The sequence below is a fragment of the Neorhizobium galegae bv. orientalis str. HAMBI 540 genome (genome assembly GCF_000731315.1).
In the GTDB taxonomy this organism is placed as follows: Bacteria; Pseudomonadota; Alphaproteobacteria; order Rhizobiales; family Rhizobiaceae; genus Neorhizobium; species Neorhizobium galegae.
In genome coordinates this window covers 285767-341113 of record NZ_HG938353.1, presented here as the reverse complement: position 1 = coordinate 341113, position 55347 = coordinate 285767, and the positions used below count along the sequence as shown (strand labels likewise).

The window sequence follows — 55347 nt, the reverse complement described above, 5'->3', positions numbered from 1 at the left end:
AAACCGACGCGTATGTTCTGGATCTGATCGAACAGCATCTGGAAGACCTCCACGACATCGCACTCGCCGAAGCCGCCATGGAGCGCATTCGCGATGGTGAGCCGACCTATACTCTGGAAGAAGTGAAGCTCCGCCTTGGCTTGGACGATTGAGCTTCGGGCGAGCGCGGAAAAGCAATTGGGCCGCCTCGCAAAACGGGATGCTGCGCGCATCATTTCCTTTCTTGAAGAACGCCTTGCGACCCACGAAAACCCCAGAGAGTTGGGCGACGCGCTGAAAGGACACGCCCTCGGCGGATATTGGCGTTACCGCGTCGGCGACTACCGGATCATCTGCGACATCCAGGACCAGCGACTTGTCGTGCTGGTGATCGAGATCGGCCATCGCCGCGAGGTCTATCGCTAACTCATGCTCACCGAAGCCATCCAATACGCCGCGACCTCGCTAGTCACGCCGAAGAAATTCCGTCCCTTCATCCGCTCATCGGTCAGCCTCTGGTCGCGGGCCGGGCGGTGTGCGAAGGATTGGGCGGCGCATGAGGAGAACTGCAGGACCTTCATTCGCGAGACGGTGGCTGGAATGAAGCAGCGGCGGACCTGCGTCGTGCTGGGTTCGGGCCTGCTACGGGACGTGCCGATCGTCGATCTTTCGGAAAAATTCGATACGGTGGTGCTGGTCGACCTCGTGCATCTGGCGAGCGTGCGGATGCGGCTGAAGGGGAAGCGGTTCGCGAATGTCCGGCTGATTTCGCGCGACCTCTCCGGCTTCGACGATGCGGTCGCAACCAAAGATCCCGAGCCGCTGTCGTTCCTGCGGCAGGTGCCGTATCTCGATCTCGTCGTCTCGGCCAATATCCTGTCGCAGATCGGTGTCGGATCGAAACGCCGGCTGGAGGCCGAGAACAGCCCCGCGCGCGAGGAAATCTTGCAGCGACTGGTGCGGGCGCATCTCGACGGCCTCAAAGCACTGCCCTGCAAAACGGCTCTGATCACCGACACCGCCTATCGCGTCGCCGATCGGGCGGGGCAAGTTCTGGAAGAGGCCGATCTGCTCTGCGGCGTGCCGGCGCCGGCGGCGAAACGGGCGTGGACCTGGCCGGTCGCGCCTTATGGCGAACTCAGCAAGGTGTATCAGGCGGTGCACGATGTCATCGCCTTGTGATGTCCGCGCGGTTGATTTCCGCGAGGACGACCGTAGATTCAGAATCATGTCACGCCTTGCCGCCATCCTGATGTTCTTTGCCTGGCTCCTTTACGGGGCCATGCCGGCCGTCGGCATGCCTTACGTGCCCGCGGCGAACCCACCGGTCATGCAGGATCATTCGCAACATCGCGACCATGGCAAGGCGACCGAGACGGAGAAGACGGGGCATTCCCATGGATCATCGCAGCCACCCTGCCCGCATGGCGGCAAGACCTGCGTGACGCCCTTCTGCGCCGCCTGCCTGACGCTGCCGCCGGAACTGGCGATCGGCGACGATGGCCGGTTCGCCCATGCCTACCCCTCGCCGGCCATCGAGCAGGCGCTCGCCTCTCCGACAACGGCGCCGCTAACGCCGCCTCCCCGAGGCTGACGTAATTAAAATCCACGTCATCATCAAAATTCTGTCGGACACGGAAAAGGAAACCCTATGTCTGCAAAAATCATTCTCATGACCGCCGCCCTCTCCGCTCTCATGACCGGCTCGCTCGCCGCGCAGGAGATGAAGGGAATGGACCACTCCAAGATGGGCACGCCGACAGGCGGCAGCCCCTCCACCAAGGGATTCGAAGATGCGAATGCCAGGATGCACAAGGACATGGCAATCCAGTATTCCGGTGATACGGATGCGGATTTCGTGCGCAGCATGATCCCGCATCACCGGGGCGCAATCGACATGGCCAAGGTCGAACTTGCCCACGGCAAGGATCCGGAAATCCGCAAGCTGGCTGAAGCCGTCATCAAGGCGCAGGAGGCTGAAATCGCCGACATGCAGGCCTGGTTGAAGGCGCACGGCAAGTAACAAGCCCTGATGCAGATCGGCGCCGGGCAGGCTTTCGTCTTGCCCGGCGCTTTCTTTTTCGCCATATCAGCGGGTGGAGGCAGATCCATGCGCCCGATTACCGCTATCGGCTTCGATGCCGACGATACGCTCTGGCAGAACGAACAATATTACCGGCTGACGGAGGAACACTTCGCCCGGCTGCTCGGTGAATTCGCCGAAGGTGCGCATATTGCCGAGCGACTGCTCGAAGCGGAAAAGCGCAATCTTTCCCATTACGGCTTCGGCATCAAAGGGTTCACCCTGTCGATGATCGAGACGGCGATCGAAATCACCAACGGCAAGGTGCCGACCAGGACGATCAGCGAGATCCTCGATATCGGCCGCGACCTGCTGCGCCATCCGGTCGAAACCCTGCCGCATGTGGAAGAGACGCTGGAAACCCTGAACGGCGAATATCTGCTGGTGCTGATCACCAAGGGGGACCTGTTCGACCAGGAACGCAAGCTCGCGCAATCCGGTCTCGGCGATTTCTTCGATGCGGTCGAGATCGTCAGCGAGAAGACCGCCACCACCTATCGCCGCATCTTTTCCAAGGTAGCCGACGGGCCGGAACGGGCGATGATGGTCGGCAACTCGCTGAAATCCGATATCGTGCCGGCGATTGCGGCGGGAAGCTACGGCGTGTTCGTGCCGCATGCGCTGACCTGGATCCTGGAACATGTGGACGCGCCGACCACAGCGCCGCGCTTCCACCAGATCGAACATCTCGGCGAGTTGCCCTCGATCCTCCAGAAAATCACGGCCGCCTGAATTTCAATCTCAGTTCATCGACCTCGCGCTGGCAGAAGCACCCTTCGAGATGGTCGTTGACCATGCCCATGGCCTGCATGAAGGCGTAGACGGTGGTCGGGCCGACGAAGGTCCAGCCGCGCTTCTTCAGGGCCTTCGACAGTTGTACGGAGACCGGCGTGGTTGGGTTGGCCCGGAGCGTGGCAAGGTCCATCACCGCCGGACGCAGATGCGGGCCCGGCTCGAAGCTCCAGAAGAACTTGGCGAGCGAGCCGTACTCGCTCTTGAGTTCGATGGCGCGGGCGGCATTGTTGATGGTCGAGACGATCTTGCCGCGATGGCGGATGATGCCGGCATCGGCCAGGCAGCGGGCGATATCCTCCTCGCCGAACTGCGCGATTTTTTCGAAATCGAAACCGGCGAAGGCGGCGCGGAAATTCTCGCGTTTCCTCAAGATCGTCAGCCAGGACAGGCCGGACTGGAACCCTTCGAGGCAGATCTTCTCGAACAGGCGGATATCGTCGATCACCGGCCGACCCCATTCCTCGTCGTGATAACGCCGGTAGTCTTCGAGACCGCCATGCCAGGCGCAACGCCCCTTGCCGTCTTCGCCGACGATGATCCCCGCCTTTTCCATTCACGCTCCCTTGCTGCAAACCTTTTGGTTAACCGGCTTTGCGCCGGCTTTAACATTGGTCAACCATGTTTCAAAACCGGGCGGTAACCCTGCCAAAAGGTTTATAGGCCGGCCGGCTTTGAATGTTCCACCCGTTTACCATTCGCTTTCACCTCGCGGTCACCATGTTCGTCAACACCGACGCCAAATTATCCAAGTGTTTGAGGGGCGTCCGGTCGGTGATTTGTAACGTGTGGATCCGATCATGAAGAAAACCCTTTTCCTGGCCTTCGGCCTTGCTGCCGCCTTTTTCAGTACCGCTGCCCTTGCCCAAGACCGTTATCGCGAGCGCCCGCCCGTGGTCGTCAGCCCCGATCTTGCAGCCCCGTGGGTGATGCAGCTTGCCGGCCCGAACGGCCGCCCGGTCGTCTATCCGCGCCAGGCTGCCCAGCCGCGCCCGGTCTACCAACAACGTGAAGCCTACCAGCAGCGCGAGCAGCAGCCGATGGTTCGCCGCGGCATCTTCGACCGCTCGCCGGCCGAGCCGGTAGCGATGCGGCCGCAGCCGATCCGCGGCCAGATCGAACCGCAGTTCCTGCCGCAGACGGTCGCCTACGACAGCAAGGAAAAGGCCGGCACGATCGTCATCGATACCAATAACCGCTTCCTCTATCTGGTGATGGGCAGTGGCCAGGCTCGCCGTTACGGCGTCGGCGTCGGCAAACCAGGCTTCGAATGGGCCGGCGAGCACCGGGTGACCCGCAAGTCCGAATGGCCGGACTGGACGCCGCCGTCCGAAATGATCCAGCGCGAAGCTGTCAAGGGCCACTATCTGCCGGCACGCATGGACGGCGGACCAGAAAACCCGCTCGGCGCCCGCGCCATGTATCTCGGCTCGACGCTCTACCGCATCCACGGCACCAACGCCCCCTGGTCGATCGGCAGTGCCGTCTCTTCCGGTTGCATCCGCATGCGCAACGAAGATGTGACGGATCTTTACGAACGGGTGAACATCGGCACCAAGGTCATCGTCATGTAATGCCGGCAAATGCCAAAGGTGAGGCGGCGGAGACACAGTCCCGCCGCCTTTTTGCCATCACATGTTCTTTATTAGACCTGTCCCTGCTTGCTTTGATGCCCGAGTCGGCTAGTTTTTGCCGCTCAAACACATCGGAGAGGATATGGGAATGAGGACAGGCAAGACCCTTGCGATAGCCATGGGGATGGCTGGCGTGATCTTCTTTACCGCCGGGCATGCGAGCGCAATCAGCCCGGCAGTGCCGTTTATCGAACGCCCGGCAAGCGACGTGACGCTGATCGCGATACCGCGGGAAGTGCCGGAAGAATTCAAGCGCCGCATGGTACGCTTCTCTTCGACCGAAAAGCCCGGCACGATCATCATCGATACCAACAACAAGTTCCTCTACTATATCGAAGGCCCCAACCGGGCGACCCGCTACGGCATCGGCGTCGGGCGTGAAGGGTTCGGCTGGTCGGGCGTCGTCAATGTCGGCCGCAAGGCGGAATGGCCCTCCTGGACGCCGCCGGCCGAGATGCGCGTTCGCGAACGTCGCGCCGGCCGTATTCTGCCGGCCGTGCAGGAAGGCGGCATCGACAACCCGCTCGGCGCCCGCGCCATGTATCTCTACAAGGGCGGCCGCGACACGATCTTCCGCATCCACGGCACCAACCAGCCCTGGACGATCGGCCTCAACATGTCGTCCGGCTGCATCCGCATGATGAACAAGGATGTCGAGCATCTTTATTCGCGCGCCGACATCGGCACCAAGGTGATCGTCATCGGCCCCGGCAACCGGCAGGGGAAAGTCGATTTCGAAGATCGCGGGATCGACATTTTCGCCACTATTTTCGGCGGTTGAACCATCAAGCAAAGTTCCGGAAGAGCGGCGAAAGCCGCTCTTTTTCATGGGTTTAGGTTTCGTTAACCATAACTGGCTTAGCTTCGTCGGCGACTGGTGCAAAAAAAGCACAGACCGGCGATGCATCCGCCGCTAAACATTGAGTCATCAAAGAGCCAACGTCCCTCCCTGCAGGCTGATTCATGCGCAAAATTCTTTCCTTCGCCTTCGCATCCACGCTTCTCACCGCTGGTCTTGCTTATATTGCTCCGGCTCAAGCGGCCGACCTGACCCCGGCCAATCCCGCCTATGTCGCCCCCGTCAGCACCGGAGGATTTGAAGTTTCCGTTTACGGCGGCTACGAATTCGCGCCGCATTCCCATGTGGACGTGTCCGACGGACCGGATTTTGCTGCCGGCTGGGATACCAATCCCTTCCAGATGCCGCCCTACTGGGGTGTCCGCGGCACCTACTGGTTCGACGGCGGTGCCCTCTCGAACTGGGGCGTTTCGCTCGATTACACCCACGCCAAGGTTTATGCCGACGATGAAACGATGGCCAAGGCCGGCGGCTGGAGCGTCTTCGAATTTACCGACGGCCTCAACCTCCTGACGGTCAACGCGCTCTACAAGTTCCCGATCGAGGGCAGCCGGTGGACGCCTTATGTCGGCGCCGGCGTCGGTATCAACGTGCCGCATGTCGAAGTGACCCGCGCTTCCGGCCGTACCTTCGAATATCAATTCGGTGGCGCGACGATCCAGGCCCAGGCCGGCGTGAAGTACCAGCTAACCGAAAAGTGGTCGATGTTTGCCGAATACAAGGGCAACTACTCGTTCGTGGATGTGGATATCGACAGCGGCGCTTCGCTGAAGACCAACATCCTGACGCATGCCATCAACCTTGGCGTCTCCTACAAGTTCTAAGGCTTCGGGCCTTTGACGAAAAAAGCCGGCGAAATCGCCGGCTTTTTTATTGGGTCTTTTTATCTGGCCTGGATCTTTTCCGGCTTCGGCCCGCCATAGGCCCAGTCCAGAAGCTCCACCGTGTGCAGGATCGGGATTGTGGTGCCGGAGGCGATCTGGGTGATGCAGCCGATATTGCCGGTGGCGATCACGTCCGCCTTGGTGGCCTCGATATTCCTGACCTTGCGGGCCTTCAACTGCTCCGAGATTTCCGGCTGCAGGATATTGTAGGTGCCGGCCGAACCGCAGCAGAGATGCCCCTCCCCCGGATCGCGGACGGTAAAGCCCGCCGCCTTCAGGAGATTCTTGGGCGCCATGGTGATCTTCTGGCCGTGCTGCATCGAACAGGCGGAGTGATAGGCGACGTTGAGCCGCTTCGGCTCCAGCCTCGGCAGGTCGAGCATCGACAGATATTCAGTAATGTCCCTGGCAAGGCTCGAGACCCTTGCCGCCTTGTCCGCATAGGCCGGATCGAGGCGAAGCATGTGGCCGTAATCCTTGATCGTCGTGCCGCAGCCCGACGCGGTGATGATGATCGCATCGAGGCCACCATTGTCGATCTCGCGCGTCCAGACATCGACATTGCGGCGGGCAAAATCGAGCGCCTGCTCCTCGCGGCCCATATGATGGACGAGCGCCCCACAGCAGCCCTCGCCCTCCGGCACCACGACTTCGACACCGAATCGGGCGAGAAGCCGCAGCGTTGCGTCGTTGATACCCGGATCAAGTACAGGCTGGGCACAGCCCGACAGGATCGCGACACGGCCGCGCTTTTCGGCATCAGGCTCCCGTGTGCCGGGCTGCACCGAATGAGACGCCTTGGCGGCGGATTTCGGCGCGAGATCCAGCATCGCTCCCAGCGGCCTTAGCGCCGGGACCCGCTTCAGGAGCGGCGCGAAGGGTCGGCCGAGCCTTGCAAGGCCGAGTGCCGTGCGGAAGCGGGCAGGATAGGGCAGCACGGCCGCAAGCAGGCTGCGGATCAAGCGGTCGATCAGCGGGCGCCGGTAGGTGTTTTCGATATGGATGCGGGCATGGTCGACCAGATGCATGTAGTCGACGCCGGAGGGACAGGTGGTGACGCAGGCAAGGCAGGAGAGACAGCGGTCGATATGGGTAACCACTTCCTCATCCGCCGGCCTGCCGTTTTCCAGCATGTCCTTGATCAGGTAGATACGGCCGCGCGGGCTGTCGAGTTCGTTGCCGAGTGTCACATAGGTGGGACAGGTGGCAGTGCAGAAGCCGCAATGGACACAACGGCGGAGGATCTGCTCGGATTCGGCCACATGCGGGTCGGCAAGCTGAGCGAGGGTGAAGTTGGTTTGCATTTAATGGATATCCCCCGCATTTCCGCCGATCGCTCCGCGTTCTGCCAGCCCCCCTCTGTCCTGCCGGCCATCTCCCCCACAGGTGAGGAGATCGGCAAGACGCGCGGACATCACTTTATCGGCTACCGTCGAGATGGGCGCAACGTTCCTCCGAGTTGATCTCCCCCCTTGTGGGGGAGATGTCCGGCAGGACAGAGGGGGGTATGCCGAGAACACTACCATGGCCGCAATCACCCCATCTTCCCCGGGCAAAAAATGCCGGCCGGGTCGAGTTTCTGTTTGACGCGGGCGGACAACAGCGCCACCGCGTCCGGCTGTGGCTCGAAAGCCTGCGTCCCCGCGCGCACCGCGTCCGACGCCCGCAGCAGCGTCGCATGGCCGCCGCCAAGCGCGCGGATATAACGGCGCAGCAGTTCGGCCTCCGGGTCGGCTTCCATGCGCATCCAGACCAACCCGCCCTGCCAATCGTAAAAGGCATCGACTCCGGTTTCGAGCCGGAGGGCGGCGACGAGCTGGTGGCCCGCAGATGGGGCGATCGAGACGCGCCAGACGGGTTTCAGGGTCCCATCCGAATAGGGATAGACATCGCGGATCTGGCGCCAGAGCGTTTGGCTCTGCTCCAGGCCGAGCCGGGAAACCGGACCAAATGCCTCCATGACGGCGGCGAGTTTTTCGGCTCGCACGGAAACCGACGCGGCAAGGCCTTCGAGGCGCAGGACGGTTGCCTCGCCTTCCGGCAATCCGCCGCCGAGGAAACGGAAGCGGACGGTCTGCGGCAGATGGGCGGCGCCCGATACTTCGACCGGCAGCGCCATTGCCGCCGCCATCGCCTTTGCGGCGGCCGCGTCGTCGAGCCCGGAGATGACGATGGTTTCCACCGTCTGCGGCACCGGCAGCACCCGAAAAGTCACCTCGGTCAGGAAACCAAGCGTGCCGTGCGAACCGGCCAGAAGTTTGACCAGGTCGAGGCCTGTGACGTTCTTCATCACCCGGCCGCCGGCGCGGATCGCTTCGCCCCGGCCATTGATGAAACGGATGCCGAGCAGGCTGTCGCGGGCAGCACCGGAGACGAAACGGCGCGGGCCGGAGACATTGGCCGCAAACACGCCGCCGATCGTCGGTTCGCCGAGCGTGCCCATGATGCCGCGATGGTCCATCGGCTCGAACGCCATCATCTGCCGGTTAGCGGCAAGCACCGCCTCTATTTCGGCGACCGGCGTACCGGCTTTGACCGTCATCACCATTTCCGCCGGCTCGTAGTCGACGATGCCGGAAAGCCCGGTCGAGTTCATCATTTCGGCAGGCTCGCCGGCGTTGCCGAAACCGGCGCGGGTATTGCCGCCGCAAAGGGCGAGCTTCTTGCCGTCACCGGCGGCATTGCGGATGATATAGGCGGCATCCGCCTCGGAATTCGGTATCAGCGTCATGCGGCGGGCCGTCCATCCAGCGGAAAGACCTTAGACGGGTTGAGTATCCAGCCTTCGTCGAACGCGTAACGCACCGCCATCTGCTGGTGGAGATCGGCCTCTGAATACTGATGCCGCATCAGGTCGCGTTTCTCGATGCCGACGCCGTGTTCGCCGGTGAGGCACCCGCCGGCATCGACGCAGAGCTTCAGGATCTCGTTGCCGGCCTCCTCCGCCTTGGCCGCATCCTCGGGGTCGTTGGCGTTGAACAGGATCAGCGGATGCATGTTGCCGTCGCCGGCATGAAAGACGTTGGCGACCCTGAGCCCGAAACGATCGACGATCTCGGAGGTCTTGTTGAGCACATAGGAGAGCTTGCCGAGCGGCACCGTGCCATCCATGCAGATATAATCGGCGATACGGCCGGTCGCGCCGAAGGCAGATTTGCGGCCCTTCCAGATCAGCGCCGCCTCGGTCGCCGACTGGCTTTCGCGCACGGTCTTGACGCCGTGGCGGCCGGCGATCTCGACGATCGCCTTCAGCATCGCTTCCATCTCGGCTTCCGAACCCTCGACTTCGACGATCAGCAGCGCTTCGACATCGAGCGGGTAACCCGCATGGGCGAACGCCTCGCAGATCTCGATCGCCGGCTTGTCCATGAACTCGATGGCAACCGGGATGATGCCGGAGCCGATGATATCGGCAACGCAGGCGCCTGCATGCTCGGACGTATCGAAGCCGAACAGGACCGGGCGGGCGCCTTCCGGCTTGGCGATCAGCCGAACCACGGCCTCGGTGACGATGCCGAGCTGGCCTTCCGAGCCGCAGACGAGGCCGAGCAGGTCGTAACCCGCGGCATCCAGATGCTTGCCACCAAGCTCGATCACCGTGCCGTCGACCAGCACCATCTTCACGCCGAGCAGGTTGTTGGTGGTGACGCCATATTTCAGACAGTGGGCGCCGCCGGAGTTCATGCCGATATTGCCGCCGATGGTGCAGGCGAGCTGTGAGCTCGGATCCGGCGCATAGAAAAACCCGTCGATGCCCACCGCTTCGGAAATATTGAGATTGGTGACGCCGGCCTGCACGGTGGCGGTGCGGTTGGCATAGTCGACTTCCAGGATGCGCGACATCTTGGAAAGGCCGAGCACGACCGCATCCTCCTGCGGGATGGCGCCGCCGGAAAGCGAGGTGCCGGCCCCGCGCGGGACGACCGGAATGCCGTAGCGATTGCAATATTTCATCACCGCAGCCACCTGCGCCGTCGTCTTCGGCAGGGCGACGGCGAGCGGCAGGCGGCGATAGGAGACGAAGGCGTCGGTCTCGAACGGCACCAGCTCGCGCGCCTCATGCACCAGGCATTCGGGCGGTAGAAGCTCGGTCAGGTCGGCAATGATCGCCGCCCGGCGCGACAGCACCGCCTCGCGAGGCTTCAGAAAACTGATCGTATCGGCCACCGGCTCCTCCTAAAGACATTCAACTGGTATACTTTTTTTACCAGTGATACAAGAAGCGCGGAACAATCCGGCTGTGGCACCCGATGGAGACGGCAAAGTTGACGCATGAGCTTTTCGCGCCGGTGCCGCATGGTCGAACTGCGGACGAGGTCATCCTGCAGATCGAGAGCCTGATCCTCAGCGGCGTGCTGCGCGATGGCGACCGCCTGCCCGGCGAGCGCGAGCTGGCGCAGAGGTTCGACGTTTCCCGGCCGATCCTGCGAGAGGCGCTGAAAGAGCTGGAGGCGCGCGGACTGCTCACCAGCCAGCATGGCGGCGGCACTTACGTGGCCGATATCGTCGGCCAGATTTTCTCGCCGCCGCTGGTCGCCCTGATCCGCCGGCATCAGCGGGCGGTTCACGACTATCTGGAATATCGTCGCCAGCTCGAAGGCATGACGGCGGAGCTCGCCGCCACCCGTGCGACGGACACCGACAGGCAACTCATCGAGCGCATTCTGGAGACGATGCGCAGGGCGCATCGGGACGGGCGTTTCGAGGACGAGCTGACATCTGACGTCGAATTCCACAATGCCATCGGCGATGCGGCACATAACATCATCCTCATGCACACCCTGCGCGCCTGCTACCGGTTGCTCAGCGACGGGATCTTTTATAACCGCCGCATCATCTTCAATGTCGGCAGCGCCCATGATGCGGTGATGACGCAGCATGAGGCGATCGGACAGGCGATATTGGACGGCGATCCTGCCAAAGCCCGAAAGGCTGCGGAAGACCATATCGACTTCATCTCCAAGGTCACCAACGAGGCCGAACGTACCGGCGAATGGAGCCGGATCGCACAACTCAGGATGATGCAGACCAAAATTTGAGGCCGCCGCTGCGGATTGCCGGACGTCATGCACAGTTACAATTGAACACCTGTGCAAATTTCTATTGACGTGAAACTAAGTGGCCTCACAATGGTTATCGCTTCCGTGGTTATTATCCACTGTGATTCTTCTCAAAAAAGCTGCGAGGGGTCGTTAATCCTCGCGCAAGCATTATATTAGTAAAATATCATCCTCTGGAGGACGAAACAGAAATTGGGCTTGATGGATCGGGTTACGAGCAATCTTCGGTTGATGCTGCAGCGGCCGCCGCGGCAGCAATATGCTGCGCTTTGCTACCGGATAAAGAAGAAGCCGGGACAACTCGAGGTTCTTGTTGCGACAAGCCGCGATACCGGCCGCTGGGTCGTGCCCAAGGGCTGGCCGATGACCGACAAGAAGGCTCACCAGGTGGCCGAACGCGAAGCGTTCGAAGAGGTCGGCGTCAAGGGCAAGGTGGAAAAGGAACCGCTCGGTTTCTATCACTACCGCAAGACCCTCGATAACGGCCTGAAGATCCCTGTGCGGGTGCAGGTTCACGCGCTCGAAGTGGACGAATGCCTGAAAAGCTACCCCGAAAAGGGCTCTCGAACACTGGAATGGGTTTCCTGTGACGAGGCCGCGATGCGCGTCAATGAGCCGGAACTGAAGATTCTCTTCCTGCAGTTTGCCGAACGGATGCAGCCGCGCGTTCCGCAGCTTTCAATCAAAGCCGCAAGTTAGGTGCTTTGAAGCATCTTCCCAATTCGGCAATATTGCCTTCGCCTGCGCGCGCTATTAAGCGATAGGCATTGATTTCTTCCGCGAGGCGGAGACGGCAGGCAAGTTCCGTTCTCGCGCCTCACTTTTCACCCAAGGATGGAGATATGGGCCAAAGAAGGCCGCGCCTGGCGAAGCCGACGCTCGACAAGGATTTGGAGAAATTCTCCTCCGTGGAGGAAGCCGCTCGGCAGATGTCGCGCGGGCTTGCTGCACCGGGAACGGCGCTGCTGTTCATCATCCTCGTCGCCATCTTTGCAGCCGCTTATGTGACGGGCAAACCCGGCGCCGTCGTCGTCATCGCCGCTTCCGGGCTCGCTGCCTACATGGCGATGAACATCGGCGCCAACGACGTCACCAACAATATCGGCGCGGCCGTCGGCGCCCGTGCCATGACCATGACCTTCGGCCTCGGGCTTGCGGCCGTCTTCGAAGTAGCAGGTGCCGTGATCGCCGGCCGAGGCGTCGCCAACACGATCGCCAACGGCATCATGCAGGGCGGCATGATCACCAGCCCCGACGTGCTGATATGGGCGATGATGGCGGCACTCCTCTCGGCCGCGGTGCTGATCAACGTCGCGACCTGGCTCGGCGCACCGATTTCCACCACCCATTCGATCGTCGGCGGGGTCATGGGGGCCGGGATCGCGGCCGCCGGACTTTCCGCGGTAAACTGGGGAACGATCGCCGGCATCACCGCAAGCTGGGTCTTTTCCCCGCTTCTCGGCGCCGTCATCGCCGCTGCCTTCCTGTTCTTCGTCAAGGAAACCATCATCTACCGCGAGGACAAGATCGCCGCGGCGAAAAAATGGGTGCCGGTGCTGATCGGCGTGATGACCGGCGCCTTTGCAGGCTATCTGGCACTGCTCGGGCTGGGAGAGCTGGTGGACGTCTCGGCGCCGGTCGCGACGCTCGTCGCCCTGTTGACGGGCCTCGCCGCCTGGCGACTGCTGATCCCGGTGATCGCCCGGCAGGCCGAAGGGCTCGAAAACCGCAACCAGTCGCTTCGCACGCTCTTCCGCATTCCGCTCATCCTTTCTGCGGCGCTGCTCTCGTTCGCGCATGGTGCCAATGACGTTTCGAACGCCATCGGTCCGCTTGCCGCAATCGTTTCGGCGGCGCAAAGGGGCATTTCGGCCGGCGTGCACATTCCGCTCTGGGAACTGATCATCGGCGGCCTCGGCATCTCGCTCGGCCTGCTGCTTTACGGCCCGAAACTGGTGCGGCTGGTCGGCGCGGAAATCACCAAGCTCAATCCGATGCGCGCCTATTGCGTCTCGCTGTCGACGGCCCTGACCGTGATCGTTGCCTCATGGATCGGACTGCCGGTCTCCTCTACCCATATCGCCATCGGTGCGGTGTTCGGCGTCGGCTTCTTCCGCGAATGGTATACCCGCCATTCCCGCCGCCGCTTCGAATACATGCGGGTGCGGGCCGGCAAGGATCTCGATACCACCGAGCCTTTCGAACGCAATGACGACGAGCTGAAACGGCGTTACCTGGTGCGGCGCTCGCATTTCCTGAGCATCATAGCCGCCTGGACGATCACGCTTCCGGCGGCCGCCACCCTTGCGGCGCTGATCGCCACCGCTATGTTCGCGCTGTTCGTCTAGGCTTCGAGGTTTCCATGCGCGCCAATTTCCGGATGCAGAGGCTGTTCATCGAGGCGCCGCTCGGCGCCGGTGCCCGCCATGAAGTGTCCTCGGAGCAGTTCAACTATCTCGCCAACGTGCTGAGGATGGAGGAAGGTTCGGCAATCCTGCTCTTCAACGGCCGCAACGGCGAATGGAAGGCCAGGATCACCTATCCGACCCGCAAGAAGATCGTGCTGGAAGCAATCGAGGAAACCCGGCCGCAGCCGCCGGTCTCCGACCTGCATTATCTTTTCGCGCCGCTAAAGGTCGGCCGCCTCGATTATCTGGTGCAGAAGGCGGTCGAGATGGGGGCTGGGTTCATCCAGCCGGTCATGACCCAGCATGTGCAGGGCAAGATCACCAGCATGGACCGGCTTCAGGCGAATGTGGTGGAGGCCGCCGAGCAGTGCGGCATTTTGTCGGTGCCGGAGGTCGCGCCGCCGAAGAAGCTCGGCGACCTGCTCGACAGCTGGCCCCACGATCGGCGCATCATCTTCTGCGACGAAGGCGACGAGGGCCAGAACCCGCTGCCGATCCTTTCGGCAATCACAGAGACAAAGCTGGCGCTGCTGGTGGGGCCGGAAGGCGGATTTTCGGACGAGGAAAGGGAACGGCTGCGTTCGCTTTCCTTCGTCACCGCGATACCGCTCGGGCCCCGGATATTAAGGGCAGATACGGCCGCGGTCGCGGCGCTCGCAGTGATCCAGGCAGCGGTCGGCGACTGGCGGTGACCCGCTTGACATGACGGCCTTGAAATTCTGAATCTATCTTGAAAGAAATTCACTTGCAGCGCACATCAATCCGGTCCAATCAGCCGGCTATCCGTCTAGATCAGGCATTCCGAGCAAGGTAATTTTCATGGCCCGCGATACGACCGACCAGACACCGCTGACCTCGGTGTCCGAGCTTTCCGCCTACCTGGCGAAGGGAGCTCGGCCGAGGCAAGATTTCCGCATCGGCACGGAGCATGAGAAATTCGCCTTTTTCCGGGCGGACAACAGCCCGGTTCCCTATTTCGGCGATGCCAGTATTTCCGCCCTGCTGAAAGGCATGGAAAAGAAGCTCGGCTGGGAGCCGATCATGGACGGCGAGAACATCATCGGGCTCGGCGAACAGTCCGGCATGGGCGCGATTTCCATCGAGCCCGGCGGTCAGTTCGAGCTTTCCGGCGCGCCGGTCGAGAGCATCCACCAGACCTGTCGGGAATCGAACCAGCATCTCGCGGTTCTGCGCGAGATCGCAGAACCGATGGGCATCCGTTTTCTCGGCATCGGCGGCAGCCCGAAATGGACGCTCGCGGAAACCCCGCGCATGCCGAAATCCCGCTACGACATCATGACGCGCTACATGCCGAAGGTCGGCACAAAAGGCCTCGACATGATGTACCGCACCTGCACGATCCAAGTGAACCTCGACTTCTCCTCGGAAGAGGACATGGCCGCCAAGATGCGCGTGTCGATGAAGCTGCAGTCGATCGCGACAGCGCTGTTTGCGTCCTCCCCGTTCACCGAAAGCAAGCCGAACGGGTTGGTCTCCTGGCGCGGCGATATCTGGCGCGATACCGACAACCGGCGCTCCGGCGTGCTGCCCTTCGTGTTCAGGCAGGATTTCGGTTTTGCCGACTACGTGGAGTGGGCGCTCGACGCGCCGATGTATTTCGTCGTCCGCGACGGCAAGTATCACGACTGCACGCATGTCACCTTCCGCCAGTTCATGAACGGCGCGCTGAAAGGCGAGATCAAGGACTGGGAGCCGACCATGGGCGACTGGACCAACCACCTTTCCACCCTCTTCCCCGACGTTCGTCTGAAGCGTTTCCTCGAAATGCGCGGCGCCGATGGCGGCCCGTGGCGGCGGATCTGTGCGTTGCCCGCCTTCTGGGTCGGCCTGCTTTATGACGATGCGGCGCTTGCCGACGCCGAAACGCTGACCGCCGACTGGACGGTCGAGGACGTCATCGCCATGCGCGATGCCGTGCCGGCGAAGGGCCTGAAGGCTGAAATCAAGGGCAAGTCGGTGCTCGACGTCGCCCGCGAGGCGGTGGCGATCTCCAAGGCGGGTTTGAAGGCGCGGGCGCGGCTGAACGGCGAAGGCCAGGACGAAAGCATCTTCCTGCAACCGCTTGACGAAGTGCTCGCCAAGAAGACGACCATGGCAGACGACATGCTGTCTCTCTACCACGGTCGCTGGAACGGTTCGGTCGAGCCAGTGTTCGAGGATTACCAATATTGATGCGAGATTGAGATCGGTTCTAAAAACCGGTTTCCGTTCAGCACTTTCCAGATATAGTGGTGCATCACCCTAACCGGAAAGGATTCTCCATGCTGCCACTGTTCGACATGATGCTCAGGGCTCAGAACGGCACAGGCATGGACGCGATTGCCAAGCAGTTCAATCTGGCCCAAGAGCAGGCCACCCAGGCGATGGCGGCACTGATGCCCGCATTTTCCTCCGGCCTCAAGCGCACCAGCGCCAACCCTTATGATCTGACCTCGCTGATGAGCAGCATGGTCTCCGGCGCTTACTCCAAATATTTCGAGGACCTGACCAAGACCTTCACGCCGCAGGGCACGATGGACGGCAATGCGGTGCTCGAAAAGCTGTTCGGCTCCAAGGAAGTCTCCCGCGCGATCGCGGCGCAGGCCGAACAGCTCACAGGGATCGGCCAGGAAGTTTTCAAGAAGATGATGCCGGCCATGGCCGACACATTGATGGGCGGGCTGTTCAAGCAGATGAGCGGTCAGATGACCGGCGCCAACGAAGCGTTCGCCGCCTCTCCCATCGGCCAGATGCAGCAGCAATGGCTGGAAAGCATGGGCCTGCAGCCGAAGGCGAAACCGCAATCGGCGGCCAATCCCTTCGACAATCCCTTTGCCCAGGCGATGCGTTCCATGTGGGGGCTCGACAAGCCGGAGCAGCCGCAGCCTTCAACAGGGAACCCGTTTGCCGACAATCCGTTTGCCAAGGCTTTCCAGGACATGATGGGCAGCGCGTTCGCGACCCCGAGCAACACAGCCGCCCCTGCCCCGGAAAAGCCCAAGGACGCACCGGCGGCCGAGGCTAATCCCTATCGCGACGTGCTGAACAACATGTTCGACAGCGGACTTGAAGTGCAGAAAAGCTACCAGAAAAACATGGAAGCGATCTTCGACACCTATCTGCGCAATGGCACAGGCGCCAATGCCGAGCCGGCGGCGACGCCTGCCGCTCCGAAGCCTTCCAAATAAAAAAAGCCCGGCACGGATCGACCGGCCGGGCAAGCAGCAGGGCTATTGGCTATCACCCTGCGGGGAAAAAGTCAGGCAAGATCAGCGATTGGCCGGCCTTGCGAAGCGATGCCGCGCACGCTCGCGGGCGGAGCGCGACAGAAGCAGAGACGGATCGTCCAGCACGCCGGACCGATTGAGCGCCATCACCACATCATGCCGTGTGATGCCGATATCGTTGAGCTGGCGGTCGTCGAGATCATGGAGGCGATTGCTCGCCAAACGATTGCGAAAGGCACGCCACACGGATTTCGTTCGCAGCATCACGACAGCCAGACGGCCTTGCGTGCCGCGCTCCTCGTGAACCAGATCGAGTTCAGTTCCGCAGTCGGTCGTGCTCATTGATGTATCCTTTCGCAGGCACGAGAAAGGCCATCCCTTCCGTGGAGGTCCGACGGAAGGGCTGCCCGGGTTGGGCGCTCAGGGAAGAAGCACCCTTCGATTTTGATTTGCGATCCCCTTATCGCGGAAAAACTATTGATCAGTCCAACGAATGTTTCTAATGATTAGCATCAACCTCTCTGATGGGTCACTCTCATGTCCGCTCCGCTTGATATCGACCAGCTGCATACCTTTATTTCCATCGTCGACACCGGCAGTTTCACCAAGGCTGCCGATCGGGTGTTCAAGACCCAGTCCGCCGTTTCGATGCAGATGCGTCGGCTCGAGGAACGGATCGGCAAGCAGCTGTTTGCCAAGGACGGCCGCGGCAACCGGCTGACGGCCGAGGGCGAGAAGCTCCTGAACTATGCGCGGCGCATCATTCGCCTCAACAACGAGGCGATCGCCGCCTTCGACGACAACCGTCTCGAGGGCACGCTCCGGATCGGCACGCCGGACGACTATGCCGACCGCTACATGCCTGAGATCATCGGCCGTTTTGCCAAGACCCACCCGAATGTCGAGCTCTATATCGTCTGCGAGCCGTCCGTCAGCCTTGCCGAAAAGATGGCGCGTGGCGAACTCGACATTGCGCTCGTCACCCACAACCCGCGCCAGCGCATTTCCGACGTTGTGCGCACGGAGCCGCTCTGCTGGGTCGGATCAGCCAACCATCCGCTGAAGGACGACGCGCCGGTGCCGCTCGCGGTCGGTCGCCGCGATTGCCTGTGGCGGCAGCTCGCCTGCTCGGCGCTCGATGCGGACGGACGCGAATACCAGATCTTGTTCACAAGCTGGTCCTCGACGGTCGTCGCAGCCGCGGTGCTTGCCGGCATGGCCGTCTCGGTGCTGCCGGAATCGGCGCTGCGCACCGGCATGAAGGTGCTGTCGTCGGCCGACGGCTTCCCGCCGCTGCCACCGGTGCAGATCGGCTTGATGAAGCGGCCAGGGCTTTCGCCGTCGCTGATGAACGCCATCACCGACCACATCACCGCCTGCCTCGACAACATCTCACCGGCCGTGATGCCCGACGATCTCGACGGCGAGGTCAAAACGTTCCAGCGCATGCCACGGGCTCGGGCGGCACAGGTGATGCCGGGATGGTAAGGGCCACGAGTTCGGCCTTGCCTTCCCCTCACCGGTCACGCTAAATCGCCCTGTTCTCAGGGCGGGGCGAAACTCCCCACCGGCGGTAGGCGGCGCGAGCCGTGAGCCCGCGAGCGCCTTCCGATGGAAGGGTCAGCAGATCAGGTGCGATGCCTGAGCCGACGGTCACAGTCCGGATGAAAGAGAACGGACGTGCAGCACCCGCATCCCGCGGGCGCTACGGACGTGCGTGATCGCCTTGGGTGCCGTGTCGTAACCTGAAGGAGATTCCATGACACACACCCGCTTCGCTTTCGTCAAAGCAAACTGGCATTCCGAGATTGTCGACAAGGCTCTCGAAGGCTTCCTCGAGCTCATGCCGAGCGAAAACGTCGATATCTTCGACGTGCCCGGCGCCTTCGAGCTACCGCTCATGTCGCGCGATCTGGCGGCGACCGGAAGATATGCCGCGGTCGTGGCCGCAGCGCTGGTCGTCGACGGCGGCATCTATCGGCACGATTTCGTGGCTTCGGCGGTGGTCGATGGATTGATGCGCGCCGGCCTCGATACGGGAGTACCGGTCCTGTCGGTGTCGCTGACGCCACATCATTTCCAGGAGACCGCGCACCACAAATCGATATTCAGCGCGCATTTCGTCGAGAAGGGACGCGAGGCCGCCCAGGCGGCCCAGATGATCGTCGATACGCGGCAACGCATCGCCGCCTGACGCATAGGCGCCAAAACAAAAGCCGGGGCTGGACCCCGGCTTCCCTGTTTATTGCAACGCCCAGGCGCGAGCACCGCCGGCTTGCGGACCTGCAGCCGGATTACGCCAGGTTCTTCTTGAAGAACGCCACCGAGCGGCTCCAGGCGAGATCGGCGGCCGCCTTGTCGTAGCGGGCGGACGACGTATCGTTGTTGAAGGCGTGGTTGGCGCCGTCGTAGACGAAGATCTCGAAGGTCTTGCCGTTCTTTTCGAGCGCCGCCCTGAAGGCAGGGATGCCGGCATTGATGCGTTCGTCGAGCCCGCCGTAATGCAGCAGCAGCGGCGCCTTGATGGCGGGCACGTCCTCTGCCTTCGGCTGGGCGCCGTAATAAGCGACGCCGGCGTTGAGGCTGGGGGACTTCACGGCCAGATTGTTGACCGCGCCGCCACCCCAGCAGAAGCCGATCGCACCGACCTTGCCGTTCGCACCGCTGATGCCGGCGAGATAGGCGCGGCTTGCCTCCCCGTTGGCCGAAACGTCGTCGGGCTTCAGCGAGGAGAACATCTGCCGGGCCTGCTCTTCGTCCGCCGGCGTACCGCCCTGGGGCGCCAGGAAGTCGACTGCGAGCGCATTGAAACCTTCCAACGCCATGCGGCGGGCGACGTCCTTGATATGGGCGTTGAGCCCGCGGTTCTCGTGGATGACGAGGACGCCGCCGCGCGTGCCGGAGGCATTCTTGGGTTTTACGAGATAACCCTTCATCGTCGCGCCGCCGGCGCCCGGATATGTAACGTCCTCCGTGGTCAGCCGGTCGTCATTGGCGGCAATGATATCGGCCTTGGCAGAACTGGCGCCGATCAGGGGCGCAATCGCGGCTGCGGCAGCGCCAGAGCCGGCAAGCTGGGTCAGCTTTTCCATGAAGCGACGGCGGTCCAAAGTCAGGTGGGTATATTCGTCATAGGCGTCGATCATCGCCTGGGTAATCTTCGGGGTCTCGTTGTCCATGACTATTCCTCCGTAGCGGACTGTATGACGAAGAAATCTACAACGAGGAGCTTCCACTTGCAGATGAAACACTGAGTGATCGAAGTGTGGGATATTACACTTATTCGTGAGTTCGTTTTGAGCGGAGGAGCCCGCGGGGATTGTGACGGGCTCGTCCGGTGGCTCGACGGATCGCGGCGGTACAGCCGTTCATTCTCGCCTCGCCCGCCTATCTCCATAAACATGGCGAGCGCTGGCCAGGCTAAAGTATTATCCTAGTTCAGAGCCAACCAGACCGCGAGCCAGACCCACATCGCCATCACCGCAAAAAAGCCGGCCATGAAGAGCGGGCGGCGATAACGCAGCCGGTTGCTGGTGAGGTGGACGTAGGAATGCGCATATCGGGACAGGACGAAGACCCAGGCGAGCGCAACAGTGCCGCCATTGTCTGCAGTCGAGACGTACAGGACGAGGCAGACGGCGTAAAACAGGACCGGCAGTTCGAACTGGTTCTTGAGGTTATTATGGACGGCGCGGCTCTCGGGCGGCTCTTCCCGGCTTTCGCGGAAATGGCCTGCTTCGGCACTGCCTGCCTGGACGGCCTCGAAACGTTGTCTCGACAAAAGCCAGTAGAGAAAGAAGACCAGCGCGGCATGCGCGATCATCGGCCAAAGCGTCGCATCAGTGGAAAGCATCGGTTCTCCTCATTTTCATCGGCGGGAACCAGATAACGCGGGCTCTCCTGTACGCAAATGGCGCCGGTTGACCGGCGCCATGCAATCTCATCCATAGCAGCAGGTCATTGCGGGGTCAGGTTCTCGGTGCCGGAGCCGTCCTTGCCGGAAATCGTCCAGGCACCTTCCAGCGAACCGTCGTCATTGACCTTGTAGACGACGAGACCGACCGCCTTGCCGAGCACGTAACCGGCGGCGAAGGAATCGCCATAGAGCATGCAGATGCCGCTGGACGTGGAAGAACCGGTCTTCCATTCGATCGAGCAGGTCGTTTCACTGGTCAGCGCGATCTTCGCGGTTCCCTTGTAGGCGGAACCGTCGAGATTCGTGCCCTCGACCTTGTACATACCTGCGCGGACGGTTTGCGCCTGCGCAGGTGTAACGAATGCTGCGCCCAGAAGGAGCGCGCAAGCCAGAAACTTCTTCATGTTTACCCCCGAAAATTCTCCCGTCGGCATAATCACCAACGTTCGTTATCTAGCAGGGAATCACGAAAGAAATAAGCAGCCGGGCCATCGCGACAGGACATCGCGACCGGCATCCGCCCAACTTTTTTGAATTTTGGGGAGGAGGCGGTAACCTCTTCCCCCGACGGATGTCAGGCGCCGGAGCCCGGATAGTTGGGGCTCTCGCGGGTGATCGTCACGTCATGCGCATGGCTTTCGCGCAGGCCCGCGCCGGAGATGCGCACGAAGGTGGCGCGCTCCTGGAATTCCTTGAGATTGGCGCCGCCGACATAACCCATGGCCGCCTTCAGGCCACCGCCGAGCTGGTGCAGTACGCCCGAGACCGGGCCCTTGTAGGGGACCTGGCCTTCGATGCCTTCGGGAACGAGTTTCAGCGTGTCGCGCACTTCCGCCTGGAAGTAACGGTCGGCGGAACCGCGGGCCATGGCGCCCACCGAGCCCATGCCGCGATAGGCTTTGAACGAGCGGCCCTGGTAGAGATAGACTTCGCCCGGGCTTTCGTCGGTGCCGGCGAGCAGCGAACCGATCATCACAGCGGATGCACCGGCAGCGATCGCCTTGGCGAGGTCGCCAGAGAACTTGATGCCGCCATCGGCGATAACCGGGATGTTCTGTGCCCGCGCCGCTTCGACGGCCGACATGATCGCCGCGAGCTGCGGAACGCCGACGCCGGCGACGATACGGGTGGTGCAGATCGAGCCCGGGCCGATGCCTACCTTGACCGCATCCGCGCCGGCATCGATCAGTGCCTTGGTGCCGTCGGAGGTGGCGACATTGCCGGCCATGACGCGCACATGATTGGAGATGCGCTTGACGCGAGTGACTGCGTCAAGCACCCGCTGCGAATGGCCGTGGGCCGTATCGACGACGAGCAGATCGATGCCAGCCTCGATGAGACGTTCGGCGCGCTCGAAACCGTCGTCGCCGACGCTGATCGCGGCTGCGGCACGAAGGCGCCCTTGCGCATCCTTCGAGGCGTTCGGATTGAGCTGGGTTTTTTCGATATCCTTGACGGTGATGAGACCGACGCAACGGCCTTCGCCATCCACCACCAGCAGCTTCTCGATGCGGTGCTTGTGCAGCAGGCGCTTGGCCTCGGTCTGGTCGACGCTGCTTTCCTTGACCGTGATGAGGTTCTCGCGGGTCATCAGTTCGTAGATCTTCTGAGCCGGATCGGAAGCGAACCGTACGTCGCGGTTGGTGAGAATGCCGACAAGCCGGCCCGGAACGTGGCCGCCGCCGTTTTCGACCACCGGAATGCCGGAAATGCTGTAGGACTTCATCAGCGACAGCGCGTCGGCGAGCGTCGCATCCGGACCGATCGTCACAGGATTGACGACCATGCCGCTTTCGAATTTCTTGACCTGTCGGACCTGTTCGGCCTGTTCGATCGGGGTCAGGTTGCGGTGGATGACGCCGATGCCGCCGGCCTGCGCCATGGCGATAGCGAGCCGGCTTTCCGTCACCGTATCCATAGCCGAGGAGATGATCGGCAGGTTGAGCTCGATATCCTGGGCGATGGTGGTGGCGATATTGGTCTGGCCCGGCATGACTTCGGAATGGCCGGGCTGCAGGAGCACGTCGTCGAAGGTAAGCGCATCTGCGCCGGTTGCCGTTTCAATGATGCGTGCCATAGCCAAATTCCTTCGATCTAGAAAATGCGGGATGCGCTCAGGAACGACTCTATACGTCCCGACGCTCCGGCAACAATTGCTTGGAAGTTGGCGAGGGCTGGTAACACGTTCATGACAAGAAGGGAATAGCAAAAACCCGAGAGGTGTTTCTCCCGGGTTTTGATCGCTTTCCCGCACAATCAGATGTCGAACTGGTAACTCTTCGGCACGAAACGGTAGCCGGGACCCTGCTTTTCGACGAAACCGACCGCCGGGAACGGCATGTGATAACCGAGGAAGGCGACCTTTTCCGTGGCGATCATGTCGAAGACTTTCTTGCGGGTGGCCGCTCCCTGCGCCTTGTCCATGTCGAAACGCACTTCCCATTCGGGCCGCTGCAGCGACAGGACGTAGTGGTTGGCCGTATCGGCGGTCAAAACCAGACGCTTGCCCTGCGACTCGATATTGAAAATCAGCATGCCCGGCGTATGGCCCGGCGCGAGCATCGCGGTAATGCCGGACGTCACCTCTCCGCCGTCTTTCAGGAAGGTCATCCTTTCGGCAAGCGGCTTTACATTGGCGAGCACGCTCTTTTGATTGCCCTCTGCCGGCGTGCCGGCGCGGGCGCTATCGGTCCAGAAGTCGTATTCCACCTGCCCTGTGACGTAACGAGCCTTCGGGAAGGCCGGCTTGCCGTCTTCCATGATGCCGCCGATATGGTCGCCATGCATGTGGGTGATGACGACGATCGAGATATCCTCCGGCATGTAGCCGGCGGCCGCGAGCCCCTCGACCAGGCGTCCGGCCCCTTGGGCATGAGCCGCCTTGCCGAGACCGGTGTCGAACAGGATGACATCACTGCCGGTATCAATGAGCGTCGGGGAGAAGCTGTTGACGAACTGGTCCGTGGGCAGAAAATTCTGGCTTAGCAGCGTTGCAAGCGTTTCGGGTGGCTGATTGAGGCCGAAGGTTTCACCGGGAGCGCCGGAAGGACGAGCGCCGTCCTTCACCACCAGAACCTGAAAACCGCCGAGCTTGAATTTATGAATGTCCGGCGGGATGACGCGATCGATTGCCAACTGCTTCTTCTCCTGGGCAAAAGCCTCAGCATTGATGATTGCCGGAGCGGCGAGGATGCCCAGACCGGCCGTGCCGATGAGGGTGCGCCGTCCGATACCTGAATTCGCCATGATTTAACTGCCTCCTGGAATTGCCGCCAGACCCTTGGGTCCGATACGCAGGGAACATAACCGCGGCTCAGGATGAGAAAATCCGATCTCACGCAGACGTGACCCAAAACGTGAAATGGTGAGATTCTCCAATTGGCAGACCGGATCAACAGGTCTATGGACTGCCTTAATCCCCGCCCGTCGCAGGCCCCCTCATGAACCGCATCGTTCCCCTCATTCTCGCCGTCGCCCTTTTCATGGAGCAGATGGACTCCACCGTCATTGCAACCGCACTTCCGGCGATTGCCGCCGACCTGAATGTCGGCCCGATCACGCTGAAACTGGCACTGACCTCCTATATGGTGGCGCTCGCCATGTTCATCCCGATCAGCGGCTGGATGGCGGACCGCTTCGGCGCCAAGCGGATCTTCCGTGTCGCGATCATGGTTTTTGTCGTCGGCTCGATTTGCTGCGCGTTCTCGTCCGATCTCTTCCAGTTCGTGCTGTCGCGCTTCCTGCAGGGCATGGGCGGGGCGATGATGACGCCGGTTGCGCGCCTGGTTCTCTTGCGCACCACGAAGCGCAGCGAACTCGTCTCGGCCATGGCGCTGCTTACCATTCCCGCACTGGTCGGGCCCCTCACCGGCCCGCCGATCGGCGGTTTCATCACCACCTATTTCACCTGGCACTGGATCTTCCTGATCAACGTGCCGGTCGGTGTGCTCGGCATCTATCTCTCGACGATCTTCCTGCCGGAAATAGAGGCAACCAATCCACCTTCGATCGACTGGCGAGGATTTTTCCTCACCTCGGTTACCGCCGCCGGCACGGTCTTCGGGCTTTCGGTCATGGGCCTTCCGGCATTGCCGCCGGCCATCGGCATCATTGCGACGGCGCTCGGGCTCGCGGCGGGCGTCGCCTATGTCGTCCATGCGCGCAGCCACCCCGCCCCGATCCTCAACCTCAGGCTCTTCAAGGACGACGCATTCCGGGCCGCCAGCAGCAGCGGCACGCTATTCCGCATCTCGACCGGCGCCATTCCATTCCTGATGCCGCTGATGCTGCAGCTCGGTTTCGGCCTCAACCCGTTCCAGTCAGGCCTTATCACGTTTGCGGGCGCGCTCGGCGCGCTGATCGTGAAGTTCGCAGCCCGCCGCGTCTTTGCAATGACCGGCTTCAAAGTGACGCTGATCGTTTCTGGCCTACTCGGGGCGGCGACCACGGCGGTAAACGGCTTTTTCACACCGGAGACGTCGCACGCGCTGATCATCGCTTTCCTGCTGATGTCGGGCGTCTGCCGTTCCTTCTTCTTCACCGGCTCGAATGCGCTCAGCTATTCAGAGATCAGAGACGAGCAGGCGAGCCAGGCGACCTCGATCGCCTCCGTCCTGCAGCAGATCAGCATGGCGCTCGGCGTCGCCTTTGCGGCTTTCATCCTCGAAGCGTCGGCGGCAGTCACCGGCACGCATCTGCAGCTCTCGGATTTCCACCTGGCATTCTTCCTGGTGGCGGCTCTTTCGCTGCTCGCCGTCCTGCCCCTGCTGAGGCTGGACCCGGCGACGGGCTCCGCCGTCTCCGGCCACCGGGCCGGCAGGATCCAGCCGGAAGCCGGCGAATAATCAGGCCCGATCGTCCAGGTCGGCGTCTTCGGCCTCGGCGTATTCGATGTCCGCATCCTCCATCCCGGTCTCCTCCATCTCGGACTCCGAGACAGTCTCGCCGGCCTTGCGGCCCTTGAAATGCTTGGCGAGCAGGAACATCTCGACCGATTCCTGGCGCGATGCGCCCGGCTTTACGTGGACGACCTGTTTGAAATTCTGCTTCAGCATGTTGAGCAGGTCGCGTTCCGTGCCGCCCTGGAAGGTCTTGGCCAGGAAATGGCCGCCCTCGCCCAGCACTTCGACCGCGAAATACGCCGCCACTTCGCACAGATGCATGGTGCGCAGGTGATCGGTCTTCTGGTGGCCGGTGGTCGGAGCCGCCATGTCGGAAATCACCAGATCCGGCGTGCCGCCGATCGCTTCGAGCAGCAGGCGCGGCGCCTCCGCGTCGAGGAAGTCGAGCTGCAGGATCTTGACCCCGGCAAGCGGCGCCATTTCCAGGAAATCGATCGCCGCGACGCGGATGTCATCGTCGCTCGAATCGGTGACCTTAGCGGCGATCTGCGACCAGCTTCCCGGCGCAGCGCCCAGATCGATGATCCGGCGGGCGCCTTTGAGGATCTGGTGCTTCTCGTCGATCTCCAGAAGCTTGAAGGCCGCGCGGGCGCGATATCCTTCAAGCTTGGCCCGCTGGACGTAGGGGTCGTTGATATGACGCTCAAGCCAGCGCCGCGACGACGCCTTGAGCTTGCCCTTCTTGACCTTCTGGCCGAGCTTGCGGCCGGTGCGATTGCCGCTGCCCGGGGATTTGGAGGGTGGTTTCGTCATCGCCTTGCTCCAGCCTCATCCTGTCCGCCGGCACCTGAATTGCCCGCCTGATTACCCCCTGGGCGGCGCGGCCGCACCCGGCGCCACACGCCGTCATCGGCCATCATGTCCGTCAACAGGCCCTCGCGCAGGCCCCGGTCTGCAACGCGCATGCGCTGGCTCGGCCAGCGGCGGCGGATCGCTTCCAGAATGGCGCAGCCGGCCAGCACCAGATCGGCCCGGTCAGGACCGATACAGGGGTTGGCGGCGCGACCGGCGAAATCCCACGAAAGCAGTTTTGCCTGCATGGCGGAGACTTCAGCATCCGACAGCCACAGGCCATCGACCTTGCGGCGGTCGTAGCGCGGCAGGTCGAGATGCACGCCGGCAAGCGTGGTCACCGTGCCCGACGTGCCGATCAGATGGAAATCCTCGGCGCCCTGACGACGGAAGGCGGCAAGCGGCGGGCAATCGAACCCGGCCAGCATGCCTTCGACTTCCGTCACCATGGCGTCAAAAACTTCCGGCGTCACGTCGCGCCCGCCATGCCGTTCCGACAGCGTCACGACGCCGACCGGAAGCGAGGTCCAGTGGGTGATATGATTGGCAAGCCGGCTCGAACGGCTGTCATCGATGCGGATGACGGCGATTTCCGACGAACCACCGCCGATATCGAAGAGAACGACGGAGCGCGCTTCGCGGCCGACCAGGGACGAGCAGCCCGAGACCGCAAGCCGTGCCTCGGTCTCCCGATCGATGATTTCGAGTTCTAGCCCGGTTTCCGAGATCACCCGCGCCAGAAACTCCTCGCCGTTTTCGGCGGCCCGGCAGGCTTCGGTGGCGATCAGCCGCATGCGGCGGATCGGCCGGTTGGCAAGCTTCGTGGCGCAGATGCGCAACGCTTCGACAGCGCGGTCCATGGCATCCTGCGACAGCCGGCGGCTGGTGCCGAGCCCCTCGCCCAGGCGAACGATCCGCGAAAACGCATCGACGACGCGGAACTGGCCCGGCCTTGTCGGCTGGGCGATCAGCAGGCGACAATTGTTGGTGCCGAGGTCGAGCGCCGCATAGAGATCGTTGACATAGGAGAATTTTTCGCCGCGGGGATCCGTGCCTTGGCTTTCATTTCCGGCCCTGCCGCGGACATCCTTGGATGAACCCTGACCCGAACCGGCGGGCGCAGGGGTCTTGGCCACACCCGGCACCGCCTTGGCGGGCATCAGCGGCCGGCCCTGAAGACCACGGCCGCCTCTGTTCTTCTTGCGCCGATTGCGCGGCGGCGATTTTGCCGAATGCAGCTGTTGTCCGCCCTCGGCACGAACCTGACCCTGCTCTGTCACGGGCGCCGCACCCGCGCCCTGTGCCGGCTGCTGAGCGCCGCCGGATTTCGCGCGCCGCCGCTTGCGCTTACGCGCCTGTGGGTTGGGTTCCTGGTTATGGGGACGTCCGGCAGGTGCAGTCGTATCGACCGCATCCGAATGGCTTGCAGGCGCCGCGTCACGACGTTTGCCGTTCCGCTTCGCCTTCCGACGCCTCGAGGATTTACCCTCTCCGCGCGGTACCGCCGACGCCCCGCCTTCCGGCGGCTTTGCGCCGCTATCGGGGTCCATCACTTTTATGTCCATCTCGCCGCGCAAAGCCTCTTGAAGGTATGCCGCTGGCGTCTGATTGTTTCGTTGGCGCGAAGATAACAGGCAGCGGCGTTTTCGCCAACGGCTTTTTGCCGCTCACGTCATGGACGTGTCATCGGGCGGCTTTCCAGCTTTTCCGCAGCGGCGGCGAGAAAGCTTCCACGGCATCGATTTTTTTCGAAATCGGTATTTGCAATCTGCCCGCTTTTGTTTATAAGCGCCGCACACCGGCCCGGGCATTCACCGGCGCGCCCTGCTGGGGAATAGTTCAACGGTAGAACGACGGACTCTGACTCCGTTAATCTTGGTTCGAATCCAGGTTCCCCAGCCAATTCTCTCTTTAAAAATTCCCATAGCTTTTCTGGCGTTCTGGCGCCGGTGGCGATTGGTATCGGTCGGCGCGCTCAGGGCTTCTCCGCTTTCCCGTTTGCCGCAAGATGCAGACATAAAAAACCTGCCCCCTACCAACGGGTGGGAGGCAGGGCAAATCGTGTCCGGGTTTTACCGGGCGATCAGCACCGGGAGCTTACTTTTCTCCAGGATCGAAGCGGTCACACCGCCGAACACCCGCTCTCGCAGGCGGGAATGTCCGTAGGCGCCCATGACGATGAGGTCGGCGTTGATCTCGAGCGCGTGCCGTTCGAGCACGTCCTCCACCGGTCGGCCGCCGCTTGCCAGTTGTTCGACGACGACATTTATCCCGTGTCGGGCGAGATAGGCAGCGACGTCGGCGCCGGGTTCGCCGCCGCTGACCCAATAGGAGCTGTCCGGATCAACCAGTACGACATGCACCTCTTCGGCCCAGGTCATCATCTCCAGCGCCTCGCGTGCGGCCCGAGCCGCCTCGGCGCGGGAATTCCAGGCAAGCAGGATACGCCGCGGCTTCAGGGTCGTCTTGAGGTTCTTCGGCACCAGAAGGAGGGGTCGGCCCGCTTCGAACACGCCGCCGTCGACGATTTTCCGGGTGAGAACGCTATCGCTGCGCACGCCGTCTCCGATCACCAGCACATCGGCATAAAGTGCGCGGCGATGAATTTCCTCACCAACGAAAACACCTTCCGCGTAGGTGACGTCGATGTCGAACGACAGGCCATTCGTCGTGCAGGCGGCTGCCGCCTGTTTCCGGATGCCGTCGAGCAATCTCAAGTCCTCGTCCCGCTGGTCGAGCCATACCGTGCCGGCCGGAAAGTCGCCCATGGTTGCCGGAACCGCGAGGCCGATGACCACGACGGAAAGATGCGCCTCGAGTTCGATCGCGATCTCCATGGCACGAGCGAGATCAGCAGTCGGATCCGTATTGCCGATCATCGCGAGCACTGTCTTGAATGACATTGTCTGTCTCCTCTGCATAACGCCTTGATTGGCCTATGGAAGGAAAGCCTAGAACCGGCACCGGCCCGAGCCATGATCTTCGTCAATCGAAAGCGGAATTTCAGATTGCTGCGCACTATCTGAGGATCGGCTAGGATCATAAACCCCGCTTCTGCCTCCACGATGAAAGCTCTCGCCATGCCGAAACGCAGCGCAGGTCTTTTGATATTCCGCCACGCTGCCGGAGATCGGCAAGTGTTTCTGGTTCATCCCGGCGGACCGTTCTGGACACGCAAGGACGAAGGAGCTTGGTCCATTCCCAAGGGCCTTGTCGATGAAGGAGAAGACGAACTGGCGGCCGCGAAACGGGAGGTTTTCGAGGAGGTTGGAGCGAGAATTGACGGCGATTTCGAATGGCTCGGCGAATACCGCCAGCCGGGCGGCAAGCGGGTGCTCGCCTGGTCGATCGAGGCCGATATCGACGTCGAGAAGATCGTCAGCAACACGTTCAGAATCGAATGGCCGCCGAAATCGGGGCTGATCAAGGAGTTTCCGGAGGTCGACCGGGCCGGCTGGTTCAGCCTCGACGAGGCGGAGCGCAAGATATTGAAGGGCCAGCAGCCGATCCTCGTCGATTTCGCGGCACGACGACAGCCATAAAGCAGGAGCCCAGATCCGGCTTTGCATGTCGAAGTGCCGGGCGCCGGCGAAACCCTCCACGGCTTGACTTAGATCACCGCAAAGCCCGTGATGGACCGATACGAGAACTGCCTGACATCAGCGTTCATGGAGCCTCCCTTTGAACCGTATCGCAAAAGCCGCCATCATTGTCGCAGTCGTAGGGGCCGCCGGTTATTTCGGCTGGCGTTATCAGCAGGACCTTCGGGCTGAGCGAGCCATGCAGGGAATTGCCAGTGGAAACGGCCGCATCGAGGCGGTCGAGATCGACGTCGCGGCGAGAACCGCGGGACGCCTTTCCGATATTCTGGTGAAGGAAGGCAACTTCGTCAAAGCCGGCGCGATCGTCGCCCGCATGGATATCGAGCAGCTCGTCGCCCAGAAGCGGGAAGCGGAGGCCCAGCTTGCAAGGGCGAAGATCGCCATCGAAACCGCGAAAAGCCTCGTTGTCCAGCGCCAGGCGGAAAAGGAAGCTGCGGCCGCAACCGTCTCCCAGAACGAGGTCCAGCTGCAATCGGCCCGCAAGCGGCTTGCCCGCAGCGAGCAGATGAGCCGCAGCGGATCGGTGTCCGAACAGTTGCTGGACGACGACCGCGCCAGGGTCGAGGGAGGCGTGGCGACCGTCGCGGCGGCCAAAGCCAACCTTGCGGCGACCGATGCGGCGATCGGTGCGGCGCGGTCGCAGGTCGTGGATGCCGAGGCCTCGGTCGAGGCCGTGCAGGCGACTGTCGCGCGGATCGATGCCGATCTGCGTGATTCCGAGCTCAAGGCGCCACGCGACGGACGAGTACAATATCTCGTGGCCCAGCCCGGCGAAGTGGTCGCCGCCGGCGGCCGCGTGCTCAACATCCTCGACGTCGGCGATGTCTACATGACCTTCTTCCTACCGACCGAGGAGGCCGGGCGCACCCCGATCGGCGGCGAGGCACGGATCGTTCTCGATGCCGCCCCTCAATATGTAATTCCGGCCCGGATATCCTTCGTGTCCGATGTCGCGCAGTTCACGCCGAAGACCGTGGAAACCGAGGAGGAACGCCAGAAACTGATGTTCCGCCTGCGGGCGCGCGTCTCTCCGGAACTGCTTCAGAAATATATCGCGCAGGTCAAGACCGGGCTGCCGGGCCGGACCTATGTGAAGCTCGATCCCGCCGCTGAGTGGCCGGCGGCCCTGTCACAGCCGATCACCCCATGACCCCGGAACAGCAGGCGATAGGCATCCAGCCGGAGCCGGCCTACGTGGTACGGTTGAAGGATGTCAGCCATTCCTACGGCAAGACACGGGCGATCGACGGCATAACTCTCGACCTGCCGGCGGGCCGGATGATCGGCCTGATCGGTCCGGACGGCGTCGGAAAATCCTCGCTTCTGTCGCTGATTTCCGGCGCGCGGCAGATCCAGACGGGCGAGGTCGAAGTACTCGGTGGCGACATGCGCAACGCTCGTCACCGGGACCGCACCTGCCCGGCCGTCGCCTATATGCCGCAGGGGCTCGGCAAGAACCTCTATCCGACGCTATCGGTGTTCGAGAATGCCGATTTCTTCGCCCGCCTGTTCGGCCAGGGCCGCGAGGAACGGGAATACCGCATCGCCAACCTTCTCAAACGCACCGGCCTGTCGGGCTTCGAGGATCGCCCCGCCGGCAAGCTCTCGGGCGGCATGAAACAGAAGCTCGGCCTCTGCTGCGCCCTCATCCACGATCCGGACCTGCTGATCCTCGACGAACCGACAACGGGCGTCGACCCGCTGTCGCGCCGGCAGTTCTGGAGCCTCGTCGAGGATATCCGGAGGGAACGGCCGGAGATGAGCGTGATCGTCGCGACCGCCTATATGGAGGAAGCGGCGCGCTTCGACTGGCTGGCGGCCATGGATGCGGGAAAGCTGCTTGCGACCGGCTCGCCGCGCCAGATTTTGAACCGCACCCAAGCGCATACTCTCGACGAGGCGTTCATCCAACTTATGCCCGAAGAGAAACGCGCCGCCCACCACGCGGTCGCGATCCAGCCTGCGGACTTCGCCGAGGCTGACTTCGCCATCGAGGCGGAAGGTCTCACGATGCGCTTCGGGGACTTCACGGCGGTGGACAATGTCAGCTTCCGCATCCGCCGCGGCGAGATTTTCGGCTTTCTTGGTTCGAACGGCTGCGGCAAATCCACCACGATGAAGATGCTGACCGGCCTGCTGCCGGCAAGCGAAGGTACGGCGAAGCTTTTTGGCAAAACGGTCGATCCGAAGGACATGGATGTCCGGCGGCGTGTCGGCTACATGAGCCAGGCTTTTTCGCTCTATAGCGAATTGACGGTCCGGCAGAACCTCGACCTGCACGCCCGGCTGTTTCAGCTGCCGGCCGACGCCATCCCAGCCAGGATCGAGGAAATGGGCCGGCGTTTCGAGCTCGCCGACGTCATGGACACGCTCCCTGATGCCCTGCCTCTCGGCGTCCGGCAGCGGCTTTCGCTGGCGGTGGCGCTGATCCATTCGCCGGAAGTGCTGATCCTCGACGAACCGACATCGGGCGTCGATCCCATCGCCCGCGACCAACTCTGGGCGGCGCTGATCGAGCTCTCCCGCAAAGATCGTGTCACCATATTCATCTCTACCCATTTCATGAACGAGGCGGAGCGCTGCGACCGCATATCGCTGATGCATGCCGGCAAGGTGCTGGTGAGCGATACGCCCGATGCAATCCGCAAAACTCGCTACGCCACGACGCTGGAAGAAGCGTTCATCGCCTATCTCGAAGATGCGATCGGCGAGACGGCTGCTTCATCCGCGCCGGCATCATCGACGGCCGAAGGCGAGCGTAAATTCGCCGGCCCGCATCGGCAACGCGCCTTCGACCTGCGCCGCATCTGGAGCTACAGCCTTCGTGAAACACTGGAGATCCGCCGCGACCCCATCCGTGCGACCCTGGCGCTAATCGGCAGCGTCATCCTGATGTTCGTGATCGGCTACGGCATCAACATGGACGTCAAGGACCTCACCTTTGCGGTTCTCGATCGGGACGATACGGTCGCCAGCCGCGACTACATTGCCGATATCGCCGGTTCCCGCTATTTCATCGAGCAGCCGCCGCTTGCAGATTATGCCGACCTCGACAGGCGGATGCGCGACGGCACGCTGAAGCTGGCGATCGAGATCCCGGCCGGTTTTGCCGAACATGTCGCCCGCGGGCACGATGTCGAGATTGGCGCGTGGATCGACGGCGCGATGCCGCAACGGGCGGAAACGACCCGCGGTTACGTGCAGGGCATGCACGCGCACTGGCTGGCGCAGAAGGCGCGTGAGATCTACGGAGATGCCGCAAGCGGGCAGTTCTCGATCGAGACCCGCTTCCGCTACAATCCCGGCATCGAAAGCCTGGTGGCCATGGTGCCGGCCGTCATTCCGCTGCTGCTTCTGCTGATCCCGGCCATGCTGGCGGCGCTCTCGGTGGTGCGGGAAAAGGAACTCGGCTCGATCGTCAACTTCTACGTGACGCCGGTGACGCGGCTCGAATTCCTCATCGGCAAGCAGCTTCCCTACCTGGCGCTCGGCATGATGAACGCCGTGCTCCTGTGGCTGTTCGCAGTCCTGGTGTTCCAGGTGCCGTTCACCGGCAGCTTGCTTGCCTTCACCGCAGCGGCACTTCTCTATGTCGCTTTCGCGACCGCCTTCGGCCTGCTTGTTTCGACCTTCATGTCGAGCCAGATCGCAGCGATCTTCGGGACGACGTTGATGACGATCATACCGGCGGTGCAGTTTGCCGGCATGATCGATCCGGTCTCCTCGCTTCAGGGCATCGGGGCGGTCATCGGCCGGATCTATCCGACGACCTATTTCAACATCATTTCGCGCGGCACCTTCTCCAAGAGCCTCGGCTTCGAAAACCTCTTCGAGGCTTTCCTGCCGCTCATTGTTGCTGGGCCGCTGCTGATTGCGGCGAGCGCCGTCTTTCTCAAGAAACAGGCACGGTGACGGATGCGGCTCGCCAATATCTTCCACCTCGGGATCAAGGAATTGCGCGGGCTGATGCGCGATCCGATATTGCTCGGACTGATCGTCTATTCCTTCACGATCGCCGTTTATACGGAAGCAAAAGCGGTTCCCGAGACATTGAACAATGCGCCGATCGCGATCGTCGACGAGGACAATTCGCCACTCTCGCGGCGGATCGCCGACTCTTTCCTGCAACCCTATTTCAAACCGCCGGCGATGATCACGGCGGGCGAGATGGATGCTCGCATGGATGCCGGCACCGACACGTTCGCGCTCGATATTCCGCCGAACTTCCAGAGCGACCTGATCGCCGGCAAATCCCCCGTCGTCCAGCTCAATGTCGATGCGACCCGCATGACCCAGGCGTTTTCCGGATCCGGATATGTGCAGAATATCGTCTCGACCGAAGTCGCCGGTTTTGCCGCCGCGGATATCGACGGTCGAACGCCAACCGTGGACCTCGCATTGCGTGCCCGGTTTAATCCCGAACTCAACCAGATGTGGTTCGCCTCGGTGATGAACGTCATCAACAACGTCACCATGCTGGCGATCATCCTGACCGGCACCGCCCTCATCCGCGAGCGGGAACACGGCACTGTCGAGCATCTCCTGGTGATGCCGCTGACGCCGTTCGAAATCATGGCTGCAAAAGTGTGGTCGATGGGGCTGGTGGTGTTCGTCGCCACCCTGCTTTCGCTGATCTTCGTGGTGCAGGGATTGCTGAAGGTTCCGGTCGAAGGATCGATCGCGCTGTTCATGGCAGGAGCGGCGCTCCATCTTCTCGCTGCAACCGCGATGGGTATCGCGCTCGCGACGCTTGCCGGCTCGATGCCGCAGTTCGGCCTGCTGCTGATGCTGGTGCTGCTGCCGCTGCAGATCCTCTCCGGCGCGACCACGCCCCGCGAAAGCATGCCGGAAGTGATCCAGACGATCATGCTCGCCGCGCCGAACACACATTTCATCCTGCTCGCCCAGGCGATCCTTTACCGCGGCGCCGGGTTTTCTGTGGTTTGGCCGCAATTTGCGTGGCTGTTCGTCATCGCAACGGTGTTGTTTGCCTTCTCGCTGCGCGGCTTCCGCAGGTCGTTGCGATAAGGCCTACCTGAACATGCCGGTGCTTATTCCTGCTTCTGCCGGCGAAGAAACGGGAGTAGAATTACCGGGTCGATCAATGAGGAAGCTCGAAAATGGGAAAAGAGAGGCCTTCACCCGGAACGTCCGCCAAAGATATCGCCAAGGAGCAGGACGATTACCTGGAAGAGTCGCTCGAAGAGACTTTTCCGGCAAGCGATCCCATCGCGCCGGGCCATCCCCGAAAGCCGGAGAAACAGCCGGTTGCTCCCAAGCGCAAGTAAAAACGGGCCGAAGTGCTCCTCGGCCCGCATAATGTGATGCTTAGTTCTTGCCGCCGGCCTTGCGGCCCTTGTCGGCCTTGCCCTTTGCGGAAGAGGTCTTGGCGTCATAGCCCTGGCCGTGGTTGGTGCCGCCGAGATGGCCGCCGCCGCTGGTATTGACGACCTGGCGCTGGGCCCGCTTTATCTGCTGTTCTGCATCTGTCTTTTTCATGGAAATTCTTTCGTTATTCGAAGAGAAAGGCCGAGCGGGGCTAGCCACCCGACTCGCTTCAACGGTCCGTGCCGGTACATCCGTGGTCAAAGACCGGAGTCGGTTTTGGCTTTAGGCGATCTGCAGGTTTTCAGCTGCATTCTTGCCGGTGCGGTTGTCCCGCACGACATCGAAGCTCACCTTCTGACCTTCAGCCAGATAGGTCATTCCCGAACGTTCGACGGCCGAGATGTGGACGAACACGTCCGTCGATCCGTCGGCGGGCTGGATAAAGCCGAAACCCTTGGAGGTGTTGAAAAATTTTACGATTCCGTTGCTCATGAAGATGATCCTTCCGATCGAACACAGGTCGCCGTCCGGCAAAATGCCGGCGACAAAAGAGATCGATTTTGAAAGGAAAGATCAGCTCGAACGCAAAAGGCGTGAAAACGAAGCTCGACAACCAATTTCGATGGTAACCCCTATCGGTCAACTATGTCTTGAGCAAGGCATTTCTCGCAACCCGGCACATTGCCTTTGGCGCAAGTCCGGCGCATGATGACGACTTCAGCAGCTATATAAAGGGCGCTGCTGCTTCAGGATTTTCACGCCCTGGCCCCAATGAAAGGAGGACGTCATGTCTTCCGAATTCTCTCAGACCACCTCCCGCAACCTGGTCCGCGTCAGCGGCCCCGGATACCGGGAAAATATCGAACTTCACCAATTCAGTGAGCGTGCGCAGCCAAGCGGAATGCTTGTCGGCGGTCGGGGCGACACGGCGGGAGCAGCCATGATGCTTGCCCGTTTTGGCGATCATCCCGAGAAGAGCTTTGGGGCCGCAATATCGGCTTCTTTGAGCAAACACAGAGATTCCACAATACCGCAGCTTTGATAGTTCGGCTGGCAAAGGCAGGATTTCGCAGATCCGTCATTTCACGCTTTGCATGCCTGTCTGCCGAACAACGGTCTCACTCTCCACTATCCATCGCCGCCCAAGGAGGACAAAATGGCTAAAGGCCAGGTACGAAGTAACCGCGAAACTCGCAAACCGAAAAAAGACAAGACTGCAGCCGTGACGGCCGCGCCCGCAGGCGCACAGGTCAAGCTCGCCGGCAGCGGCCTCACCTTGGGCAAGAAGCCGAAATAATATTTCGAGCAGGCGGCGCCGCACCACGGCGCCTCCGACGCCGATCCCCCTTCGAAATTCGCGGGCTCAAGCAGGCGACAGGGATGATTGCCATCCGGTCGTTGCTGGATCGTTTGCGTTTCGCTTTCTCGGAAAATGTGTTCTTCAACCATTCGCTCCCTTCGGGCGCGGAGATGTGATCCTATCTCCAATCCCTGCGTCGGCGGAAAGCGTTGCCGGCTAACGCAATCCGGGAGGCTTTTTCGAAATGCGGGTGGCGCGGATGCCGTCAAGCCAAATCTCCGAACCCGTCAGCGGCGGTCCCTGGATCAGCATATCCCGGAAGATGGCATGCAGGCTCGAGGCGTCGGGGCAGCTTTCTGCGGCTTGTTCAGCCTGCGGCTGGTTGTTCGTCAGCATTTTCTGGAAATAAAGCTGGAAATTCGGATGCGAGGATCGTGAGGACATCGTGCCCCTCCTTGGTCGTGGGGGCTAGGGCTCGCATCGGGTCCCTCAGGCGGCTGCGCCCTTGTCAGTTGCAGCCGACCAGCCACGATGGGCCTCATTCCCGCCCATGGCAAGCACCGCCTATCCGTTTTGAGACAAGTCTTGAAACCGACGCATTATTTCGCCATATATGATTCACGTTTTCAGCCTTTTCGGCTACCTGATCCTCCCGGCCTTGCCGGTTGCTTGGCGACACCCTTGATTTTGCGAACGTCGAACTCCGCCCCGTCGGCTGGAGAATTCTTGCGTTGGCCGTTGTCGCGTCCCGCAGTCTACCCTTTAAGGTTACATCAATGATCGATACCGTCCGTAATGCCGCCCAGAATCTGTTTCGCAAACCCGATGCAGAAGAAGGCTCCAATGCAGCGAAGCTGCAGGAGTTTCGCCAGAGACAAGCGCTGAGAAGCCGGGAGCTCAAGCTCGCGCAAAAGCAGGAACGCCTCCAGAGGCGCGCATCGCAATTGCAGCCGGCCTGACACGGATCGCTCCGACGAGGTTATTCGTTCGGATCATCCCCTCGCACATCTCCTCGACCACAAGGACACCAGCATGGCCGCCTTCAACTACAATGCCGGCGCGGGGCTCTACCCGTGCAAGAACTGGAAGAGAACGAGCAGGCTTGGCTACAAGAGGTTCGAAACCGTGGCCGAGGCCTTGCGTTTTGCAATCGAGGTAATGCCTGCATCACTGTTGCGCGGGTCCATTCTCGAGGTCGAAGAAGCCCGGTTCGACAGCACGCAGATACAGAAACTCTACGACGCCGGTGAATATCCGCTGCAGCGTCGAGACCAGTGAGGTAACCCCTCTCGGGGTTCCTATGCAGTGTTCGGGATTATCGTAATTTACCGGGTGCGGCTGGTTTTTCCTATCGCCTTGGCATGGCGGCTGTTATAGCGGTGATCAAGCAGGGTTCGATGAAAGCCCCCGCGCCAGCGCGTGCCGACCTTACTGCTCTTGGGGTGAATTGGATGACGATATTTTCCGTCCGGCATGTCACCTCCTATCGGTATACCAGGCCGGTAGAGTTCGGCGAACACAGGCTGATGTTCAGGCCGCGGGATAGTTTCGACCAGACTTTACTAAGCTCCCAGCTCAACGTTTATCCAAAACCGGACTACGTCCGATGGATCCATGATGTCTTCGGCAATTGCGTCGCGCTGGTCGGGATATCGAAGGCGTCTTCCGAACTACGGTTCGAAACCAATATCCGCCTCGACCACACGCCGCAGGTGGCGATGGACTTCCAGATCGACGAAGAGGCACTCAGCTATCCGTTCGTATACGATCCGGAAGAAGCCTTCGATCTGGAGAGGACGATCCAGCGCCACTATCCCGATCCCGAGGACCGGGTTGGCAAATGGGCACGGCAATTCGTCAGGGTCGGCCATGCCACCGAAACCGGCCATCTGCTGATGACCATGTGTTTCGCGCTCCACGAGGGTTTCATCTACGCCAGGCGCTCCGAACACGGGACGCAACCGCCGCTTGAAACCCTGCAGCTGCGTCGCGGCACCTGTCGCGATTTCGCACTGCTGATGATGGAGGCGGCGCGGTCGCTCGGCTTGGCGGCGCGTTTCGTGACCGGCTATATCTACGTGCCCGACCGCGACGGCTCGATAACGCTCGGCGGCGGATCGACCCACGCCTGGTGCCAGGTCTATCTTCCCGGCGCCGGGTGGGTGGAATTCGATCCCACCAACGGTATCGTCGGCAATCGCGACCTGATACGCGTGGGTGTTGCCCGCGATCCGCGGCAGGCGATCCCGCTATCGGGAAGTTACGATGGCGACGATACCGATTTCGACAGCATGTCCGTGCAGGTTAACGTGACGACCGATGACCAAAGCGTGAAACTCCACGGGTAACCGGAACACCCGGATTATTCGAGCGTTGCCGCTGAACTGCCATTTCGGCCAGAGTTTCTCCATAGGGATACGATCATGAAGATACGCGCAGGGTTTCGCATAGGGTATGAATGCCAGCATGATACGGCGATGCTACTGGTTCTGAATATCCATCCCTCGCGTCGGGCGGACCTTTTGACCGACCAAGTGCTGAGCTTCGACCGCCCGATCGAGGCCTGGAGCTATCTCGACAGTTTCGGAAACGCCTGCAGCCGGATCGTGGCACCGCCGGGGTTGACGACGATCTCGACCGAATTCGAGATCTACGACGACGGCATGCCCGACCCGGTGCCGCAAAACGCCTTCCAGCACGACATCAAGGATCTGCCGGACGACGTGCTGGTCTTCCTGCTCGGCAGCCGCTACTGCGACACCGATCGCCTGGCGGATTTCGCCTGGAAGACATTTTCCACGACGCCTCTCGGCTGGCCGCGGGTGCAGGCGATCCTCGACTTCGCCCACAACCACATCACTTTCAACTACCAGAACGCGGATCCGCTGCGGACAGCCTTTGGAGGATTCACCGATCGCACAGGCGTCTGCCGCGATTTCGCGCATCTCGCCATCACGCTTTGCCGCTGCATGAACATTCCGGCGCGTTACTGCACCGGCTATCTCGGCGATATCGGCGTCCCGGTGGATATCAACCCGATGGATTTCAGCGCCTGGTTCCAGGTCTATCTCGGCGGGCGCTGGAATACCGTCGATGCCCGTCATAACAAACCCCGCATCGGGCGCATCCTGATGGCGACCGGGCGAGACGCGACGGACGTGGCGCTCTCGACTGCCTTCGGCCCGGCGATCCTGGCTTCTTTCCAGGTGACGACCGAAGAAATACCGGCCTTCGCCTAAATCTTCAAACTGCCGGCCCTTCGGCGCTCAAGCCCGAAAGGGGTACCGTTGATATTCTTCCGCTATCAACAAAAACCACTCATGGTTGCGCGTCTCATGAATTTCAAAACAAAAAGTTGACACTTCGGTCATGATGCATTAGGTAGGGGATATCGATACTTTGTTTGCCGATATTTGTTTTTGCTGCGCATCGCGCTTCTTGACGAACTTTCCCTCTCAAAAGTCGAAACACCCGCCGTGCGTCGCCCGGCGGATTATCAATGTTGCTATGAAAGGGTTCGTTATGGCCACTGGCACAGTTAAATGGTTCAATGCCACCAAGGGCTTCGGCTTCATTCAGCCTGACGACGGCAGCGCCGACGTCTTCGTTCACATCTCGGCCGTCGAACGCGCCGGCATGAGCTCGATCGTTGAAGGCCAGAAGCTCGGCTTTGAACTTGAGCGTGACCGCAAGTCGGGCAAGATGTCCGCAGGCCAGCTTCAGGCTGCCTAAAACTTTAGCCTCCCATGACCACGGATGTACTGGCATGGCGGCAAAAGATATGTGAAGGCCAGGCATATGTCTGGCCTTTTTCCGTTGAGGCATTTGGCTGACGCGAACATCCGTATAACTTCCCGTTAAACGCGATATTCGTTTTCAACCTCCACATTCAAGATCTGACAAGGAAGATACATTGAGACACCCGAGCGACAACAGCTTTGCCGAGCGCCGCAAGACAGCGGCGGATGCCAAGCGAGAGCTTTTGGCGAAGTTTGCGTCCGCCCCTAAACTGACCGATCCCGCCGTGCAGGAACGACGCGCCGAACGCGAGGCCCTTGCCGCCGCGAGAGAAGCCCGCCGTGCCGAGCGCGAAGCGCTGAAGGCGGCGGAGAACGAACGCCAGCTGCAGGAAGCTGCCGCATTGGCCGCAGCCGCGGAAGCCCATGAAAAGGCCGCAGCCGAGGCCCAGCAAGCGGAAACCAACGCCCGGGTTGCCCGGGTCGTTGCCGATGAAGCCGCCCGCAAGGCGGAGCGCGATCGTCGTTACGCGGCACGCAAGGCCCGTCAGGGCTGATATTCGAGGCATGTGCCTGAAATCATGCAGGCACATCCCGCTTCGGGCCCGCCGCATGCCGAGGCAAAAAAGGTGGATCGATTTCCATGAACGCCAGAGCCTATGCGCCAGCGCCCGATACCGAAGACGATGTCGGCGCGTGGCTGAAGATTCTTTCTAAATATCGGCAGCCGCGTTTCGGACGCAGCAGCTTCGAACTGCTTGTCACGGTGCTGCCGTTCGCCGTCCTCTGGGCCGGCGCCTATATTTCCGTATTCCTGGGTTTCCCGATCGGGCTGATCCTCGTCCTTCCCGCCGCCGCTTTTCTGCTGCGGCTGTTCATGATCCAGCATGATTGCGGGCACGGCTCGTTCTTCGCACGTCGACGCTTGGACAATTGGACCGGACGCGTGCTGGGAGTGCTGACCCTGACGCCTTATGATTACTGGCGCCGGGCACATGCCGCCCACCACGCCTCGGCTGGAAACCTCGACGAACGCGGCGTCGGCGACATCACCACGCTGACGATCACAGAATATCAGGCCCTTCCCTGGTCGCGCCGGCTCGCCTATCGCCTTTACCGCCATCCGCTGGTAATGTTCGGCATCGGACCCGCCTGGCTTTTCCTCTTCAAGCAGCGCCTGCCCTTCGGAATGATGGGTTCCGGCGCCCTGCCCTGGATTTCCACGATGGCGACCAATCTCGCGATCGCTGTTCTTGCGGCCTTGATGATATGGGCGATCGGGCTGGTGCCCTTTCTGCTGGTCCACCTGCCGATCGTGCTGATCGCAGGGGCCGCCGGCGTCTGGCTCTTCTACGTTCAGCACCAGTTCGAGGAGACCCATTGGTCGAAGACCGAGGACTGGCAGTTTCCGGAGTCCGCCCTTCACGGCGCCTCCCATTACGACCTCCCGCTGGTGCTTCGGTGGCTGACCGGCAATATCGGCATCCACCACGTCCACCACCTGTCGAGCAGGATTCCCTACTACCGGCTGCCCGAGGTGCTGCGCGATCACCCCGAACTGGCCGGCATCGGCCGCATAACGCTTTGGCAGAGTATCCAATGCGTCAAACTCGTGCTCTGGGACGAAAAGAGCCGAAAGCTCCTGTCGTTTCGCGATGCCGCCAAGGCGGCGAAGACTTCTTAACCGCTGCAATCGGCGAGGCTGGAACCACCGCCTGAGCACCGATGCACAAAGACTACCTCCCTACCGATCAAGGACTGTACATTGAATACGACCGAGAACACCAAAACGACCACCGCCCCGACGCCGGCGGCGCATGCGCTGACTGTCGAGCTGACGCCGACCCAGGTCAGGGGCCTCAAGCTGGCGAAGGATGGTGACCTGTTCCCGCAGGAAGCCAAGAAGTGGACGCATCTGAACGCGGTCGTGACTTACGCGCGGAACGACCGGTTCAAGGAACGGCCGCAGAAGATCAAGTTCCTGACGACGACGACACTGAACGAACTGCGGGAACACGGCCTTCTGCGTGTCCTCAACGAGGACGTCTCGGTGGAAGAATCGGCGCATGGAATCACCATGGCCGGCAAGATATGGCTTCTGAAGAACAAATAACCGATATGCGGTTATACCGTGCGATATGCAGCAGCCGGATCATGTGAAATACGGCTGCAGCAGATCTCTCTTCTCTTGAGGAGCAGAGAGAAATACCCTTGTATTTGTCCGTTTTCGACCCATATTAGCCGCAGGTAGCAGATTCAGAACGGGCGCTGCGATCAAGGGCTCGAGCCCTGGCCCCAAGGAGGAGGACGACGACATGTCTTCCATCAGGCGAATCCAACCTTCTTCCCAGACAGGCCCGCAATTACACCGGGCAGGCTACGCACACCTGTTCCGCATCGCGGTGCCGGCTGTTTGCATGGCATTCATTCTCTTCATCCTACTTCGCGACCTATTCTGACCTGGCAATACGCATCATCAGAAACCCGGAACGCCGCCCCAGAGAACGCGTTCCATCTCGAATTGAAATCGTCATGACCCTGATATTTCCGAACAGAAGCCGCAGTTTCGACGAAGCGCGCAAGGTCGTTCGCTTCCTGGGCTATGACGGCATGTTCGAAGTCAGATTTTTCGTGGAAGCCGAAGCACTCGCCAGCAGGACGGCGACGGGCATGTCGGAGAACGATTACCTCCAGGCCTTTGATGCGGCCAGATCCAGCATCCAGGATGCCGCAATGAGGGCATATCGCCCCAACCGGGGCACTACCTATACGCTGACGGCGGCCGATCTCGGCTAATCCGGATCGGAATCTGATCGCCTACCGAGAGGCGGCCCGCTGCCTTCGAGGCTCCGGGCGCTCAACGCGGTCAGTGAATTGTGGCCCGGTCAGTGCCCATATCATAGACCAATCCATCGTCCCAGGATTCTGCGTCCCTGAGTGTATCGAGGCTGCCCCAGTCTCTCGATGCGGAGGACCAGAAGTGGACCTTCTCACACCCGTCCAGTTTTGCCCTTAGCTTGGCGAATTCGAAAAGATGTCTTGCAATGCGCTGGTCATCAAGGAGGCTGACGGATGCAAAGAGGGGGATTTCGAGCTGGCGCCCGTAGACCGGGTGCTCGCGGGTGAAGACGTGGCAAAGGCCGCGAACGTACCCTTGCGCATCCGTCACCGCCAGCCAATCACGGCGCAATGAGGCCGAAGCGGTCAGCCGCTTCCATCGCTGCAGATCCAGCCCTGACATGACCAGTTGGACGACCGCGTAAGCACGATAGACATCCGCAGCGTTGAGGACACCCACGTCGTAATCCATCTCCATATCCTCGCTCCAGGAAGGCCCATGCAGATCGCCCGGGCCGGCTCTCCAAACCCTATTTCTGAGTGCTATCGGCGCCATGAACATTGACGCGCATCAACGGACGCGGGGCTGAACTGTCGGCCCCGCGCTTGCGCTGGGTCAATGAAGCGGCCCGCGTCCGAGGTAATCGTTGCCGCATTCATGCTTTCCACAACAAGGAGACGAACATGACGCGAACGATGAAAGCCGCTGTCGTGCATCAATTCGGCAAACCGCTTGCGATCGAGTGTGTCCCGGTGCCCGTGCCGGGGCCTGGCGAAATCCTCGTCAAGGTCATGGCCTGCGGCGTCTGCCACACCGACCTTCACGCCGCCGATGGCGACTGGCCGGTCAAGCCCAACCCGCCGTTCATTCCCGGACATGAGGCGGCCGGCATCGTCGTTGAGCTCGGCCCGGGCGTGACAGGATTGAAGGAAGGCGACGCCGTCGGCGTTGCCTGGCTGCACGACGCATGCCTTAGCTGCGAATATTGCGAGACCGGCTGGGAGACGCTTTGCGAGCACCAGCACAATACCGGCTATAGCTGCAATGGCGGATTTGCCGAATATGTCATCGCATCCGCCGCCTTCGCCGCAAGACTGCCGCAGAATGTCGACTTTGCGGCAATCTCGCCGATCCTCTGCGCTGGCGTGACCACCTACAAAGGCCTCAAGGAGACCGAAGCGAGGCCCGGCGAATGGGTGGCGATTTCCGGCATCGGCGGGCTCGGCCACGTCGCAATTCAATATGCCAAGGCGATGGGTTTCCATGTGGTGGCACTCGACGTCAGCCCGGAAAAGCTGGAGCTTGCCCGCAGCCTCGGCGCCGATCTCGCCGTCGACGCTCGTTCTCTGAGCGCCGTCGAGGACACGCTGAAGGCAACCGGCGGCGGCGCGCATGGCGTTCTGGTCACCGCCGTCTCGCCGCCGGCTTTCTCCCAGGCGATCCGGATGGTGAGACGCAAGGGAACTGTCAGCCTGGTCGGCCTACCGCCCGGCGAGTTCCCGACGCCGATCTTTGACGTCGTACTCAAACGTATCACGGTGCGCGGCTCGATCGTCGGGACACGACGCGATCTCGACGAGGCGATCGCCTTTGCCACGGAAGGCAAGGTCAAGGCGGAGATCCACAAGGCGCCGCTCGAAGACATCAACGACATCTTCGCACGCCTGAAGGACGGCAAGATTGACGGGCGTATGGTGCTGGATTTTTCGTAAACACCCTTGTGATCATTCGTGCAGGATCGCGGCGGCAACCGCATCGGGCTCTTTCGACGCATCGAGATGCCGCCAGGTTATATCCGTGGGCTTACGGGCCAATTGCCCGGACAGCACGTCCGTGGTGGCATCCGAGGGGCCTCCTGCCCGTTCGCGGACCCGCAGCCAGAGCAGTTCCGGATCTGCCTCGAGCCAGATGCCCTGAAAGCTGGCATGGGTCTTTGCAGCAGCAGCCTCCATGAGGTGCCGGTTGTCTGGATCGTCGAAGACTGCGTCAGCGACGACGGATCCTCCCTGAGCCAGAATCCGTTCCGCATGCCTCGCCATCTCGCGATAGACCTTCCTCGATACATCGGGTTGATAGGCGGAAACGGGAAGCCTCGTCTCCGCCGAGACCCCATGCAGGGCTTTCCGGATACGATCGCTTTCGACGATCCTCGCACCCGGCGGCGCGCCGACCTTGGCGGCCAAGCGATCCGCGACCGTCGTCTTGCCGGAACCGCTGAGGCCGCCGATCGCGATCAGGCGCGGCGACGTTTCCCTCAGAAGACCATGGGCGAGATCGAAATAGGACTTCGCTTCCTGCCCCAGTCTGGCGGCATCCTGGCCTGGCTCTTCGGCCTGGGTTGCCGTCACATGCGCGCGGACCGCGGCCCTGATCGCCATCAGGAACGGCAGCAGGCAGAACCCATCCTCGTCGTCGGTTTCATCGAGATAGCGGTTCATCACCAGATTGGCGAGGTCGGGGAAACCGCGGTGCCAGAGATCCATCAGCAGAAAGGCAAGGTCATAGAGGACATCGACGGTGGCGATCCCGAGATTGAATTCGATGCAGTCGAACAGGCATGGCTTGCCGCCCAGCAGGCAAATATTGCGCAAGTGAAGATCGCCATGGCAGCGGCGGACCTTGCCCGCCAGCGCGCGCTGGTCGAGAAGTTCGCTGTGTTGCACGAGCCGTGACCGGAAGATCTCGCTGAGTTTCGCCACCTCTCCCGCACCGAAGACATGGCTGGTCGCAAACCCGGCATCGTTGATGTCGAGAACAGCCTCAATATTTGCCGCCCCGCCTCCCTTCGAGACAGCCGGTGCACGGCGATGATAGAACGCGATCATCCGGGCGGTCTGCGTCATCAACTCCTGCGTCAGATGGCCAGCGATCGCCATCCGGTCGAAGAGCTGGCCCTGTTCGAACCGGGTCATTTCGACGACGGCATCGACGAGCGGCCCGTCGCCATCAAACTCCAAAGTGCCGGCGTCCGAGCGGGTGATCCGCCGCGCGCCGATATAGAGACCGGGAGCAGTCTCGCTGTTCAGCGCGACTTCCTTGCGGCAGGCATCCTCGCGGATTGCGGCGGTCGAAAAATCGAGATAGGGAAGTTTGAGCGCCTTCTTCAGCTTGTAGACTCGGTCGCCAACGAGGAAAATCAACGAGATATGCGTCTCCATCCGCTCGACGGGGACTGCTGGCCCATAGGATGCCGGGTTGGCCAGAAAGGCCGCCGTCTTGCTCTGATCTTGTGTCATCATAGCTGCACCTTATGCTGAACGGCACCGGCTCGACAGTCCACGGATCGCGGCGTCGACACATTGAGCTGTGTCAAGGAAAGCGGCTCCGTTCCGGGCGACACAGGTCACCGTAGGCGCCCCCTCATGCGCTCTCGGCGAGAGGAACAGGTCGATTCCCGTGGACATCATGCTCAGACATCACGGCCGTTACGAGGCCATCATCCGCCAAGCGATTTCGCTGCCGGCGATGCGGACGGCAGTCGTGCATCCATGCTCGACCGAAACGCTGCGCTCTGCCGTGGAACTCAAGGAACAAGGCCTTCTCGATCCGATCCTGGTCGGCCCGGAGCACAAGATCAGGGCGATAGCGGACGCCGCCGAACTTTCGCTTGCCGGCATCGACATCGAGCCTGTCGAGCACAGCCATGCGGCGGCCGACCGCAGCGTCGAACTTGCCTCGACAGCCAAGGTCGCTGCCCTGATGAAAGGCAGCCTGCACAGCGACGAATTGCTTTCGGCGGTGGTCGCGCCGGCGTCGAAACTGAAGACCGGGCGGCGCATGAGCCATGTCTACGTCATGGACATTCCGGCCTATGACAAGCTGCTGATCGTCACCGACGCGGCAATCAACATCCAGCCGGACCTCGACCGGAAGCGCGACATCTGCCAGAATGCGGTCGATCTCATGCATCTTCTCGGCGTCGCAAAGCCGCTTGTGGCGGTGTTGGCCGCCGTCGAGACCGTCAACAGCAAGATGCCCTCGACGCTGGACGCGGCGGCCTTGACCGTCATGGCAGCGCGCGGACAGATCGAAGGAGCGGTCGTCGACGGTCCGCTCGCCTTCGACAATGCAATCAGCATCGAGGCCGCGCAGGCAAAGTGTATCACCTCTCCGGTCGCCGGCCGGGCGGATATCCTGCTGGTTCCCGATCTCGAAGCCGGCAATATGCTCGCCAAGCAGCTCATTTATTTCGCCGGTGCAGACGCCGCAGGACTGGTCCTCGGCGCCCGGGTTCCTATCATACTGACAAGCCGCGCAGACCCGGCCAAGGTTCGAACCGCGTCGGCCGCTCTTGCGAGGCTCATGGCTGCGAAACGACTTGAAGCAAGGATGCCTCTATGACGGACAACCTTCTCCTGACGTTCAATGCCGGCTCTTCGACGGTGAAGATCGGCATCTTCAAGGTGGACGGCGAAAGGCCGGAACGGATCGGCAAGGCAGTCGTCGATTTCGGAACCTATCCGCTGACGCTGCATCTGAAAGAAGGGCCGGAACAGTTCGAGCTGCCGCTGAAGGGCGAGGCCGGCGACGATCTGGCCGAGCTGATGGACGAGGTGTTCCGGGAACTCGACAAGCATTTCGATCTCGACGCCGTCACCTCCGCCGGCCATCGGATCGTCCACGGTGGCGACGTCTTCGACGGCCCGGTGGAACTCACGACCGAGACGATCGCCAAGGTCCGGTCGTTGACGGACCTGGCGCCGCTCCATCAGCCCCAGGCACTGCGGATGATCAAGGCCGTCAGGCACCTGCGCCCGGCGCTTTTCCAGACCGGCTCCTTCGATACAACTTTCCATGCGACACAGTCCGATCTCGTGCGGCGGCGCGGTATGGCCGCGCGCCTATCATGACCAGGGCATCAAACGGTACGGCTTCCACGGACTTTCCTATCAATATGTGGCCGGCGCACTGGCCGCCAAGGCGCCGGATATCGCGGACGGCAAAGTCATCATCGCCCATCTCGGCAGCGGCGCCAGCCTCTGCGCCATCGAGAACGGAAAGAGCCGCGATTCCAGCATGGGCTTCTCGACGCTCGACGGCATTCCGATGGCGACGAGGCCGGGCTGGCTCGATCCGGGCGTGCTCTTGCATTTCCTAGGTCCGCTCGGGAAATCGGTCGAGGAGGTGGAGGATATGCTCTACCATAAATCCGGCCTCCTCGGCGTCTCTGGTCTCAGCGGCGATACCCGCGAACTGATCGGGGACGGCGGCAGCCAGGCCCAGGAGGCAATCGATCTTTTCGCGCTCAGGATCGCCGGAGAGGTCGGAAGGCTTGCCTCGACGCTCGGCGGTCTCGATGCGCTGGTCTTCACCGCCGGCATCGGGGAGAACCAGCCGGAGGTTCGGAAGCGCGTCGCCGAACGCCTGCTCTGGCTCGGCGTCGAACTGGATACGGCGGCAAACCACAGCAACGCCCTGAAGATCAGCACGCCCGCGGCCCGCGTCGCGGTTTATGTCATCCCGACCGACGAGGAACGGATGATCGCCGAGGAATGCCTCGCCATCCTCAATTCGCAGCCTTGATCCATGTCATGAGCCCGGGTGGAAACCCGCGGTAGATGTGGTCGACCTATCGAAGGAGAATGAGATGCAACTCAAGACCATCGAGCCGGAAAACCATGAGACGACGGCGGAGGAACTGGCGCTCATCGACCGCTACTGGCGGGCGGCGAACTATCTCTCCGTCGGGCAGATCTATCTGCTCGACAACCCGCTCTTGAAAGAGCCGCTGAAGCCGGAGCATATCAAGCCGCGGTTGCTCGGCCACTGGGGCACCACGCCCGGCCTCAACTTCATCTATGCGCATCTCAACCGGATCATCCGCAACCGCGATCTCAGCATGATCTATGTCTGCGGTCCCGGCCATGGCGGGCCGGGCATGGTCGCCAGCACCTATCTCGAAGGCAGCTATAGCGAGATTTATCCGGAGATCGGCGAGGACACGGCCGGTATGCGAAAACTGTTCCGGCAGTTCTCGTTCCCGGGCGGCATTCCGAGCCATGCGGCGCCGGAAACGCCCGGTTCCATCCATGAGGGCGGCGAACTCGGCTACGCGCTGGTGCACGCCTTCGGCGCGGCCTTCGACAATCCGGACCTCGTCGTCGCCTGCGTCGTCGGCGACGGCGAGGCCGAAACCGGGCCGCTTGCCGCGAGTTGGCATTCGAACAAGTTCCTGAACCCTGCCCGCGACGGTGCCGTGCTGCCGATCCTGCATCTCAACGGCTACAAGATCGCCAACCCGACGCTGCTCGGCCGCATGGCCGACGAGGATATCGACCATCTTTTCCGCGGTTACGGCTATGAGCCTTTCTTCGTGGAAGGTCACGAACCGGACAAGATGCACCGGCAGATGGCCGCGACCTTCCACGCTGCCTTCGACCGCATCCGGGCGATCCAGGGCCAAGCCCGCGCGGGCAAGGCGCCCGAAGCCTGCCCGCGCTGGCCGATGATCGTGCTGCGCAGCCCGAAAGGCTGGACCGGGCCGAAGGAGGTCGACGGCAAGATGGTCGAAGGTTTCTGGCGCGCCCATCAGGTGCCGGTCTCGGGCTGCCGCGAGGATGACGGTCACCGCAAGATCCTCGAGGACTGGATGCGGAGCTATGACCCAGAAGACCTCTTCGACGGCAATGGCCGGCTGAAGGAGGAGCTACGCGCGCTCTCGCCGGGGGGAGAACGCCGCATGGGGGCCAACCCGCATGCCAATGGCGGCCTCGTCCGCAAGGAACTCATCGTGCCCGACATCCGCGCCTATGCGGTACCTGTGAAGACGCGAGGTGCCGACATGGTCCAGACGACGGAAATCCTCGGCAGATACCTGCGCGACGTGCTGAAGCTCAACGATATTAATTCCAACTTCCGGATCTTCGGCCCCGACGAGACCGAGTCGAACCGGCTCGGCAATGTCTTCGAGGTCACCGACCGTGTCTGGATGGAAAGGATCGAGCCCTACGACGTACATCTGTCGCGCGACGGCCGGGTGATGGAGGTGCTTTCCGAGCATCTCTGCCAGGGCTGGCTGGAAGGTTATCTGCTGACCGGCCGGCACGGCTTCTTCTCGTGCTACGAGGCCTTCATCCACATCGTCGATTCGATGTTCAACCAGCACGCCAAGTGGCTGAAAGTGTCGCGCGAGCTGCCGTGGCGCAAGCCCGTTTCCTCGCTCAACTACCTGCTGACCTCGCATGTCTGGCGGCAGGACCACAACGGCTTCTCCCACCAGGACCCCGGCTTCGTCGATCTCGTCGCCAACAAGAAGGCGGATATCGTGCGCATCTACCTGCCGCCGGATGCCAATACGCTTCTATGGATCGGCGACCACTGCCTGAAGACCTGGGACCGCGTCAACGTCATCGTTGCCGGCAAGCAGCCCGAGCCGCAATGGCTGACGATGGATGAGGCGATCCGGCATTGCGAAGCCGGCATCGGCATCTGGGACTGGGCAGGCAACGAGAGCGGCGCGGTCGAGCCGGACGTGGTGATGGCCTGCGCCGGCGACGTGCCGACCCTGGAGACGCTTGCGGCAGTCTCCCTGTTGCGCGAAGCGATCCCCGACTTGAGGATCCGCGTCGTCAATGTCGTCGACCTGCTCGCCCTGCAATCTCAGGACCAGCATCCGCACGGACTGCCGGACGAAGAATTCGACCGATTGTTCACCACCGACCGGCCGGTGATCTTCGCCTATCACGGCTATCCCTACCTCATCCACCGGCTGACCTACAAACGCACCAACCACCAGAACATCCATGTGCGCGGCTTCATCGAGGAAGGCACGACGACGACGCCCTTCGACATGACGGTGCTGAACGAACTCGACCGGTTCCACCTCGCCATCGAGGCCATCGAGCGCGTTCCGGGGCTTGAGGAAAAGGCCGCCAGCGTGGTCGAGATGCTGAAGAGCAAGCTTGACGAACATACCCGTTATGTCCGCGAACATGGCGAGGACATGCCGGAAATCCAGAAATGGAAATGGCCGGCGCGCTGATGCGGTATCCACGAAGGTTCTGACCTCCGGGTCGGGGCCTTCACCCGGTTCGGGAAGCTTGGCTTTCGACGCGAGATCACGTTTCGGTGTTTCCCGGCGATGTGTGTAACCAACCGAACGCCTCTTCCGTAATCATGCAGGAAAGCAGATTATGGACCGGGAGGTTCCGCCATGATGAACAGACGCATATTCCTGGCCGGCAGCGCGCTGGCACTCGCCGTAGTCCCTCTGGCCGCGAGCATCCGCTCGACGTTCGCGGCGGCTGGCAACAGTTTCCCCGTGACCCATACGGCGGACGAGTGGCGCAAGCTTTTGACGCCGGAGCAGTACAATATCCTGCGCGAGGAAGGCACCGAATATCCCGGCAGCAGCGCGCTCCTCAATGAACACCGCAAGGGCACGTTCGCCTGCGTCGGCTGTGATCAGGCGCTTTTCTCGTCGGAAACGAAATTCGAAAGCGGCACCGGCTGGCCGAGCTTCTGGGCGCCCCTCAAGGACGCCGTCGGCACGGTAAGCGACACGACGCTCGGCATGGTCCGCGTCGCCGTTCATTGCGCCCGTTGCGGAGGCCATCTCGGCCATGTCTTCGACGATGGACCGAAGCCGACCGGCCTGCGCTACTGCATGAACGGCGCGGTCATGAAATTCCGTGCCGTATCGGCCTGATCCGCCGCCCTATCCTTCTTTCACTTCGGTTGAGGAGACCGCCATGAAAAACAGAACGAAAACACCCTATACTCTCACCGCCTTTGCCGGCGCGGCGCTGGTCCTGGCCGGGCTGACCTTCGGCGCGACCACCAACGCCACGGCCGAGGAGGGAATTGCCATCCCCGCTCCGGCGATCGACCAGGCGGCGAGCACGGCTGCGACCGAAACCGCCATCTTCGCCGGCGGCTGTTTCTGGGGTGTCCAGGGCGTGTTCCAGCATGTCGAAGGTGTCAAGAACGCTGTCTCCGGATATGCCGGCGGCGCCAAGGATACCGCCGCCTACGAGACGGTCGGTTACGGCAAGACGGGCCATGCGGAATCGGTCCGGGTAACCTTCGACCCGAAAAAGGTCACCTACGGGCACCTGCTGCAGATCTATTTCTCGGTCGCGCATGATCCGACCCAGCTCAACCGCCAGGGGCCGGATACCGGTACGCAGTATCGCTCGACGGTCTTCCCGACCAGCGAGGATCAGGCCCGCGTCGCCAAGGCCTATATCGACCAGCTCAACAAGGCCAAAATCTTCCATGCGGCGATTGCTACGACCATTGAACCGGGCAAGGCCTTCTATCCGGCGGAAGCCTACCATCAGGACTTCCTGACCCAGAACCCTACCTACCCCTATATCGTCTATAACGACCTGCCGAAGATCGAGAACCTGAAGAAGCTGTTCCCGAGCGACTACCGCGACAAACCGGTTCTGGTCGCGCAGGCCGGCATCGGCAACTGAGACCCAAGGGTACAATTCCGCTATCGCCGCCCGTACGGCGATAGCGGCGCCTCGAAAGCCTCAGCTTTCCTGCACCGCCTCGGTGCGCTTCGTCACACCGGGCACGCAGAGGCAGGCGACGATGATGAGCGCAGTGATCAGGAACATCGCGATGAAGGTCATATGCAGCGCATGCTGAAGTGCGGACCGGATGGGCGAACCGGCCGCAAGTCCGCCGCCGACGCCCTGCAGCAGATCGCGCAACTGATCGGACGTGATCGGCCCCGCGACCGAATTGGCAAGCCCGTAGGTCAGGACGGCGCCGAGAAGTGCTGCGCCGAGCGTGCTGCCGAGATTGCGGGAAAAGACGTTGGAGGCGGTCGCGCTGCCGCGTTCTGACCAGCCGACATTGTCCTGGATGATCACCAGGCCTGAGATATTGAGCAGGCCCATGCCGAAGCCCATCAGGAGCGAGCCGGCGCCTGCCTGGACAGGCGAGCTTTCCGGCGTCAGCAGCACCAGGAGAAACGCCCCGACCGGAACGAAGAGGCTGCCGGCGATCATCAGCGGCCGCAGTCCGAAGCGCGGGAACATCCGCGAGGCGAAGGTCCCGCCGCTCGGCCAGCCGACCAGCAGCATGGTTAGCGTGAAACCGGCCACCAGCGGCGAGCGGTTAAGCACCGTCTGCACGTACATCGGCAGAAAGGTCGTCAGCCCCATGATCGCCATGCTGGAAAGAAAGACCGCCGTATTGGCAAAAGCGATCGGCCGCTTCAGCCAGAGTTCCAGGGAAACCATCGGGGCCGAGGCGCGCCGCTCCTGCCAGATGAACAGCAGGAAGCTGACGAGGAAGATCGCCAGCGAAACGAACAGATAGCCGGTGGCGCCTTCGGTTTCGGTGAGTGCGATCATCAGCGCGGAAATGGCCACGGCGAAGAGGCCTGCTCCCAGAAAGTCGATCGATGCCGTCCGGGTCTGCTTTTCTTCGTGCAGGTATATGATGAAGCCAATCGCCGACATGATGCCGATCGGCACGTTGATCCAGAACACCCAGGCCCAGGGCAGGCTGTGGACGATGATGCTGCCGAGCAGCGGCCCGACGACCGCAGAAAGCGCCCAGACGCTGGCCAGATATCCCTGGACCTTGCCACGTTCCGCCCCCGGATACAGATCGCCGACGACGGTCATGATGACCGGCTGGATCGCACCGGCACCGACGCCCTGCAACAGCCGGAAGGCGATCATCGACGGCATTGACCAGGCGAAACCTGCCAGAACGGAGGCGATCAGGAAAACCGCCGTACCGAACAGGATGATCGGCTTGCGGCCGTAGATATCGGAGAGCTTGCCGAACACCACGGTCATCGCGGTCTGTGCCAGCAGGAAGGAAGAGAAGACCCAGCTATAGAGGTTCAATTGACCGAGCTGGGCGGCGATCTGCGGCATGGCCGTCGAGACGATCGTCGCCTCGATTGCGATCATCGCCATGCTTGCCATGACGGCCGCAATGACGAGCGCCCGGTTGGAGCTTGGATTTGTCATGGATTCACCTGGGAACGCCGCGGGGCGAACACGATAGGGATGGATGTTCGGCGGTCAAACGGCCGTCGGTGGGGGATGTTTCTTAGTATTCCCCTCCGGGCTGGCGTCAAGCGCGAAATCTGGCATTTATCAAGGATGTAACGGGGCCGTGAGCGTGGCAGGCGGTCAGACGGACTTGATTTCCGGCCGGACGGTTGGCCTGGCCGCCTCGTCCCCGCCGGCCGCGACCTGATTGCGACCGTTGTTTTTTGCCCGGTAGAGCGCATAGTCGGCGCGCTCGAACAGTTCCGCAGTTGTCAGCTTGGCGCCTGCTGCGGGATAGAAAGTCGCGGTGCCTATGCTGATCGTCACGTGCCCCCAGGGAAGGTTCTTCTCGTGTGGCAATTGAAGGCCGGCGACGCGCTGGCGGATGTTTTCCGCTGCCTTCAACGCACCGGCGCCATTCGTATCCGGCAACAGGACCGCAAGTTCCTCGCCGCCATAACGAGCGGCGAGATCCTTCGACCGGCGGATCGAACCGCGCACGACGTTGGAAACCGCACGCAGACAGTCGTCGCCGGAGGCGTGGCCATAGGTATCGTTGAACAGCTTGAAGTGGTCCGCGTCGATCATCAGAAGGGAGAGCGGCGCGTGTTGCTGTGCTGCCTGCAGCACCATGTCCTCGAAATGGATGTTGAAGGAGCGGCGATTGGCGAGCTGGGTAAGTTCGTCGGTATTGGCGAGCACATCCAGCTCTTCCTGGAGGCTCTTCTGGCGCGTGACGTCGCGTGTGACGGCAACAATGCGGATATCGGTACCGCCGGTGCCGCCCGGCAGCCTGTTCAAAGTGGTTTCGAGCCAGATCTGCTTGCCGTCGGCCCGTTTGCGCCGGACGATCATGTTTTCCCTGGTCGACCCTTCCCGCAGCCGGGCCATGACCTCTGCGACGGCACCGTGATCGTCCTCATGCAGGTTCTCGAGAATATGAGTGCCAAGCATCGTCTCGGCGTCGACGCCGAATATCTCCCGGACGGATGGCGACAGATATTCCCTGATCCCATGGCCGTTGAAGCGCTGGATCAGGTCG

At 61.7% G+C, this 55347-nt stretch carries 60 protein-coding genes, 1 tRNA gene, 1 pseudogene and 1 riboswitch (2 of these 63 only partly in view); of the genes and pseudogenes, 42 read left to right on the top strand and 20 right to left on the bottom strand.

All coding sequences use genetic code 11. From position 1 onward, the window contains the following. From relB to RG540_RS01630, 6 genes are all read left to right on the top strand, one after another. A protein-coding gene (gene relB, locus RG540_RS01655) for a type II toxin-antitoxin system RelB family antitoxin (protein WP_038583958.1) crosses the window boundary here: on the top strand, positions 1-152 show its 3' portion. The gene continues 79 nt to the left of window position 1, outside the view; 152 of the gene's 231 nt are visible here — the last part of the coding sequence; its start codon lies off the left edge, out of view; its stop codon occupies positions 150-152. Continuing rightward, on the top strand, positions 136-405 hold the full coding sequence (locus RG540_RS01650) for a type II toxin-antitoxin system RelE family toxin (protein ID WP_038583955.1): 270 nt from the start codon (positions 136-138) through the stop codon (positions 403-405). The genes relB and RG540_RS01650 overlap by 17 nt, the downstream gene beginning before the upstream one ends. Positions 406-408: 3 nt before the next feature. Then, on the top strand, positions 409-1161 hold the full coding sequence (locus tag RG540_RS01645; RefSeq protein WP_038583953.1) for a hypothetical protein: 753 nt from the start codon (positions 409-411) through the stop codon (positions 1159-1161). Positions 1162-1207: 46 nt separating this feature from the next. Further along, positions 1208-1573 carry a hypothetical protein gene (locus tag RG540_RS01640; RefSeq protein ID WP_038583950.1) on the top strand — a complete coding sequence of 122 codons (366 nt, stop codon included), beginning with the start codon at positions 1208-1210 and terminating at the stop codon, positions 1571-1573. A 57-nt stretch (positions 1574-1630) separates the two neighbouring features. Beyond that, on the top strand, positions 1631-2002 hold the full coding sequence (gene copM, locus RG540_RS01635; RefSeq protein ID WP_038583947.1) for a CopM family metallochaperone: 372 nt from the start codon (positions 1631-1633) through the stop codon (positions 2000-2002). A gap of 87 nt (positions 2003-2089) precedes the next feature. Next, a complete protein-coding gene (locus tag RG540_RS01630) occupies positions 2090-2794 on the top strand; it encodes an HAD family hydrolase (protein WP_038592837.1) in 705 nt (234 codons plus the stop codon). On the opposite strand, the gene RG540_RS01625 is transcribed toward RG540_RS01630, so the two are convergent. Then, complete coding sequence (locus tag RG540_RS01625) at positions 2781-3410, bottom strand: DNA-3-methyladenine glycosylase I (RefSeq protein ID WP_038583945.1); 630 nt, start codon at positions 3408-3410, stop codon at positions 2781-2783. The two genes, RG540_RS01630 and RG540_RS01625, sit on opposite strands and share 14 nt — an antisense overlap. A gap of 244 nt (positions 3411-3654) precedes the next feature. Here RG540_RS01625 and RG540_RS01620 point away from each other — a divergent pair, with 244 nt between their 5' ends. The 3 genes from RG540_RS01620 (at position 3655) to RG540_RS01610 (ending at position 6171) form a co-directional block, all read left to right on the top strand. Then, positions 3655-4428 (top strand): L,D-transpeptidase, encoded by a 774-nt coding sequence (locus tag RG540_RS01620; RefSeq protein ID WP_038592834.1) that lies wholly within the window; start codon positions 3655-3657, stop codon positions 4426-4428. 148 nt (positions 4429-4576) lie between these two features. Then, positions 4577-5269, top strand: coding sequence for a L,D-transpeptidase (locus RG540_RS01615; RefSeq protein WP_038583942.1), 693 nt, complete (start codon positions 4577-4579; stop codon positions 5267-5269). A gap of 182 nt (positions 5270-5451) precedes the next feature. Beyond that, positions 5452-6171 (top strand): outer membrane protein, encoded by a 720-nt coding sequence (locus RG540_RS01610; RefSeq protein ID WP_038583940.1) that lies wholly within the window; start codon positions 5452-5454, stop codon positions 6169-6171. 59 nt (positions 6172-6230) lie between these two features. Here RG540_RS01610 and glcF read toward each other — a convergent pair whose 3' ends face one another. From glcF to RG540_RS01595, 3 genes are all read right to left on the bottom strand, one after another. Then, positions 6231-7535, bottom strand: coding sequence for a glycolate oxidase subunit GlcF (glcF, locus tag RG540_RS01605; RefSeq protein ID WP_038583937.1), 1305 nt, complete (start codon positions 7533-7535; stop codon positions 6231-6233). 230 nt (positions 7536-7765) lie between these two features. Then, the gene (locus tag RG540_RS01600) at positions 7766-8962 is read right to left on the bottom strand and encodes an FAD-binding protein (protein ID WP_038583934.1); all 1197 of its coding nucleotides are present in this window, start codon (positions 8960-8962) and stop codon (positions 7766-7768) included. Next, entirely contained in the window at positions 8959-10398 is a 1440-nt protein-coding gene (locus tag RG540_RS01595; RefSeq protein ID WP_038583931.1) for an FAD-linked oxidase C-terminal domain-containing protein, read from the bottom strand. The genes RG540_RS01600 and RG540_RS01595 overlap by 4 nt, the downstream gene beginning before the upstream one ends. A gap of 98 nt (positions 10399-10496) precedes the next feature. Between RG540_RS01595 and RG540_RS01590 the strand changes: the two genes are divergently transcribed. The 6 genes from RG540_RS01590 (at position 10497) to RG540_RS01565 (ending at position 16887) form a co-directional block, all read left to right on the top strand. Beyond that, positions 10497-11270, top strand: coding sequence for a FadR/GntR family transcriptional regulator (locus RG540_RS01590; protein WP_151040907.1), 774 nt, complete (start codon positions 10497-10499; stop codon positions 11268-11270). A 213-nt stretch (positions 11271-11483) separates the two neighbouring features. Then, on the top strand, positions 11484-11990 hold the full coding sequence (locus RG540_RS01585; protein WP_151040905.1) for an NUDIX hydrolase: 507 nt from the start codon (positions 11484-11486) through the stop codon (positions 11988-11990). Between the two features lie 143 nt (positions 11991-12133). Continuing rightward, the gene (locus RG540_RS01580) at positions 12134-13639 is read left to right on the top strand and encodes an inorganic phosphate transporter (protein WP_038583922.1); all 1506 of its coding nucleotides are present in this window, start codon (positions 12134-12136) and stop codon (positions 13637-13639) included. 14 nt (positions 13640-13653) lie between these two features. After that, positions 13654-14391 (top strand): 16S rRNA (uracil(1498)-N(3))-methyltransferase, encoded by a 738-nt coding sequence (locus RG540_RS01575; protein WP_038583920.1) that lies wholly within the window; start codon positions 13654-13656, stop codon positions 14389-14391. 127 nt (positions 14392-14518) lie between these two features. Next, positions 14519-15892 carry a glutamate--cysteine ligase gene (locus tag RG540_RS01570; protein WP_038583917.1) on the top strand — a complete coding sequence of 458 codons (1374 nt, stop codon included), beginning with the start codon at positions 14519-14521 and terminating at the stop codon, positions 15890-15892. 89 nt (positions 15893-15981) lie between these two features. Then, positions 15982-16887, top strand: coding sequence for a DUF937 domain-containing protein (locus RG540_RS01565; RefSeq protein WP_038583914.1), 906 nt, complete (start codon positions 15982-15984; stop codon positions 16885-16887). A gap of 81 nt (positions 16888-16968) precedes the next feature. On the opposite strand, the gene RG540_RS01560 is transcribed toward RG540_RS01565, so the two are convergent. Next, entirely contained in the window at positions 16969-17268 is a 300-nt protein-coding gene (locus tag RG540_RS01560; RefSeq protein WP_038583911.1) for a DUF1127 domain-containing protein, read from the bottom strand. A 195-nt stretch (positions 17269-17463) separates the two neighbouring features. On the opposite strand from RG540_RS01560, the gene RG540_RS01555 reads away from it, so the two are divergent. Together RG540_RS01555 and RG540_RS01550 are read left to right on the top strand one after the other, a co-directional pair. Continuing rightward, positions 17464-18414 carry a LysR substrate-binding domain-containing protein gene (locus RG540_RS01555; RefSeq protein WP_038583908.1) on the top strand — a complete coding sequence of 317 codons (951 nt, stop codon included), beginning with the start codon at positions 17464-17466 and terminating at the stop codon, positions 18412-18414. A gap of 48 nt (positions 18415-18462) precedes the next feature. Beyond that, positions 18463-18606: riboswitch (FMN riboswitch) on the top strand. A gap of 79 nt (positions 18607-18685) precedes the next feature. Next, the gene (locus tag RG540_RS01550; RefSeq protein ID WP_038540104.1) at positions 18686-19120 is read left to right on the top strand and encodes a 6,7-dimethyl-8-ribityllumazine synthase; all 435 of its coding nucleotides are present in this window, start codon (positions 18686-18688) and stop codon (positions 19118-19120) included. 100 nt (positions 19121-19220) lie between these two features. Here the strand turns inward: RG540_RS01550 and RG540_RS01545 are convergent, their stop codons facing one another. The 5 genes from RG540_RS01545 to RG540_RS01525 form a co-directional block, all read right to left on the bottom strand. Further along, a complete protein-coding gene (locus tag RG540_RS01545) occupies positions 19221-20105 on the bottom strand; it encodes a dienelactone hydrolase family protein (protein WP_038583906.1) in 885 nt (294 codons plus the stop codon). 254 nt (positions 20106-20359) lie between these two features. Then, positions 20360-20779 carry an MAPEG family protein gene (locus RG540_RS01540; protein WP_038583903.1) on the bottom strand — a complete coding sequence of 140 codons (420 nt, stop codon included), beginning with the start codon at positions 20777-20779 and terminating at the stop codon, positions 20360-20362. A 104-nt stretch (positions 20780-20883) separates the two neighbouring features. Continuing rightward, entirely contained in the window at positions 20884-21246 is a 363-nt protein-coding gene (locus tag RG540_RS01535) for a hypothetical protein (protein ID WP_038583901.1), read from the bottom strand. 170 nt (positions 21247-21416) lie between these two features. Continuing rightward, positions 21417-22919 carry an IMP dehydrogenase gene (gene guaB / locus RG540_RS01530; protein ID WP_038583898.1) on the bottom strand — a complete coding sequence of 501 codons (1503 nt, stop codon included), beginning with the start codon at positions 22917-22919 and terminating at the stop codon, positions 21417-21419. A gap of 179 nt (positions 22920-23098) precedes the next feature. After that, positions 23099-24088, bottom strand: a complete 990-nt coding sequence (locus tag RG540_RS01525; RefSeq protein ID WP_038583894.1) for an MBL fold metallo-hydrolase — start codon at positions 24086-24088, stop codon at positions 23099-23101. 194 nt (positions 24089-24282) lie between these two features. On the opposite strand from RG540_RS01525, the gene RG540_RS01520 reads away from it, so the two are divergent. Continuing rightward, positions 24283-25686 carry an MFS transporter gene (locus RG540_RS01520; protein WP_038583891.1) on the top strand — a complete coding sequence of 468 codons (1404 nt, stop codon included), beginning with the start codon at positions 24283-24285 and terminating at the stop codon, positions 25684-25686. Here the strand turns inward: RG540_RS01520 and RG540_RS01515 are convergent, their stop codons facing one another. Next, positions 25687-26496 (bottom strand): RlmE family RNA methyltransferase, encoded by an 810-nt coding sequence (locus RG540_RS01515; RefSeq protein ID WP_038583888.1) that lies wholly within the window; start codon positions 26494-26496, stop codon positions 25687-25689. After that, entirely contained in the window at positions 26493-28085 is a 1593-nt protein-coding gene (locus RG540_RS01510; RefSeq protein WP_322789621.1) for a Ppx/GppA phosphatase family protein, read from the bottom strand. The genes RG540_RS01515 and RG540_RS01510 overlap by 4 nt, the downstream gene beginning before the upstream one ends. A gap of 278 nt (positions 28086-28363) precedes the next feature. Here RG540_RS01510 and RG540_RS01505 point away from each other — a divergent pair. Continuing rightward, positions 28364-28437, top strand: a tRNA-Gln gene (locus RG540_RS01505). Between the two features lie 170 nt (positions 28438-28607). Here RG540_RS01505 and RG540_RS01500 read toward each other — a convergent pair. Further along, complete coding sequence (locus tag RG540_RS01500) at positions 28608-29438, bottom strand: universal stress protein (RefSeq protein WP_038583886.1); 831 nt, start codon at positions 29436-29438, stop codon at positions 28608-28610. Between the two features lie 177 nt (positions 29439-29615). Here RG540_RS01500 and RG540_RS01495 point away from each other — a divergent pair, with 177 nt between their 5' ends. From RG540_RS01495 to RG540_RS32805, 5 genes are all read left to right on the top strand, one after another. After that, complete coding sequence (locus RG540_RS01495) at positions 29616-30077, top strand: NUDIX domain-containing protein (protein WP_038592828.1); 462 nt, start codon at positions 29616-29618, stop codon at positions 30075-30077. Between the two features lie 139 nt (positions 30078-30216). Further along, a complete protein-coding gene (locus RG540_RS01490) occupies positions 30217-31287 on the top strand; it encodes an HlyD family secretion protein (protein WP_038583884.1) in 1071 nt (356 codons plus the stop codon). After that, a complete protein-coding gene (rbbA, locus tag RG540_RS01485; RefSeq protein WP_051909210.1) occupies positions 31284-34049 on the top strand; it encodes a ribosome-associated ATPase/putative transporter RbbA in 2766 nt (921 codons plus the stop codon). The genes RG540_RS01490 and rbbA overlap by 4 nt, the downstream gene beginning before the upstream one ends. Positions 34050-34052: 3 nt before the next feature. After that, on the top strand, positions 34053-35165 hold the full coding sequence (locus RG540_RS01480) for an ABC transporter permease (protein WP_038583882.1): 1113 nt from the start codon (positions 34053-34055) through the stop codon (positions 35163-35165). A 92-nt stretch (positions 35166-35257) separates the two neighbouring features. Then, positions 35258-35425, top strand: a complete 168-nt coding sequence (locus RG540_RS32805) for a hypothetical protein (RefSeq protein WP_167551669.1) — start codon at positions 35258-35260, stop codon at positions 35423-35425. 40 nt (positions 35426-35465) lie between these two features. On the opposite strand, the gene RG540_RS32800 is transcribed toward RG540_RS32805, so the two are convergent. Together RG540_RS32800 and RG540_RS01475 are read right to left on the bottom strand one after the other, a co-directional pair. Continuing rightward, positions 35466-35636, bottom strand: a complete 171-nt coding sequence (locus RG540_RS32800; protein ID WP_167551668.1) for a hypothetical protein — start codon at positions 35634-35636, stop codon at positions 35466-35468. Positions 35637-35747: 111 nt separating this feature from the next. Beyond that, positions 35748-35957, bottom strand: coding sequence for a cold-shock protein (locus tag RG540_RS01475; RefSeq protein WP_038592822.1), 210 nt, complete (start codon positions 35955-35957; stop codon positions 35748-35750). Here RG540_RS01475 and RG540_RS32205 point away from each other — a divergent pair. The 3 genes from RG540_RS32205 (at position 35956) to RG540_RS32795 (ending at position 36762) form a co-directional block, all read left to right on the top strand. Next, entirely contained in the window at positions 35956-36174 is a 219-nt protein-coding gene (locus tag RG540_RS32205) for a hypothetical protein (protein ID WP_151040875.1), read from the top strand. The genes RG540_RS01475 and RG540_RS32205 overlap by 2 nt on opposite strands. A gap of 78 nt (positions 36175-36252) precedes the next feature. Next, positions 36253-36507, top strand: a complete 255-nt coding sequence (locus RG540_RS01470; protein WP_038583880.1) for a hypothetical protein — start codon at positions 36253-36255, stop codon at positions 36505-36507. Between the two features lie 114 nt (positions 36508-36621). Next, a complete protein-coding gene (locus RG540_RS32795; protein WP_167551667.1) occupies positions 36622-36762 on the top strand; it encodes a hypothetical protein in 141 nt (46 codons plus the stop codon). A 219-nt stretch (positions 36763-36981) separates the two neighbouring features. Here RG540_RS32795 and RG540_RS01465 read toward each other — a convergent pair whose 3' ends face one another. Continuing rightward, entirely contained in the window at positions 36982-37209 is a 228-nt protein-coding gene (locus RG540_RS01465) for a hypothetical protein (RefSeq protein WP_038583878.1), read from the bottom strand. A gap of 332 nt (positions 37210-37541) precedes the next feature. Between RG540_RS01465 and RG540_RS01460 the strand changes: the two genes are divergently transcribed. The 9 genes from RG540_RS01460 (at position 37542) to RG540_RS01420 (ending at position 43298) form a co-directional block, all read left to right on the top strand. Beyond that, the gene (locus RG540_RS01460) at positions 37542-37724 is read left to right on the top strand and encodes a hypothetical protein (protein ID WP_038540037.1); all 183 of its coding nucleotides are present in this window, start codon (positions 37542-37544) and stop codon (positions 37722-37724) included. A gap of 73 nt (positions 37725-37797) precedes the next feature. Beyond that, on the top strand, positions 37798-38043 hold the full coding sequence (locus RG540_RS01455; RefSeq protein ID WP_038540034.1) for a hypothetical protein: 246 nt from the start codon (positions 37798-37800) through the stop codon (positions 38041-38043). A 173-nt stretch (positions 38044-38216) separates the two neighbouring features. Next, positions 38217-39113 carry a transglutaminase family protein gene (locus tag RG540_RS01450; RefSeq protein ID WP_038583876.1) on the top strand — a complete coding sequence of 299 codons (897 nt, stop codon included), beginning with the start codon at positions 38217-38219 and terminating at the stop codon, positions 39111-39113. 75 nt (positions 39114-39188) lie between these two features. Continuing rightward, on the top strand, positions 39189-40004 hold the full coding sequence (locus RG540_RS01445; RefSeq protein ID WP_038583873.1) for a transglutaminase-like domain-containing protein: 816 nt from the start codon (positions 39189-39191) through the stop codon (positions 40002-40004). Between the two features lie 283 nt (positions 40005-40287). Then, entirely contained in the window at positions 40288-40497 is a 210-nt protein-coding gene (locus RG540_RS01440; protein WP_037085395.1) for a cold-shock protein, read from the top strand. Between the two features lie 181 nt (positions 40498-40678). After that, the gene (locus tag RG540_RS01435) at positions 40679-41059 is read left to right on the top strand and encodes a DUF6481 family protein (protein ID WP_038583870.1); all 381 of its coding nucleotides are present in this window, start codon (positions 40679-40681) and stop codon (positions 41057-41059) included. Positions 41060-41145: 86 nt separating this feature from the next. Continuing rightward, a complete protein-coding gene (locus tag RG540_RS01430; protein WP_038583869.1) occupies positions 41146-42186 on the top strand; it encodes a fatty acid desaturase in 1041 nt (346 codons plus the stop codon). A gap of 138 nt (positions 42187-42324) precedes the next feature. Continuing rightward, positions 42325-42615, top strand: coding sequence for a hypothetical protein (locus RG540_RS01425; protein ID WP_038548735.1), 291 nt, complete (start codon positions 42325-42327; stop codon positions 42613-42615). A gap of 419 nt (positions 42616-43034) precedes the next feature. Next, on the top strand, positions 43035-43298 hold the full coding sequence (locus RG540_RS01420; protein WP_038540019.1) for a DUF1488 family protein: 264 nt from the start codon (positions 43035-43037) through the stop codon (positions 43296-43298). Between the two features lie 70 nt (positions 43299-43368). Here the strand turns inward: RG540_RS01420 and RG540_RS01415 are convergent, their stop codons facing one another. Beyond that, positions 43369-43812, bottom strand: a complete 444-nt coding sequence (locus tag RG540_RS01415; RefSeq protein WP_157884555.1) for a hypothetical protein — start codon at positions 43810-43812, stop codon at positions 43369-43371. A 212-nt stretch (positions 43813-44024) separates the two neighbouring features. On the opposite strand from RG540_RS01415, the gene adhP reads away from it, so the two are divergent. Next, positions 44025-45053, top strand: coding sequence for an alcohol dehydrogenase AdhP (gene adhP, locus RG540_RS01410; protein ID WP_038583866.1), 1029 nt, complete (start codon positions 44025-44027; stop codon positions 45051-45053). A 12-nt stretch (positions 45054-45065) separates the two neighbouring features. On the opposite strand, the gene RG540_RS01405 is transcribed toward adhP, so the two are convergent. After that, on the bottom strand, positions 45066-46580 hold the full coding sequence (locus RG540_RS01405; protein ID WP_038583863.1) for a bifunctional aminoglycoside phosphotransferase/ATP-binding protein: 1515 nt from the start codon (positions 46578-46580) through the stop codon (positions 45066-45068). A 157-nt stretch (positions 46581-46737) separates the two neighbouring features. Between RG540_RS01405 and RG540_RS01400 the strand changes: the two genes are divergently transcribed. The 5 genes and pseudogenes from RG540_RS01400 to msrA all read left to right on the top strand — a co-directional run bounded on the left by RG540_RS01400 (position 46738) and on the right by msrA (position 52760). After that, complete coding sequence (locus tag RG540_RS01400; RefSeq protein WP_244446604.1) at positions 46738-47682, top strand: bifunctional enoyl-CoA hydratase/phosphate acetyltransferase; 945 nt, start codon at positions 46738-46740, stop codon at positions 47680-47682. Next, positions 47679-48864 (top strand): annotated as a pseudogene (locus RG540_RS01395) (acetate/propionate family kinase). Before RG540_RS01400 ends, RG540_RS01395 begins: the two are co-directional and overlap by 4 nt. Before the next feature lie 64 nt (positions 48865-48928). Next, positions 48929-51322, top strand: coding sequence for a phosphoketolase family protein (locus RG540_RS01390; protein WP_038583861.1), 2394 nt, complete (start codon positions 48929-48931; stop codon positions 51320-51322). 171 nt (positions 51323-51493) lie between these two features. Further along, the gene (msrB, locus tag RG540_RS01385) at positions 51494-51988 is read left to right on the top strand and encodes a peptide-methionine (R)-S-oxide reductase MsrB (protein ID WP_038540003.1); all 495 of its coding nucleotides are present in this window, start codon (positions 51494-51496) and stop codon (positions 51986-51988) included. A gap of 43 nt (positions 51989-52031) precedes the next feature. Further along, a complete protein-coding gene (gene msrA / locus RG540_RS01380) occupies positions 52032-52760 on the top strand; it encodes a peptide-methionine (S)-S-oxide reductase MsrA (protein ID WP_038583859.1) in 729 nt (242 codons plus the stop codon). A 60-nt stretch (positions 52761-52820) separates the two neighbouring features. On the opposite strand, the gene RG540_RS01375 is transcribed toward msrA, so the two are convergent. Then, the gene (locus RG540_RS01375; protein WP_038583858.1) at positions 52821-54281 is read right to left on the bottom strand and encodes an MFS transporter; all 1461 of its coding nucleotides are present in this window, start codon (positions 54279-54281) and stop codon (positions 52821-52823) included. A 165-nt stretch (positions 54282-54446) separates the two neighbouring features. Beyond that, positions 54447-55347, bottom strand: partial view of a diguanylate cyclase gene (locus tag RG540_RS01370; RefSeq protein WP_038583856.1) — the end only. Its footprint extends 1007 nt past the window's final position; only the last 901 of its 1908 coding nucleotides appear in the window; its start codon lies beyond the right edge, outside the window; it ends in the stop codon at positions 54447-54449.

Excerpts from the sequence above, each read along its gene's own strand:
- RG540_RS01575 (WP_038583920.1), top strand. The coding sequence starts at position 13,654 with ATGCGCGCCAATTTCCGGATGCAGAGGCTGTTCATCGAGGCGCCGCTC.
- RG540_RS01495 (WP_038592828.1), top strand. The coding sequence starts at position 29,616 with ATGCCGAAACGCAGCGCAGGTCTTTTGATATTCCGCCACGCTGCCGGA.
- msrA (WP_038583859.1), top strand. The coding sequence starts at position 52,032 with ATGAAAAACAGAACGAAAACACCCTATACTCTCACCGCCTTTGCCGGC.
- RG540_RS01520 (WP_038583891.1), top strand. The coding sequence starts at position 24,283 with ATGAACCGCATCGTTCCCCTCATTCTCGCCGTCGCCCTTTTCATGGAG.
- RG540_RS01535 (WP_038583901.1), bottom strand. The coding sequence starts at position 21,246 with ATGAAGAAGTTTCTGGCTTGCGCGCTCCTTCTGGGCGCAGCATTCGTT.
- guaB (WP_038583898.1), bottom strand. The coding sequence starts at position 22,919 with ATGGCACGCATCATTGAAACGGCAACCGGCGCAGATGCGCTTACCTTC.
- msrB (WP_038540003.1), top strand. The coding sequence starts at position 51,494 with ATGATGAACAGACGCATATTCCTGGCCGGCAGCGCGCTGGCACTCGCC.
- RG540_RS01615 (WP_038583942.1), top strand. The coding sequence starts at position 4,577 with ATGAGGACAGGCAAGACCCTTGCGATAGCCATGGGGATGGCTGGCGTG.
- RG540_RS01455 (WP_038540034.1), top strand. The coding sequence starts at position 37,798 with ATGGCCGCCTTCAACTACAATGCCGGCGCGGGGCTCTACCCGTGCAAG.
- glcF (WP_038583937.1), bottom strand. The coding sequence starts at position 7,535 with ATGCAAACCAACTTCACCCTCGCTCAGCTTGCCGACCCGCATGTGGCC.
- RG540_RS01500 (WP_038583886.1), bottom strand. The coding sequence starts at position 29,438 with ATGTCATTCAAGACAGTGCTCGCGATGATCGGCAATACGGATCCGACT.
- RG540_RS01550 (WP_038540104.1), top strand. The coding sequence starts at position 18,686 with ATGACACACACCCGCTTCGCTTTCGTCAAAGCAAACTGGCATTCCGAG.
- RG540_RS01545 (WP_038583906.1), bottom strand. The coding sequence starts at position 20,105 with ATGGACAACGAGACCCCGAAGATTACCCAGGCGATGATCGACGCCTAT.
- RG540_RS32800 (WP_167551668.1), bottom strand. The coding sequence starts at position 35,636 with ATGAAAAAGACAGATGCAGAACAGCAGATAAAGCGGGCCCAGCGCCAG.
- RG540_RS01525 (WP_038583894.1), bottom strand. The coding sequence starts at position 24,088 with ATGGCGAATTCAGGTATCGGACGGCGCACCCTCATCGGCACGGCCGGT.
- RG540_RS01510 (WP_322789621.1), bottom strand. The coding sequence starts at position 28,085 with ATGGACCCCGATAGCGGCGCAAAGCCGCCGGAAGGCGGGGCGTCGGCG.
- RG540_RS01445 (WP_038583873.1), top strand. The coding sequence starts at position 39,189 with ATGAAGATACGCGCAGGGTTTCGCATAGGGTATGAATGCCAGCATGAT.
- RG540_RS32795 (WP_167551667.1), top strand. The coding sequence starts at position 36,622 with ATGGCTAAAGGCCAGGTACGAAGTAACCGCGAAACTCGCAAACCGAAA.
- RG540_RS01610 (WP_038583940.1), top strand. The coding sequence starts at position 5,452 with ATGCGCAAAATTCTTTCCTTCGCCTTCGCATCCACGCTTCTCACCGCT.
- RG540_RS32205 (WP_151040875.1), top strand. The coding sequence starts at position 35,956 with ATGAAGATGATCCTTCCGATCGAACACAGGTCGCCGTCCGGCAAAATG.
- RG540_RS01555 (WP_038583908.1), top strand. The coding sequence starts at position 17,464 with ATGTCCGCTCCGCTTGATATCGACCAGCTGCATACCTTTATTTCCATC.
- RG540_RS01465 (WP_038583878.1), bottom strand. The coding sequence starts at position 37,209 with ATGTCCTCACGATCCTCGCATCCGAATTTCCAGCTTTATTTCCAGAAA.
- RG540_RS01480 (WP_038583882.1), top strand. The coding sequence starts at position 34,053 with ATGCGGCTCGCCAATATCTTCCACCTCGGGATCAAGGAATTGCGCGGG.
- RG540_RS01405 (WP_038583863.1), bottom strand. The coding sequence starts at position 46,580 with ATGATGACACAAGATCAGAGCAAGACGGCGGCCTTTCTGGCCAACCCG.
- RG540_RS01625 (WP_038583945.1), bottom strand. The coding sequence starts at position 3,410 with ATGGAAAAGGCGGGGATCATCGTCGGCGAAGACGGCAAGGGGCGTTGC.
- RG540_RS01565 (WP_038583914.1), top strand. The coding sequence starts at position 15,982 with ATGCTGCCACTGTTCGACATGATGCTCAGGGCTCAGAACGGCACAGGC.
- rbbA (WP_051909210.1), top strand. The coding sequence starts at position 31,284 with ATGACCCCGGAACAGCAGGCGATAGGCATCCAGCCGGAGCCGGCCTAC.
- RG540_RS32805 (WP_167551669.1), top strand. The coding sequence starts at position 35,258 with ATGGGAAAAGAGAGGCCTTCACCCGGAACGTCCGCCAAAGATATCGCC.
- RG540_RS01475 (WP_038592822.1), bottom strand. The coding sequence starts at position 35,957 with ATGAGCAACGGAATCGTAAAATTTTTCAACACCTCCAAGGGTTTCGGC.
- RG540_RS01515 (WP_038583888.1), bottom strand. The coding sequence starts at position 26,496 with ATGACGAAACCACCCTCCAAATCCCCGGGCAGCGGCAATCGCACCGGC.
- RG540_RS01440 (WP_037085395.1), top strand. The coding sequence starts at position 40,288 with ATGGCCACTGGCACAGTTAAATGGTTCAATGCCACCAAGGGCTTCGGC.
- adhP (WP_038583866.1), top strand. The coding sequence starts at position 44,025 with ATGACGCGAACGATGAAAGCCGCTGTCGTGCATCAATTCGGCAAACCG.
- RG540_RS01420 (WP_038540019.1), top strand. The coding sequence starts at position 43,035 with ATGACCCTGATATTTCCGAACAGAAGCCGCAGTTTCGACGAAGCGCGC.
- RG540_RS01600 (WP_038583934.1), bottom strand. The coding sequence starts at position 8,962 with ATGACGCTGATACCGAATTCCGAGGCGGATGCCGCCTATATCATCCGC.
- RG540_RS01415 (WP_157884555.1), bottom strand. The coding sequence starts at position 43,812 with ATGGATTACGACGTGGGTGTCCTCAACGCTGCGGATGTCTATCGTGCT.
- RG540_RS01450 (WP_038583876.1), top strand. The coding sequence starts at position 38,217 with ATGACGATATTTTCCGTCCGGCATGTCACCTCCTATCGGTATACCAGG.
- copM (WP_038583947.1), top strand. The coding sequence starts at position 1,631 with ATGTCTGCAAAAATCATTCTCATGACCGCCGCCCTCTCCGCTCTCATG.
- RG540_RS01390 (WP_038583861.1), top strand. The coding sequence starts at position 48,929 with ATGCAACTCAAGACCATCGAGCCGGAAAACCATGAGACGACGGCGGAG.
- RG540_RS01630 (WP_038592837.1), top strand. The coding sequence starts at position 2,090 with ATGCGCCCGATTACCGCTATCGGCTTCGATGCCGACGATACGCTCTGG.
- RG540_RS01645 (WP_038583953.1), top strand. The coding sequence starts at position 409 with ATGCTCACCGAAGCCATCCAATACGCCGCGACCTCGCTAGTCACGCCG.
- RG540_RS01470 (WP_038583880.1), top strand. The coding sequence starts at position 36,253 with ATGTCTTCCGAATTCTCTCAGACCACCTCCCGCAACCTGGTCCGCGTC.
- RG540_RS01540 (WP_038583903.1), bottom strand. The coding sequence starts at position 20,779 with ATGCTTTCCACTGATGCGACGCTTTGGCCGATGATCGCGCATGCCGCG.
- RG540_RS01560 (WP_038583911.1), bottom strand. The coding sequence starts at position 17,268 with ATGAGCACGACCGACTGCGGAACTGAACTCGATCTGGTTCACGAGGAG.
- RG540_RS01640 (WP_038583950.1), top strand. The coding sequence starts at position 1,208 with ATGTCACGCCTTGCCGCCATCCTGATGTTCTTTGCCTGGCTCCTTTAC.
- RG540_RS01620 (WP_038592834.1), top strand. The coding sequence starts at position 3,655 with ATGAAGAAAACCCTTTTCCTGGCCTTCGGCCTTGCTGCCGCCTTTTTC.
- RG540_RS01375 (WP_038583858.1), bottom strand. The coding sequence starts at position 54,281 with ATGACAAATCCAAGCTCCAACCGGGCGCTCGTCATTGCGGCCGTCATG.
- RG540_RS01570 (WP_038583917.1), top strand. The coding sequence starts at position 14,519 with ATGGCCCGCGATACGACCGACCAGACACCGCTGACCTCGGTGTCCGAG.
- RG540_RS01460 (WP_038540037.1), top strand. The coding sequence starts at position 37,542 with ATGATCGATACCGTCCGTAATGCCGCCCAGAATCTGTTTCGCAAACCC.
- RG540_RS01430 (WP_038583869.1), top strand. The coding sequence starts at position 41,146 with ATGAACGCCAGAGCCTATGCGCCAGCGCCCGATACCGAAGACGATGTC.
- RG540_RS01580 (WP_038583922.1), top strand. The coding sequence starts at position 12,134 with ATGGGCCAAAGAAGGCCGCGCCTGGCGAAGCCGACGCTCGACAAGGAT.